The sequence below is a fragment of the Pseudomonas sp. 86_A genome, from assembly GCF_017491705.1.
GTDB lineage: Bacteria > Pseudomonadota > Gammaproteobacteria > Pseudomonadales > Pseudomonadaceae > Aquipseudomonas > Aquipseudomonas koreensis.
Map to the genome: position 1 here is coordinate 113,584 of NZ_JAFGYS010000005.1, position 55,794 is coordinate 169,377.

Here is a 55,794-nt window from a genome sequence, read left to right on the forward strand (position 1 = left end):
CGCGGAGTGAAAGTACTGGAGCGTCCGCGTCGCGAAGACGTCGACACCGCCGCATGGCAGCCTGAGCTGTTGACCGGTGCTGACGGCAAAACCCGTTTCACCTTCAAGATGCCGGACTCGCTGACCCGTTGGCGCATCACTGCCCGGGCCATCGCCGACGACGGTCAGGTCGGGCAGAAGAAGCAGTTCGTCCGCTCGGAAAAACCGCTGTACCTGAAGTGGAGCGGGCCGAGCAAATTCCGTAAGGGCGACCAGCCGCAACTCGGTGTGTTTGCCTTCAGCCAGGCCGAAAAACCGGTCAAGGCGGAACTGGTCACGCATTACGCGGGTGCCGAACAACGCCTGCCGGTGACTTTGAATAACGGCATCAACTACGTGCCGCTGCCAGCGTTTGCCCTGGCCTCGGGCGAGTGGACTGCCGAACTGGTGCAGGACGGTAAAACTGCCGACGCTTTGGCCGTACGCCTGAGCGCCACCGGTGACGGCTGGCAAGTGACGCAAACCCAAAGCCTCGATGTCGCCAGCGGCGACACCCCGTTGAGCCTGCCGGCAGACGCCACCGACATTCGCCTGCGCCTGGATGACAGTCCGCAAGCGTTGTTCCGCTCGGCCCTCGATGATCTGCTGAGCTACCCGTACGGCGGCGTCGAGCAGACGGCGAGCCGTTTGCTGCCGCTGAGCATCGCTTATCCGTCGCTGGCGTCGAGCCCGCAGATCCGCGATCGCTTGCGTCTGATCATGCAGAACAGCCGCCTGCGTCTGGTGCAAATGGCCGGGCCGTCCGCGAGCTTCACCTGGTGGGGCTTCGACGGTGAGCCGGACGCGTTCCTCACCGCCTACGCCTACTACGCCGACTGGAACGCCAGTCAGGTGCTGGAACTGACCCTGCCGCCGGAGCATTGGCAGCGAGTGCTGGAGGTTTACGCCAAGCAGGCGCCGAACACGCCGCTGCTGCAGCGGGCGCTGATCCTGTCGTTCGCCAGGCAGATGCACCTGCCGGTGAACACTTTGCTCAGCGGTTTGATGGACGATCTGGCCAAGGCCGGTGAGGGCAACGCCGAAACCCTGATGGACGACGGCGAAGACAGTCTGGTGATGAGCGACCCGGATTCGGCGCTCGGTCTGGCGGCGGCGCGGGTGCTGACCGCGTCGCTGGCGACCCAGGCGAAAGTCGCGTTGCCGGAGGCGTTCAATCGTCAGGTCGGCGCGGCGCAACAGCGTCTGGCGGTTAGTTCGCAGCCATTTGCCGAAGCGCTGAACCTGTCGCTGCAGCCGTTCGATCAGGCGCGCGCGACGGCGCTGCTGCAACGTCTGCTGCCACAGCAATCGACCCTCGAACGTGCGCTGGCGCTGAGCTGGTTGCAACGCAGCATCGCCCAGGCGTCGCCGACCATCGCGCTGATGCCGGGTGAAGGCTGGAAGAAAAACTACGGCGCAACCGGCGAGATGTTCTGGACGTGGCAGGGCGCGACACCGGTACCGAGCGTGTTGTCGGTGTCCGGCACGCAGGAGCGTCCGCTGCGCGCGGCGTTGAGCTTCCAGACCCAGCAACCGGCGGTCGATCCAATGGCCGTGACCATCACCCGGCGCCTGTCGCGACTGGTGCCGGGCGACGAAGCCTTCACCTTCAAGCTGGAGCCGGTGGGCACCAAGCCGCTGTCCAGCGACAGCCTGTATCTGGACGAAGTGATCCTCACCAGCAAGGCGCCGAAACCGCTGCGCTACGGCATGCTCGAAGTGCCGCTGCCACCGGGCGCCGATGTCGAGCGCACGACCTGGGGCATCAAGTTGCAGGGCAAGGATGGCACCGAACCGACCGCGCTGGAGAAGGCGCGCTTCGAACCGGGGCAACTGGCGTATGCGGTGCCGGTGGATGCACTGAGCGGCGAGTTGCGTCTGCGTCATCTGGTGCGTTTCTCGCAGAAGGGCCAGTTCAACCTGCCGCCGGTGCGCTTCACGCAGGTCTACGCGCCACAGCATCAGGCCCAGGAAGTGAAAGCCGCCCTCGGTCAGGTCACGGTCAACTGACATGAGCCGGCCGCTGCTGTGGCTGCTGATGTGTGTGATTCCTGCGCTGGCGACGGCGCAGGATGAGCCACTGCGCGTGGCGTACAAAGGTGAGTTGCTGTCGTTGAATCACACGCAACTGATTGCCCGCGAGCCATTGCCGTCGACGCTGGATACGCCGCTGGGCAGTCTTTGGAAGCTATTTGTCTACGCGTGGCTGGTCGATACCGGTGCGCGCGAGCCGGCGTATGAATGTCGCGGGCAGTCCAAGGAAGAAGTCTATTGCTGCTCGGCGGGCGGCAAGATCGAGCGTGATCAGGCGCTGGTCAAATCTTGCGGGTTGTACTTTGAACCGGCGCGATTGGGCATTTCTTCGGCCGATTGGCGCACGTATTGGCAGGCGCGGCAGGCACCGTCGTGGCTGCTGGATTTGCCCTCTGTGCAACCGGCCACAAGGGTTTCGGTGGCTGAGTTATTGGGCGTTTTGTCTGTGCTGCCGGCGCAGGAGCCGATGCGCCGCGTATTGCTCGACGTCGTTTTGAATGCGGCGGACGGCAATGTCGTCGGCGAACTCGGTGGCCGCTTGCGGGTGAAAACCTGGAGCTGGCTTGGCGATCAGGATCCGCAATCGCGCCAGGGTGGTTTCGCCGGTTGGACGGCGGACGGCTCGCCGATCTGGGCCGGTGGACGTGGCACCAGTCAGATGGTTCTGCGGCATTACGGGGCTGCGTTGGCGACGGTGTTGCCTTCTTCTTGGCCGGCGGAAGCAGGGCGTTGTGTTGAGGTCGAACTGTTCTCGCGTTATCCGGTTTCGCGAGTCCTGTCGGGCGCGCGCGTTGCTGGTTCCGGGCCTTTGCAGGGCGACTACCGCGTCGAATTCGTCAACGGCAACGCGCTGGATATCCACAGCGGCGGCGAACTGTTTCTGCTCAACGACAAACTGGTCGCCCGGCTTGATCGCGAAGAATACGTCGCCCGCGTCCTCGAACGCGAAGCCAAGCCGGAACCTGCCGAAGCAGCCAAAGCCCTGGCCGTGGCGATCCGCACGTACCTGCTGCAAAACGCCACGCGCCACGGCGATTGCCTGAGCATCGACGACAGCAGCAACCGCCAGCGCGTCGCTCCACGCCCGGCCTCCGCCGAGTCGCGCAACATCGCGGCGTGGACGGCGGATCTGGTCCTGGCCGGCAGCACCGTCACCTATCACTCCGATCAACCCGGCCCGGACAAACTGGCCTGGCAACAAGCGGTGGAACAGGCCAACGCCGGCCAGCGTTACGACGCCATTTTGCTGCACGCCTATCCGCGCGCCAGCCTCAGCCGCTGGGACAACCCGGTCGCTTCCTGCGAAGCGCTGCCCGCCGCCCAAGACTGGCTGCAAAAGCAGCGTCGCGGCTGGCGTCCGACGCTGGAAAGCGAAACCGGCTACAACGAAGTCAGCACATTCGCCGTGTGCAAACTGGCATTCGGCCGCCCGTTCGTCGATCGCGAGCGTCAGCGCATTTACGTGCGCGGCGTGCTGACCCTGCAGGATCGCCTCGACCTGACTCACGAATATCTGCACCTGGCCTTTGAAGCTCATCCCAACGGCCAGGATGAAACCTACATTGAAGGGCTCGCCCGTCACCTCTTGCTGGAATAGACCATGACACTCCGTTATCCACAGGTCTTGCTGTTGCTCTGCGCGTTCAATGCATTGCCGATGGCAATGGCCGCCGACAGCGTCAAACTCGACACCCCGGTCGGTGGCTGGCGCACCGGCGCGCCCGAGGGCGAAGGCGAAAACTTCCGTCAGACCGTCAACTACCCGGCCTCCTCGGTCAACACCCCGGTCGGCCAGGCCAACACCGCGCGCATCAGCGGCGAAATCAAAGCCACCCCCAAGAGCAAGGAACCCGGTCGGCTGATCGTCAACGGCGTCAGCATGCCGCTGAAAGTCGACGACAGCGGCCGCTTCGACCGCCCGTTCTCCTTCCCCAACGGCAGCAACAGCGTCGAAGTGCGCAGCCCCGACGGTCAGCAACGCCACCGCACGCAATTCCTCAACGCCAGCGGCGGCGCGACCCCGGCCAAGCTGCGCGTGCTGCTGTCGTGGGACAGCGACGGCACCGACCTCGACCTGCACCTGATCACCCCCGACGGCACCCACATCTGGTACGGCGACCGCGTCGCGCCCAACGGCGCAGCGCTCGACGTCGACGTCACCACCGGCTACGGCCCGGAAATCTTCGCCATGCCGGCACCGATCAAGGGCCAGTATCTGGTGTACGTGAACTACTTCGGCGGTGGCTATCGCGGGGATGACGAGGGTGGTGAAGAAGCGGTGCAGCCGCTGACCACGGCGCAGGTGACGGTGATTACTGAGGAAGGCACGCCGAGCGAGAAGATGGAGACGTTTGTGGTGCCGATGCGGGCGGTGGGTGAGCTGACATTGGTGAAGTCGTTCAGTTATCCCTGAGGCTCCGATTATTTGGGGAACACCCCGCAGAGCGCATTGCCCTGATACCCGTGAACTATCGGCCCCAGAACCATCAATGGACCGCAAGCGTAAAATGGGGACGTCACTTTTTGCTTTGAGTTGAGCAACACCACTTCTTTGCCGAATTCGTCGCTGCCGAAGGACTGCTCGAAGTACGACGTACACACCGGCAACTGCAACGGCACAGGAATCACCAGCGCCCAAACCGTGATACCGCACCATTCTCGAGTGGGTGTCGATCTTTCGGTCCTGGTGATATTCGGATTAATCGAGCGTGCGCTGAGGGCTTTGTGCTCGTCTGTTCTAAGCGTGGTTTTCTCCGGCAGGGCCACGATGGCACCGACGCAGCCGGAGAGGCAAAAGCCTAAAGCGGCAGTCAAGACGACTGGTTTCAGAGCAGAGCGGTAACTGTCGAGCTGCACGTTTTACTTTCCTTGTAAGCGTGTGGGGACTAACGGAGCACTTTCTTTCAGGCATTAAAAAGCCGGCTTGTGGCCGGCTTCTCGGGGACTGGCTTGGTTTATTTTTGGTAAACCGCGCCAGCCTTCAAAACGTACACCCGGATCTGCGTCCGGCTGTGGGACTTGGTCAGACGTTGGTCTGCCGCGTCGGGCGTCATCTGGGCCGCGGGAGCGGGGATGCGCAAATGTGGGGCGCAGGATACTGAGTTTTGTGGGGGATTCCCAGCCTGAAGTGCGGTTTAGAGCGATCTCAGTCGAACAAATTCGAAAGTTGTACCGATTATCAGGGCCTCATCGCGAGCAGGCTCACTCCTACAGGGGAGGGTGCGGCTCGGGAGGGGATCAGAGAAACGGCACCACCGGTCGGCGCTTGCCCAGGGTCGACCACCAGAATACCCAGCCCAGAATGTGTATCCGCTGCTCATCGATCTGCGCCGCGCGGAAGATTTCGTCCGGGTGTTCGGCGCTGTTGTGGCTGCGCAGGCGCAGGGCGTTGCCCGGCATGCGGTGCAGGTATTTGATGCGCAGCATGCCGTCGTGTTCGATGGCGTAGATTTCGCCGTCGACGACCTGGGTCAGGCCGCGGTCGATGCCGACGATGGAGCCGTCTTCGATGCGTTCGCCCATGCTATTGCCGATCATGTGCGCGCAGATGGCGTCGGTGTGGCGGATTTCCAGTTGGTCGAGGTGGGCGCGGGGCAGGCGGATGGTTTGTTCGGGGTCGAGGATGACGTGGGTTTTGCCGGCGCCGTTGGTGATCGGTGTCTCCTTGAAAAACGGCAATTCGATGTCCTTGGGATCGATGACCGTGTAGACGCCGCGGATGGCCTCGGCATCGAAAGTGTCGCCGTTGCTGGCGGGTGTTTGCAGGCGGGGTGACTCTTTGGTGCCTTCGCCGGTTTTCAGCCACTCGCTGTTGACCGACAACAGGCGCGAGACCTCTTCCATGCGATACGCGGGTACGCCCCGGGTGTACCAGTTATGAATGTTTTGGGCTTCCGTGCCCCAGAACTTTGCGAATCCCGTGGTGGTGATGTTCGCTGCTTCCAGGAGTGCCTTGAATCTTGGACCGCTAGTGTTCTTTCTCATAAACACCGAGTCTACGGCCGTGCTAGAGCGGTTTGAATAAACTGGGTGTTCAAAAAAGCTCTGTATTTTGCGACCGGATGTAAGACGTGCTTGTGGGAAATTACACACCTTAAAACTTTTCTGTAGTCCGCTATAAACACGTTGTTTAAGACGATTTTTCCCAGGCACAAAAAAACCCGGATCAACCGGGGTTTTCTTCAAGCGTCATGCAGCCAGCAGGTGCTTAACCCTTGTAGGCAGCAACCGACTTGGTGATCGCAGCGCGAGCGGCGTCAGCGCCGTCCCAGCCTTCGATCTTGACCCATTTGCCTTTTTCGAGATCTTTGTAGTTCGCAAAGAAGTGCTCGATCTGCTGGATCAGCAGTGGTGGCAGGTCGGTGTATTCCTTCACGTCGACGTACAGCTGGGACAGCTTGTCGTGTGGGACTGCGATGACTTTGGCATCGCCGCCGCCGTCGTCGGTCATGTTCAGGATGCCGACCGGGCGCGCGCGGATCACCGAGCCTGGAGCAACCGGGTAAGGGGTCACAACCAGCACGTCGAGGGGATCACCGTCGTCAGCCAGGGTGTTCGGGATGTAACCGTAGTTGGCCGGGTAGAACATTGGGGTGGCCATGAAACGGTCAACGAACAGGCAATCGCTGTCTTTGTCGATTTCGTATTTGATCGGCGCGTGGTTGGCCGGGATCTCGATCGCGACGTAGATGTCGTTCGGCAGGTCTTTGCCAGCCGGAATCTTGCTGTAGCTCATTGGGCGTTGCCCCCGTAGTTTGACCAAAAACACTTGGCCGGATTGACCAAAAAGTGGCGGCGATTATAGGCACATTCCTACGCCGACGCCACGTACCAGAAGTCGTGCAGCGCTTAGTCGTGCGCCTGATAGACCGGGTCTGTGGCCTGAAGTTGCCGCAGCCGGCCCAACGGATCCTGCCGGTAGAAAAGCTTCAGTTGCAAGTAGACCTGTGGATAAGCCTCGTGCAGCAGATCCGGGGCGCTGAAGAAGTATTCGCTGGTGACTGCAAAGAACTCGGCAGGATTTTCGGCCGCGTACGGGTCGATGGCGGTTTCGACGTCTGGGTGGCGGTCGAGCTGGTGGTTGAGGTCGTCGTAGGCGTGTTGCATGACCTCGGCCCAGTCGCTGACGCGCATGTCGGCGTGCAGCGGCGGCAGGCCGTTGGCGTCGCCGTTGAGCATGTCGAGCTTGTGCGCCAGCTCGTGGATCACCAGGTTGTAGCCTTCCCAGCCACCACTGGCCATTACCCCGGGCCAGGCGAGGATCACCGGCCCCTGTTGCCAGGCCTCGCCGCTGTGCTCGCCGTCCCACTCGTGTTCGACCCCGCTGGCATCGCGATGGCGTTGCGGGCTGAGGAAGTCGTCGGGGTAGAGGATGATTTCGTGAAAGCCCTGATACCAGTTCAGATCGCCGAGTTTGAGCAGCGGCAACTGGGCCTGCGCGGCGAGCAGCAGGCGTTGCTCCTGATGCAGTTCGACGCCGGGCAGGGCGGTCAGGTGTTTGTCTTCGAGAAACAACACGCAGGCTTCACGCAACCACTGGTCCTCGGCGGCGCTGATGCCGTCAAGAAAGCTCAGGTGGTGGCGCACCCGTTGCCACAGGTCGTCGGCAATCGGGTGCCTGGCGAGGATGCGCCGGCGACGCCAGGCGCTCAGTGACCACATCGGATCAGTGGGTTTCGGCTTTGGCGCCGCCGAAACGGCTGCGCACCACACCGATGATCATCGGGACCAGCGACAGCAGGATGATGCCGACGACCAGCAACGACAGGTTCTTCTTGATGAACGGCACGTTGCCGAAGAAGTAACCCAGGGTCACCAGACCGCCGACCCAGAGGATGGTGCCGAACACGCTGAACGCGAAGAAGCGCGGATACGGCATTTTCCCGACGCCGGCGACGAAAGGGGCAAACGTGCGGATGATCGGCAGGAATCGCGCCAGGGTCACGGTTTTACCGCCGTGCTTGTCGTAGAAGTCGTGGGTTTTCTGCAGGTAGTCGCGACGGAAGATTTTCGAGTTCGGGTTACTGAAGAGTTTTTCTCCGGCTGTTCGACCAATCACGTAGTTGGTGCTGTCGCCGAGGATGGCCGCGAGCATCAACAGACCGCCCAACAGGACCGGATCCATGCCACCGCCCGCCGCAACGGCACCGGCAATGAACAGCAACGAATCGCCCGGCAGGAACGGCATCACCACCAGACCGGTTTCACAGAAGATGACAGCGAACAGAATCGCGTAGATCCACGGCCCGTAGTTGGTGACCAGCAAATCGAGGTACACATCGAGATGCAGGATAAGGTCGAGCGGGTTGAAATCCATGGGGGCACCTGTGGTGACGGCCCGACTCGGCAGGCCTGTGCGGATGATTCGGGTGTAAGCCTACAGCGGGGTGTAGTTTTTCTTACAAGCCGGAAAGCTCGGGATTATACGGTCTGAGAGGTGAAAAGCGCGTTGGTTTTGTAGCGGGGGATGTCGGGGTGTGAACAAATGTCAGGCAGGCATTGATGATGGCGGCAAGGCGGGTGTGGCGAGGGAGCTTGCTCCCGCTGGAGGGCGGAGCACTCCCAAGCCTTGATTTGCCTGACCTGTTGAGATGACTGAGGTGGGGCCGCTTCGCAGCCCGGCGGGAGCAAGCTCCCTCGCCACAACAGGTCCTTGATGAGTGCTAAAGCTCGTCGCTGATCGGCAACACGTAGTTCTTGAACTCGGTGTCTTCCTTGAAGCCGATGGATTCGTAGGTTTTCTGCGCCACTTCGTTGTTGCTGCTGGTGGAGACGCGCATGCGTACGGCCTGGGTTTCCTTGGCCATTTTCTTCGCGGTGCGGATCAGGTTGTCGGCCACCAGCTGCCGGCGGGCGTCTTCGGCGACATAGATGTCGTTGAGGATCCACACGCGTTTGAGCGACAGCGAGGAAAAACTTGGATACAGCTGGCAGAAGCCCATCAGCTTCTTGTCGTCATCGTCGGCCAGGGCCAGGTAAATCACCGACTCCTTGCGGCGCAGGCGTTTTTCGAGAAACGCGCGGGAGGAATCCGGGTAAGGCAGGGAACCGTAGAACTCGCGATATTTGACGAACAACGGGGTCAGCAAATCCAGATGTTCGAGGGTCGCTTGAATAATCCGCATGATAGGTCTCGTCTTCAAGTGGCTGTCTTCAACTGCTCTGACGGCGATGGGAAACCCTGGCGGCCGTGCATCGATCCTGCCTGAAAGCAGCGCAGAAACGCAATGCGGAAACGGTTCAGGTTGTCGACGGGCCCAGTAGGAAGTTTCCCTTCATGTCCGCCCCGGCGTCCGACTCCAGCGTCTGAACCTGTGCTTCGTCCTTCAGATTGACCCCCGACAACTGGCGCCGGCAGGCCTCGCGCATCAGATACAGCAAGCGATGCGCCGCCATACCGTAACTCAAGCCCTCGAGCCGCACGTTGGAGATGCAATTGCGGTAGGCATCGGTCAGCCCGATTTTTGGATTGTAGGTGAAATATAAACCGAGGCTGTCGGGCGAACTCAGGCCCGGACGCTCGCCGATCAGCATCACCACCATTTTTGCGCCGAGCAACTGACCGATTTCATCACCGACGGCGACCCGGCCCTGTTCCACCAGCACCACGGGGGCAATCGACCAGCCGTCGGCGCTCATCTGCTCCTCCAGGCGGGTCAAAAACGGCACGGTATGCCGATGCACGGCCAGCGCCGACAAGCCGTCCGCCACCACAAGCGCCAGATCGACGCCGCCGGGGTGCACTTGCGCGTAATCGCGCAAGCTCTGCGCCGAGTCTTCGCTGAGTTTGCGCCCCAGATCCGGGCGTTGCAGATAGCTGTTGCGATCCGTTGCCGCGCTGTGCAGCAACAGGCTCTCGCGCCCGCGCTCGCTCAGTTGCGCGCTGAGCCCGGCGTGATCGAACGGCAGATGCACCGCATCCCGCGCCTGGGCGTGGGCGAACTGGAAATCCAGCTGGGCGCTGGTCGGCAGGCTGGTGCCGGTGCGGCCGAGGGCGATGCGCGCCGGGGTCAGGCGGCGCAGCTCCAGCCATGGGTTTTGCGGGTCGACAGGCGGTTTTTCCATAACACTCATCTCAGTTGCGCCAGCGCCTGGCGGAAGGCCGGCGGCAGGTTGTTGCCAAAGCGAACCTTGCCGTCCGCCTGGGTGAAGATGCCCATGTTCGCCAGCCATTGTTCGAACTCCGGCGCCGGTTTCAGGCCCAGGGTCTGGCGCGCGTAGAGCGCGTCGTGGAACGAGGTGGTCTGGTAGTTGAGCATGATGTCGTCGGAGCCGGGGATGCCCATGATGAAGTTGATCCCGGCTACACCGAGCAACGTCAGCAGGGTGTCCATGTCGTCCTGGTCGGCTTCGGCATGGTTGGTGTAGCAGATGTCGCACCCCATCGGCACGCCGAGCAATTTGCCGCAAAAATGGTCTTCGAGGCCGGCGCGGATGATCTGTTTGCCGTTATAGAGGTATTCCGGGCCGATGAAACCGACCACGGTGTTCACCAGAAACGGCTTGAAATGCCGCGCCACGGCGTAGGCCCGGGTTTCGCAGGTCTGCTGGTCGACACCGTGGTGGGCGTTGGCCGACAGTGCGCTGCCCTGGCCGGTCTCGAAATACATCAGGTTTTGCCCGAGAGTGCCGCGTTTGAGGCTCAGCCCCGCGTCGTAGCCTTCCTGCAAGACGTTCAGGTTGATGCCGAAACTGGCGTTGGCCGCTTCGGTGCCGGCGATCGACTGGAACACCAGGTCCAGCGGCACGCCACGGTTGATCGCCTCGATCGAGGTGGTGACGTGGGTCAGCACGCAGGCCTGGGTCGGGATGTCATAGCGCTGGATGATCGCGTCGAGCATTTCCAGCATCGCGCAGATCGAGGCAATGCTGTCGGTGGCCGGGTTGATGCCGATCATCGCGTCGCCGTTGCCGTACAGCAGACCGTCGAGAATGCTTGCGGCGATCCCGGACGGCTCGTCGGTCGGATGGTTGGGTTGCAGGCGGGTCGACAGGCGGCCGCGCAGGCCGAGGGTGCCGCGAAATTGTGTGACCACGCGGATCTTCTGCGCCACCAGCACCAGATCCTGCACGCGCATGATCTTCGAAACGGCGGCGACCATTTCCGGGGTCAGGCCGGGGGAGAGGGCGCGCAGGCTGGTTTCGTCGGCCGCCTCGCTGAGCAGCCAGTCGCGGAAACCGCCGACGGTGAGGTGGCTGACCACGGCAAAGGCCTGTTTGTCGTGGGTGTCGATGATCAGTCGGGTGACTTCATCGGTTTCGTAGGGAATCAGCGCTTCCTGCAAGAAATGCGTGAGCGGGATGTCGGCCAGCGCCATTTGTGCGGCCACGCGTTCGCCGTCATTGAGCGCGGCGACGCCGGCCAGGAAATCCCCGGAGCGTGCCGGGCTGGCCTTGGCCATGACGTCCTTGAGGCTGTCGAAGCGATAGGTCTGGGCGCCGACGGAATGGGCAAATGCGGCCATGGGGCGGTGTCCTCCGGTAATGCGGGAATACGTGTTTGTAGGAGTGAGCCTGCTCGCGATGCAGGCAACTCGGTGCAACAGTCATACCGCGTCGATGCGATCGCGAGCAGGCTCACTCCTACAGTTTTTGTGTGCACTTCTATATAGCGGGCACCGGGCGAAAGGCCCGGTGCCGGTGCAACTAGATCCCTTCGAGCATAGCGTCTGCCGGGGCTTCGGCGCGTTGTTTGGCGGTCAGCTGGAAGTACAGATAACCAGCGGCCATGAAGCCCAGGAACACGCAACCGATCAGCGTGTTGAACCACGCCATCGCCACCAGGCACACCACCGCCAGGAACAGCGCAATCGCCGGCACCACCGGGTAGCCCGGGGCGCGGAAGGTGCGTTCGAGGTTCGGTTCGGTTTTGCGCAGTTTGAACAGGCTGAGCATGCTGATGATGTACATCACGATCGCGCCGAACACCGACATGGTGATCATCGCCGCAGTCAGGGTCATGCCCTGCAGATTGACCAGACCATCGCTGTAGATTGCCGCGATGCCGATCACGCCGCCGGCCAGAATGGCCCGGTGCGGGGTCTGGAAACGCGACAGCTTGGCCAGGCTTTTCGGCAGGTAACCGGCGCGAGCGAGGGCGAAGAACTGTCGCGAGTAACCGAGGATGATGCCGTGGAAACTCGCCACCAGGCCGAACAGGCCGATCCACACCAGCATGTGCATCCACGAAGAATTGTTGCCGACCACCGCTTTCATCGCCTGTGGCAGCGGATCGTTGATGTTCGACAGCTGGCGCCAGTCGCCGACACCGCCGGCCATCACCATCACACCGATGGCGAGGAACACCAGGGTCAGAATGCCGCTGACGTAAGCCTTGGGAATCGTGCGCTTCGGGTCCTTGGCTTCTTCGGCCGCCATGGCGGCGCCTTCGATGGCGAGGAAGAACCAGATCGCGAACGGGATCGCCGCGAAGATTCCGGGGATCGAACCCAGGGTGAATTCGTTGGCACCCGACCAGCCGTTGAGCACGAAGTTGCTGAAGCTGAAGCCCGGCGCGACCACGCCCATGAACACCAGCAGCTCGGCGACCGCGAGTACGGTGACCACCAGTTCAAAGGTCGCGGCGATGCTGACGCCGAGGATGTTCAGGGTCATGAACACAAAGTACGCGCCGACCGCCGCGATCTTCGGATCAAGTTCCGGGTACTGCACGTTGAGGTAGGCGCCGATCGCCATGGCGATGGCCGGCGGGGCAAAGACGAATTCGATCAGGGTGGCGATGCCGGCAATCAACCCGCCTTTCTCGCCAAATGCCCGACGGCTGTAGGCAAACGGCCCGCCCGCGTGGGGAATCGCTGTGGTCAGTTCGGTGAAACTGAAGATGAAGCAGGTGTACATGGTCGCGACCATCAGCGCCGTGACCAGAAAACCGAGCGTGCCCGCGGTGCCCCAGCCGTAACTCCAGCCGAAGTATTCGCCGGAAATCACCAGGCCGACGGCAATGCCCCAGAGGTGCAGGGTGCCGAGTGTGGGTTTGAGCTGTGTGGTGGAAGTCATAAGTCCTCTCTGTTTTTTATTGTTCGATCTGTTGGACTTTCGGGTGCAACGGGTTGGGTGGATGGAGGCTGTTCACGCAGCGGCGGTTTTCGTGCAAATCCTGAATGACGGGTACGCAAGGGCCGTGCCAGAGCGGCCAAGCCTTGGGGTTGTGTCATAAAGGACGCCGATCGCGAGCAGGCTCACTCCTACAAAAGGAATGCGGTGCAATCGTAGGAGCGAGCCTGCTCGCGATAGCGGTCGATAAGGCGACACAGAATCATCTGTGTCGCCCCGGGTTTTAGAAGAAGCCCAGCGGATTGATGTCGTAGCTCACCAGCAGGTTTTTGGTCTGCTGGTAGTGGTCGAGCATCATCTTGTGGGTTTCACGGCCGACGCCGGACTTCTTGTACCCGCCGAACGCGGCGTGTGCCGGGTACAGGTGGTAGCAGTTGGTCCACACACGACCGGCCTTGATCGCGCGGCCCATGCGGTAGGCGCGGTTGATGTCGCGGGTCCACAGCCCGGCACCGAGGCCGAACTCGGTGTCGTTGGCGATTGCCAGGGCTTCGGCTTCGTCCTTGAAGGTGGTGATGCTCACCACCGGGCCGAAGATTTCTTCCTGGAATACGCGCATCTTGTTGGTGCCCTTGAGCAGGGTCGGCTGGATGTAATAGCCGGTCGCCAGATTGCCCTCGAGTTTTTCCACCTTGCCGCCGGTCAGCAGCTCGGCGCCTTCGCCCTTGGCGATTTCCAGGTACGACAGGATCTTGTCGAATTGCTGCTCGGATGCCTGCGCGCCAACCATGGTGTCGGTGTCGAGCGGGTCGCCGCGTTTGATCTGCAGGACTTTCTTCATCACCACTTGCATGAATTCGTCGTAGATCGACTCCTGCACCAGCGCGCGGGACGGGCAGGTGCACACTTCGCCCTGGTTGAAGAACGCCAGCACCAGGCCTTCGGCAGCTTTTTCGATGAAGGTCGGCTCGGCCTGCATGATGTCTTCGAAGAAGATGTTCGGCGATTTGCCGCCCAGCTCCACGGTGGACGGAATGATGTTCTCGGCCGCGCATTTCATGATGTGCGAGCCGACCGGGGTCGAGCCGGTAAAGGCGATCTTGGCGATGCGTTTGCTGGTGGCCAGTGCTTCGCCGGCTTCTTTGCCGAAGCCTTGCACCACGTTGAGCACGCCCGGTGGCAGCAGGTCACCGATCAGCTCCATCAGCACGCAGATGCCCAGCGGAGTTTGCTCGGCCGGCTTGAGCACCACGCAATTGCCGGCGGCCAGCGCCGGGGCGAGTTTCCACGCGGCCATCAGCAGCGGGAAGTTCCACGGGATGATCTGGCCGACCACGCCCAGTGGTTCATGGATGTGATAGGCAACGGTGTTGCCGTCGATTTCGGCCGCGCTGCCTTCCTGGGCGCGCAGGCACCCGGCGAAGTAGCGGAAATGGTCGGCAGCCAGCGGAATGTCGGCGTTGAGGGTTTCGCGGATGGCTTTGCCGTTGTCCCAGGTTTCGGTGATCGCCAGCAGTTCGAGGTTCTGTTCGATGCGGTCGGCGATTTTCAGCAGGATCAGCGAGCGCGCCTGCACGGAGGTCGCGCCCCACGCGTCGGCAGCGGCGTGGGCGGCGTCCAGTGCCTTGTCGATGTCTTCGGCAGTGGAGCGGGGGAATTCGGCAATCGGTTGGCCATTCACTGGCGAGGTATTGGTGAAGTACTGACCTTTGACAGGCGCGACGAACTCGCCGCCGATGTAGTTACCGTACTTGCTCTTGAACGAGACTTTGGCGCCTTCAGTACCGGGGTGAGCGTAACGCATGATGATGTTCTCCTTGGCTTTGTACTTATTAGAGAAACGCGCAAGTGCGCTTGCTATAAGCGTAGAGCAAGGGTCGGGCCACTGCCGTGCAGGGCAGGCAAATCAAGGCTTTGCGTGTTTTCTGTCGGACGGGCGGGCGGCGCCTGTGATGGTTTCGGTACAGACGGGGTGACAGTTTGTACCGCTTTTGGCACAGCGTGTGACTGACCGGTCTTGCCAGCATTGCAATGCCGGAGCGGCTGGAGGATGCTGGGCGTCAAATTGTCGCAGAGCGCTGTTCTGTGGCGAGGGAGCTTGCTCCCGCCGGGCTGCGAAGCAGTCCTGAAATGTTTACCGCTCATATACTTCGGCGAGCGCTTCGCACTCGAGCGGGAGCAAGCTCCCTCGCCACAGGTCAGTGTTGGCAGTCTGGAAGGGTCGACCTTTCGGGGAGAATAACAAGAAATGCACGACAACCATTTGAGCCGCCATGCCCAACAGGTGCTCACCGTGACTCAGGGCAAACCGCACCTGCACGGGCCCGGTGCCGACCCGTCGATTGCGCGGTCGTGGCTGCGCTGTCTTGAGGACTATCACCTCGACCCGGCGCTTGCCATGGCGCCCACCGTGCTCGAACACGGGCGCGTTCTTGAAAGCCGCGAGCGCCTGCAACAGGTGTTGCAGATTGCCGGCAATGAAATGAGCAGCCTGCACCAACAGCTGTCCGGCGCCGGCCATGCGGTGCTGCTGACCGACGCACGCGGGGTGATCCTCAACTGCGTCACCGCGCCTGCCGAACGCAAGATTTTCGAACGTGCCGGCCTCTGGCTCGGCGCCGACTGGAGCGAGGCCTGCGAAGGCACCAACGGCATCGGCACCTGCCTGGTCGAGCGCCAGGCGCTGACCATCCATCAAGACGAACACTTTCGCGGCCGCCACACCGGCCTGACCTGCTCGGCGAGCCCGGTGTTCGATCCGCACGGCGAATTGCTCGCGGTGCTCGACGTGTCCTCGGCGCGCCACGACGTTTCGCGGCAGAGCCAGTTCCACACCATGGCGCTGGTCAATCTGTCGGCGAAAATGATTGAGAGCTGCTATTTCCTGCGTTGCTTCGATAACCAGTGGTTGCTGCGTTTTCACTTGCAGGCCGAATCCGTCGGCTTGTTCAGCGAAGGGCTGCTGGCGTTTGACGGGGAAGGGCGGATCAGCGCGGTCAACCAGAGTGCGCTGAACCTGCTGGGGCATATTCGCGGTGGCTTGTTGGGCAAACCGGTGGAGGCGTTTTTCGATTGCTCGCTGGACGAACTGCTCAGTCGCGCCAGCGCCAATGCCAGCGCCAGTTGGCCGCTGCGCACCCGCGACGGGCGTCATTTGTTTGCCTTGCTGCGCGGTGAGTCGCGCAAACCGGCGCCGATCATGCCGGCCGCGGTCGTGGTCAAGCCGCAACCGCTGGCGGGCATTTGCCTCGGCGACGCGGCGCTGCAAGCGGATTTTCGCAAGGCGCTGCGGGTGTTCGAACGCGACGTGCCGCTGCTGGTCAACGGCGAAACCGGTTCTGGTAAAGAAGCCTTCGCCAAGGCTGTGCATCACGCCAGCCAACGCGCCAGCAGAGCTTTTGTGGCGCTCAACTGCGCGGCGATCCCCGAGAGCCTGATCGAGAGCGAACTGTTCGGTTATCGCGGCGGCAGTTTCACCGGCGCGCGCAAGGACGGCATGCGTGGCAAGTTACAGCAGGCCGATGGCGGCACGTTGTTCCTCGATGAAATCGGCGACATGCCGCTGGCGCTGCAGACCCGTTTGTTGCGGGTGCTGGAAGACCGCCAGGTGGTGCCGATCGGTGGCGAGCCGGAAGCGGTCAACGTGCGGATCATCAGCGCCACCCACCGCAATCTGCTGGAGCGGGTCGAAGACGGGAGTTTTCGTGAAGATCTGTATTACCGGCTCAATGGCCTGGAGGTCGCGCTACCGGCGTTACGCGAACGTAGCGACAAGTCGCAGTTGCTGGATTTCCTGCTGGCCGAAGAGGCGGGTGGGGAAGTGATCGTGATCGACGAACCGGCGCGCCAGGCGTTGCTGGCCTTCAACTGGCCGGGCAACGTGCGGCAGTTGCGCAATGTCCTGCGCACGCTGGCGGCGTTGTGCGATGACGGACGGATCGGGCTGGAGGATTTGCCGGCGATGATTCGGCAGATACGGCCGCCGCTGGAGCTGAAGACGGCTGAGTCCGAGCATCCGCTGGAGGACGCCGAGCGTTTGGCGTTGCTCACTGCGCTGGAGCAGACCCGTTGGCACATGACTCACACCGCCGAGCAACTGGGCGTGAGCCGCAACACCCTCTACAGAAAGCTGCGCAAACACGGCATCGCCCGAACCGGATAAATCCCCCTGTAGGAGCTGCCGAAGGCTGCGATCTTTTGATCTTGTTCTTTATAGGATCAAAAGATCGCAGCCTCGTTGCACTCGTCAGCTCCTACAGGTGGGGTAGTGATCGTGGTCGTGGGTGATGGTGATCAGCTAAAGAGTGCGATTTTCCCCACCCTACGCTAACCTGCGGCCATGTTTTACGAGGTCGACTATGCACATTCATATTCTGGGTATCTGCGGGACTTTCATGGGCTCGATGGCGGTTCTGGCCAAAGAGCTGGGCCATCACGTGACCGGCTCCGACGCTAACGTCTATCCGCCGATGAGCACGCAGCTTGAGGCCCAGGGCATTCAGCTGACCCAAGGCTACGACCCGGCCCAACTTGATCCGGCACCGGATCTGGTGGTGATCGGCAACGCCATGTCCCGCGGCAACCCGGCGGTGGAATATGTGCTGAACAAAGGCTTGCCGTACGTCTCCGGCCCGCAGTGGCTGGCGGATCACGTGCTGCAAGGGCGCTGGGTGCTGGCGGTGGCCGGTACGCACGGAAAGACCACCACCAGCAGCATGCTCGCCTGGGTGCTGGAACACGCCGGCATGAGCCCGGGGTTCCTGATCGGCGGTGTACCGCAGAACTTCTCGGTGTCCGCACGTCTGGGCGGCACGCCGTTCTTCGTGATCGAGGCTGACGAATACGACAGCGCGTTCTTCGACAAACGTTCGAAATTCGTCCACTACCGCCCGCGTACCGCGATCCTCAACAACCTTGAGTTCGATCACGCGGACATCTTCCCCGATCTGCCAGCGATCGAGCGACAGTTCCACCACTTGGTGCGCACCATTCCGAGCGAAGGTCTGGTCATTCACCCGACCACCGAACCGGCCTTGCAGCGCGTGATCGAAATGGGCTGCTGGACCCCGGTGCAAACCACCGGCGTGGGCGGTCAGTGGCAGGTCAAGTTGCTCAAGGATGACGGTTCGGCATTCGAAGTGATGTTTGAAGGCGTGTCCCAAGGCACCGTCGAATGGGAACTGACCGGTCAACACAACGTCGCCAACGCCTTGGCGGCTCTGGCGGCGGCGCGGCACGTCGGTGTGGTGCCATCGATGGGCATCGCCGGGTTGAGCGCGTTCAAGAACGTCAAACGCCGGATGGAGAAAGTCGCCGAAGTGCGCGGTATTACCATCTATGACGACTTCGCCCACCACCCGACGGCCATTGCCACCACCCTCGACGGCCTGCGCAAACGCATCGGCGATGCGCCGCTGATCGCGATCATCGAGCCGCGCTCCAATTCGATGAAGCTCGGCGCGCACCGCGATGGCTTGCCGGACAGTGTGGTCGATGCCGACCAGGTGATCTGGTACGCGCCGGCCAACCTCGGTTGGGATCTGGCCGGCACCGCCGCGTTGTGCACCGTTCCGTCGATCGTCAGCGATTCGCTCGAAGGCATCATCGAACGCGTGAAGAGCCAGGCCCAGCCCGGCACCCACGTGGTGATCATGAGCAACGGCGGCTTCGGCGGCCTGCATGGCAAACTCGCCGAGGCGCTGAAATGAACACTCCTTCCCAGTACGGTGGCCCGGAACGCATCACGCTGGCGATGACCGGCGCGTCCGGCGCGCAGTACGGTTTGCGCCTGCTCGATTGTCTGGTGCGGGAAGATCGCGAGGTGCACTTCCTGATCTCCAAGGCCGCGCAACTGGTGATGGCCACCGAGACTGACGTCTCGCTGCCGGCCAAACCGCAGATGATGCAGGCGTTCCTCACCGAGTACACCGGAGCGGCCGCCGGGCAGATTCGTGTGTACGGCAAGGAAGACTGGATGTCGCCGGTGGCCTCGGGCTCCGGCGCGCCGGCGGCGATGGTCGTGGTGCCGTGCTCCACCGGCACTTTGTCGGCAATTGCCACGGGCGCCTGCAACAACCTGATCGAACGCGCCGCCGATGTCACGTTGAAGGAGCGTCGCCAGTTGATTCTGGTACCGCGCGAGGCGCCGTATTCAAGCATTCATCTGGAGCACATGCTCAAGCTGTCGAACATGGGCGTGACCATCCTGCCGGCCTCGCCGGGTTTCTATCACCAGCCACAGACCATCGACGACCTGATCGATTTCGTCGTGGCGCGGATTCTCAATCTGTTGGGGATTCCTCAGGACATGCTGCCGCGTTGGGGCGAACATCATTTGAGCAGCGATGAATAAGCTGCTGGCGATCGTGCTGGCGCTGCAACTGGCCGGCTGTGCCACCGCGCGTACGCTGGATGCCGCAAAACCGGGCGCGCCGGTGGTGTATTCCGGGACGCGCCTGGATTTGTATGCGATGAATGGCGGGTGTTGTGCGATGGACCGGTTCGGGGCTGAGGCGCCGAGCTATCCGGGGGTGGATCTACCGGCCAGTGCGTTGCTCGATACGCTGTTGCTGCCGTTATCGTTGCTCACCGTGATCGGTGTGGGGTTTCAGGCGACTGGCGGGTTGTAGGGGACTGCTGTGGCGAGGGAGCTTGCTCCCGCTGGGGTTGGCGACTGCTGCGCAGTCGAGCGGGAGCAAGCTCCCTCGCCACAAAGTCCCGCTGTTATTTACCGAGCTTGCGCAATTCATCCGATTCGATAACCCGCACCCCATCCTGTTCTTCCAGCGCCAGACGCCACATCGCCCGGGCCAGTTGGCAGGCTTCGATGCCGCGGTACTTGCCGGGAATCAATTTCGACAGCGGCCCGGCCAATTGCTCGGCCAAGCGAGGCTCCGTGCGCTCACCCAACAGCAGCGACGGCCGGCAAATGGTCAGTTGCGGCCAGTCCTGGGCGCGCAGCGCTTGCTCCATTTCGCCTTTGACCCGGTTGTAGAAAATCGATGACTTCGGATCGGCGCCCAGCGCACTGATCACGATCAGATGCCGTGCGCCCATCTCCCGCGCGCGTTTGGCGAACGCCACCACCATGTCCAGATCCACCGCGCGAAATGCGGCTTCCGAGCCGGCCTGCTTGATGGTGGTGCCGAGGCAGCAATAGGCGATATCGACGCGACCACTGAGTTGCGGCAGAAACGCCTGTGGGTCGCCGACCGGGTTTTCCAGGTGCGGATGTTCGGCCAGCGGCCGGCGTGACGGGGCGAGCACGCGGGTGATCGTCGGCTCGTTGAGCAAACGGTCGAGCAGGTGTTCACCGGTCAATCCGGTGGCTCCGGCAAGCAATACGTGCTGAGGCGTCAAGTACATAGTGTCTCTCCCTTGATACTGTTCAGCTTAGTTGCTGTTTGTTGCTCCGTCGTTCAATGCAGCGCTTTGCAACGCTTTTCTTGCTTGCTGTTTGCGTAGCAGTTGCCAGTGCGACAGCACGGTCTTGGGCGCCCAGATCTGTGGTTCCGAGGCTTCGAAATTGTCTGCCAGTTCACGTTCGGCAACGGTGGCCTTGGCCAGTTTGAAGGCTTGTTCCAGGTCGTCGGTCTGGTTCAGCGCCTGGGCAAACAAGGCGTCGCCGAAGTAGGTGAAGTTGGCTTCTTCCGAGCAGCCGAACGACACGCGATCGGCACGCGACGCGGTCATGATCAGTGTGCGCTCATCTTTCAGCGCGGGGATGAAACCGCCGGAGTAGCACGAGGAAATCACGATCACCTTGTCGCGATTTTTCAGGGGGGCGAGCACGGCTGCGAGTTCGTCGGCGGGCAGGTCGGCCAGTTCCATACGCGGCTGGTCGAGCACCAGTTCGTGTTCGGCAGTGCCGTGGCTGGTCAGGTAGATGAAGATCAGGTCTTCCGGGCCGCTGCGTTCGGCCAGGGTCTGCGCGGCACGGCGCAGGTTTTCGCGGGTGGCCATCGGCCGGTCGGCGAGATGTTCGCGGTGGTTGACCAGACGAATCTGGCCATAGGCACCGAAGCGCGTGGTGAGCATGTTGGCGACGTAGTCGGACTCGCGCAGGAACACGCTTTGCTTGCCGTCGCCGCCGAGGGTCAGGGTGTACAGCTCCACCGCCGGGGTCGAGGCGGGCACGGCGGCCAGCGCGTTGTCGAGCAGGCGGCCCTGAGCCAGCAGGCCGAGTTCGAGGGTGTCGGGCAACAGCTTGCCGTCGGCGTCACGCACGCGCTGGCCGTTGATCCAGGTGCCGCTGAGCACGGTGCCATCGGTCAGCACCAGGGTGCCGCGCCCGGCGTAGCTGTCGCTGTCGAACTCGCCGATGTAGAAACTGCCGTCAGACAGGTTCAATCGGCCCTGTCCGCTGAAACGCCAGTCATTGAAGTAGCCGACGTAATGGCTGCCGTCGGCGCCGATCAATTCGCCCTTGCCGGTCAGCGCGCCTTCCTTGAACTGGCCGAGCCAGACGTCGCCATCGGCGTTTTCATAGCGGCCCTTGCCGTGCAGCTGGCTGTTCTTGAAGCCGCCGACATAGATGTCGCCATCGGCACTGTTGAAGGTGCCGTTGCCTTCGAGCTGGCCGTTGACGAAATGGCCGCTGAACGTATTGCCACTGGCGTCGCCGCGCTGGCCTTCGCCGTTGGGTTTGCCGTGGGCGAACTGGCCCTGATAAGAGCTGCCGTCGTCCATTTCCAGACGGCCCAGCCCGGAATACTGATCAGCCTTGAACTCGCCACGGTAGGTCATGGCGTTTTCCTTGAGGGTGCCTTCGCCGTCGCGCCGACCCTGCTTGAAACCACCGGTGTAACTGCTGGCGTTGGTGGTCAGGCTGCCCTGGCCATCGAACAGCCCCTGTTGGAACTGGCCGCGATAGACCTCGCCGTTGCTGCCGTGCCACTCACCCTGGCCGTGCCATTGGCCCTTGTCGAACTGCCCGGCGTACCAGCTGCCGTTGGGGTAGTCGACGCGGCCCTGGCCTTGCAGCAAGCCGTTGACCAGTTCGCCGCGATAGCGTCCGCCGTCCGGCAGGCGCGCATCCGGAGGCAGCAGCGATTCGCCGTCGCCGCACGCGGTGAGCATCAGGGTCAGGGCAAGGGGTGCAAGAGTAGCGAGTGAGCGCATAGCGGGATCCGGGCAATTAGGCGACCGAGTATGCCGCAGCTATGTGACCTAATACAGCCGGGAAAACAGCGCTGATGCGAAACAGCGTGCGCCGTTTCGCATCCGCTCAATCAAACGAAGCAGAGCGACAGCGGCTCGGCGATGTAGGCCGGTTTGTCCGAGCCCTCTATCTCCAGCGTGGCGGTGGCTTTGAGCAGCCATTGCCCGGGTTTCTTCTCGGTGACTTCGGCGAGGTCGACCTTCAAGCGGACTTTTGAATTGACCTTCACTGGCTGGATGAAACGCACGCTGTCCAGGCCGTAGTTGACCACCATCTTCAGGCCTTGCGGCAGCACGAGGATGTCTTCCATCAGTTTGGGGATCAGCGACAGTGACAGGAAACCGTGGGCAATGGTGCTGCCAAATGGCGTTTGCGCGGCTTTGACCGGGTCGACGTGAATGAACTGGTAATCCCCAGTGGCTTCGGCGAACAGGTTGATGCGCTCCTGATCGATGGTGAGCCATTCGGAACGTCCGAGTTCCTTGCCGACATAATCTTTGAGCTCTGCAACGGGAACATAGGGCATTGAGACTCTCCTTGGGTTCATCGGTTTTATAGTTTTTCAGGTGGGGGATTTGACCGCCCTGCGAACCACTGTAGATCATCATGGCGATTTGCTCCGGTCAACCGACCATGCTTTTGGCGAATGCCGATCCATAGCGCTGCCGTGCTTATAATGCCGAGGACTTGCGGGGGGAGATGTCTGATGTTGTTACGTGGCCTGACCATGCTGGTGCTGTTCCAACTGCTCGGCACGGCGCTCAACCATTTGCTGTTGCCGGTGCTGCCGGGCCCGATCATCGGCCTGCTGCTGTTGCTGGTGTTCCTGATCATTCGCGGCGAAGTCGGCGAGCCGCTGAACCTCGCGGCCGGCAGCCTGTTGCGTTATCTGCCGCTGCTGTTGGTGCCGCCCGCCGTCGGCGTGATGGTTTATGCGAGCGACATTGCCGCCGATTTCTGGGCGATTGTCGGCGCACTGGTGCTGTCGTTGATCCTGTCGATGGCCTTCGCCGGGGTGCTGATGCAGCGGCTGGTCAAGCGCCACGCACACCGCTCGGAGGAGTCCTGATGCTGTTCGATTGGCAGGGGGCGTGGGCCTCGGTGATCCATCATCCGCTGTTCGGCATCGGCATCACCCTCGGTGCCTATCAACTGGTGCTGGCGGCGTTCGAGAAAACCCGCTGGATCTTTCTGCAACCGGTACTGGTCTCGATGCTGTTGGTGATCGGTGTGCTGGTCGGCTGCGGCCTGACCTACGCCGAGTACCGCAAGAGCACCGAGATCCTCAGCATTCTGCTGGGCCCGGCGACGGTGGCGCTGGCGGTGCCGCTGTATCTCAACCTCAAGCGTATCCGCCAATTGTTCTGGCCGATTTTTACTACGCTGGTGATAGGCGGGGTGGTCGCGACGGGCATGGGCGTGTTGCTCGGCTGGTGGTTCGGTGCCGAGCACATGATTCTGATGACCATGGCGCCGAAGTCGGTGACCTCGCCGATTGCCATGCTGGTGGCCGAGCAGATCGGTGGCGTCGCGGCGCTGGCGGCGGTGTTCGTGTTGATCACCGGCGTGATCGGCGCGATCTTCGGCCCGGCGTTGCTGACCCGGCTTGGCGTGCACAGCCCCGAAGCGCGCGGCATGGCGCTGGGCATGACCGCACACGCGGTCGGCACCTCGGTGGCGTTGCAGGAAAGCGAAGAGTGCGGCGCCTTCGCGGCGCTGGCGATGAGTCTGATGGGCGTTGCAACGGCGGTGTTCCTGCCGTTGGCGGTGTCGATGGTGGTGTAAGGAAATGTCTATGAATCTGCCGCTTTTCCCGCTGAACACAGTGCTGTTTCCTGGCTGCAATCTCGATTTGCAGATCTTCGAGGCGCGCTATCTGGACATGATCGGTCGCTGCATGAAACAGGGCGTCGGCTTCGGCGTGGTGTGCATCCTCGACGGCCACGAAGTCGGCGTCGCGCCAGATGGCTTTGCTCTGGTCGGCTGCGAAGCGCGGATCACTGATTTCCAGCAACAGGACAACGGTCTGCTGGGGATTCGGGTGCAGGGCGGGCGGCGCTTTCAGGTGCTGCGCACCGAAGTGCAGCGCGATCAGTTGATCCTGGCCGACGTCGAGTGGCTGGACGACGAACCCGAGCAGCCACTACAGGACGAGGACGCTGATCTGGTGGCGCTGCTCAAGGCCTTGGCCGAGCACCCGATGGTCGAGGCTTTGAACATGGGCACTGATGCGTTGGGCCAGCAGTCACTGGCCAATCAACTGGCCTATCTGCTGCCGTTCGCCGAAGAGGACAAGATCGACCTGCTGCAACTCGACGATCCGCAGCAGCGGCTGGATGCCATCCAGGCGTTACTTGATGAGTTGCAGGGTGAGTTGTTCGCGTAGTTTTACTTTGAATCAAGTTGGTGTGTTTGCCAGCATTGTTTTGGTTTTGTCTTTATCTTACTTTTTATTCATCAACAAGAAGTTGATGGTTTTAATAAAGATAAGGATGGAATCATGACGGTTTACGAGGATGAATGGGCGTTCTGGGATGACATAGCCGGGAAGTATATTTTCAAGCACGCAGACACCGATCAAAACGTTTCAAAGGTTATTGAGGCTGCAGGTGTTTACGCTGATCTGATGGTCGTCGCTCGTCGTAAACGAAGGGCGGGAAGAATTCCTGAAGGCGATGTGCCCAGGGTGTCAGTGACGGCGGCCAGTTTCAGAATGGACGGCGCTTCAAAATAAACTGCTTGTTTCAATAATAACGGCCATTTGCAGTTTATTGGCAGTATGGCGTCTGCGTGAGTAACTGATATGTCTTCGATAAAAATCAATAGTAATTCCTTTACGGTGAATCTTTACGTGGATGGCCTGCCGGTCGTTCTTAATCAGCAGCGTTTGAAGCAGCGCTTGCGCGATGTGCGGATTACCAGGCGTGAGCGACTGGACGTCGAGGTGGCTTTGGCAAGCCGCGTGGGTTCGGACTTTCTTACATTGGCAGATCATGAAGATGACAAGCCGTTGTTGTTTCGGTTGGTGCCGCAAGGTGACAAGTACACAATTCAAACGATTTTAAAAGGCGATTATGATGAGGGGTACCTGGCGATCAGTAAGTCTGCTCGCCATGTTTTTGTCGGTGATGTGGTTCAGAGTCGTCAATTCACGTTGGTGAAACATGATGTGGAGAGTGCGCGGTTCAGTGATCTTGATAAAGGCCCTTGTTATGTTGCTCTCGCGGTTGACGGGCGGGACGCGATATACCTGGCCCATGAAAATGGCAAGCGCTACTTCAAGGACGTTGATCCGAATATGACCAAGCATGATGCGTTCAACAACAAGCCAGTTACGTTTGTTCTGAAAGTTATCGAAAGACCCGAAGGCTAATGATGATGAGCGCCAGCCGATTCGATTTGATTGTCTCGGCGGCGCCTCATCAAAGTTGCCATCAATAGGCGTAACGCAACATCGTATGCGGTAAATGCCGAAGGACGAAGAAACCGAACAGCGCGACCAGCGCCGGCAACACCAGCCACCAGACTTTCGGCGGCAAGGGGGCGAGTGGCATCTGGCGTTGACTCAGCCACAGGGCTGCCGCGCAGACGCACGCCGCCAGCATTGCGCCGGCCAGAACATCGGTCGGCCAATGCGCGCCCAGGTATACCCGTGACAAGGCAATCGCCAGGGCCGGAATACAGCCGAGCAGCAGCCACGTCAGGCGCATGCGTGGCGGCTGTCCGCGTCCGGCCAGCACAGCGAGGGAGAGGAACAGCGCAAACGACCCCGATGCGTGACCGCTGGGCATGCTGAAACTGGTCAGTGGTTCGGTCAGGACTTCCGGTCGTACCCGGGCGAAGAACTGCTTGGTCCCGGTATTCGCCAGCGCCGTGAACAACAGTGTGCCACCCACGAAAATAGCCTGACGCCATTGCTTGCACAGCAACAGCAGCCCGGTCAACAAGGCGCTGAAGATGAACATGTTGCGGAACTCGCCGATCAGCGTGAAGGTGACCGCAATTTCATCCAGTGCCGGTTGGCGGTGTTCCTGCACCAGCGTCATCACACCTTGATCGAGTGCCGAGAGATACGGATAGCCGATGAACAGGCCGATCAGAATCAGCAGGCTCATGCTGCTGATCCACAATGTGGCCCGGCGATGCCGGCGCAAGCTGCTGTTGACACTGAGGCCGACCATCACCGCGATGCTGCCGGCGACGATCCCGGCCTGTAGCCAGAAACCTTCCGGTAACGGCAAACGGATCGCCGCGCCAGTGGCCCAGCCCGGCAGCAGATAGGCGACACTCCAGCCGGCAGCGGCCAGCAGGCTGACGGCGGCAAAGCGCGCGAAGGGCATGTCGCACATGCCGGCGACCATCGGCAGCATGGGGCGCAACGGGCCGATAAAACGGCCAACCAGCAGGCTGGCGATGCCGTAACGCTGGAAGTAGGTTTCAGCGCCGGCCATCCATTCCGGGTGATGGCGCAGGCCGGGCAAACGGCGGATGTTCTGATGGAAATGGCGGCCGAGGTAATACGACACCGCATCGCCCAGAAGCCCGCCGAGAAAGCCCAGCAGCAGGGTTTCGCTCAATGGCAGCGCGCCGCTGCCGGCCAGGACGGCCACGGCAAACAACAGCACGGTGCCAGGCACGATTATCCCGGCAATCGCCAGACACTCCACGAACGCGACGATAAACACCGCAGCCGCCAGCCACTGCGGATTGGCGGCAAGCCATCCGGTCACGCTATCGAGCCATGGGCCCATAAAACCACTCCATCAAATCTTCAATTGATCCTTGTAGGAGTGAGCCTGCTCGCGATGGCGCCTGGTCAGTCGACTTCTTCGTTGACTGATACACCGCTTTCGCGAGCAGGCTCACTCCTACAGTGAGTTCCTTTTACTTCAGACCTGCCTCTAACCCCGGCAGCAGCAAGTAATCGCGCCCTTCGACCTGACCCCGGCGCAGCGGGTTCCGCGTGCACCATGGTGCGTAGCTGGCGTCGACGAAGCGGTACATCAGGTGTTCATCCCGGCCCTGGGGGATACCCAGTCGGGTCGTCTGAATGATCTGTGACGGCACCGGGCCGGTGTCTTCCACCAACAGCCATTCATGGTCGAAACGCTTGGCGTCCCACACCGGCACCTTCAAGCCGAGTGCCTTGCACAGCAACGTCTGGCCGGCGCAGAGCTTTTGCGAAGGGCGTGGACGGCCCTGTGCATCGGGGTTGTTCAGCAGCATCTGCGCCAGACTCGCCGGCCCGCTGATTTCATCGACCCATGGATAGGCGGATTTGATCAGCACGGCGTTGCCCGGCCCCTGCGCGCTGAAATTCAGCGAATCACCACCGCGGGCGTAATACATATAGATGTGCCCGCCATCCAGAAACAAAGCCTTACGCTTTTCCGTGTAGCCGAGGGACGCGTGACTGCCTTTTTCCGCGCAGTAATAGGCTTCGGTTTCGATGATCCGGGCGCTGAGCCACAGATCACCGACCCGGTGGCGGATGACTTTACCGAGCAGTTCGCGAGCCAGCACTTGCGCATCACGGTCGAAAAAAGCGTCCGGAAGGCCCAGTGGCAGGCGCTCGGCGGTGGCGCGAACGGTCAGGTTGGACATGGCAAACGGTGTTTATCCAGGCGAAGGAGGTCGTGATGATAACAATCCGAGGCTTAATTACGGCTGAACGTCGGCAAATTGCAGCCCATTTCGACCATCCGCCTGTCACCGCTGTTAGTCCCGGGACGCGACAGCTATAATCTGCCGCTTTCCTCTTTGCCAAGACCCCAGCAGACCATGACTGAGTCCGTTCTTGACTACATGACCCGATTGGGTCGCGCCGCCCGCGAAGCTTCCCGGGTCATCGGCCGTGCCAGCACCGCGCAGAAAAACCGCGCCCTGCAGGCTGCTGCCAATGCCCTGGACTCCGCGCGCGCCGAGCTGGCCGCAGCCAATGAACAGGACCTGGCCGCCGGTCGCGCCAATGGCCTGGAGCCGGCGCTGCTGGAACGTCTGGAACTGACCCCGGCACGCATCGACGGCATGATCGTCGGCTTGCGCCAGGTCGCGGCACTGCCGGACCCGGTCGGGGCGATCCGCGACATGAGCTTTCGCCCATCCGGCATTCAGGTCGGCAAGATGCGTGTGCCGCTGGGCGTGATCGGGATCATCTACGAATCCCGTCCCAACGTGACCATCGATGCCGCCAGCCTTTGCCTGAAGTCGGGCAACGCGACCATCCTGCGCGGTGGTTCCGAAGCGATTCATTCCAACCGGGCGATTGCCGCGTGCATTCAGCGCGGTCTGGCCGAAGCCGAATTGCCGGCAGCGGTGGTGCAAGTGGTCGAAACCACTGATCGTGCGGCGGTTGGCGCGATGATCACCATGCCCGAGTACGTTGACGTGATCGTGCCGCGCGGTGGCCGTGGCCTGATCGAGCGCATCAGCCGCGATGCCCGCGTGCCGGTGATCAAGCACCTGGACGGCATCTGCCACGTCTATGTCAGCGCCCACGCCGATCTGCCGAAAGCCCAGCGCATCGCCTTCAATGCCAAGACCTACCGTTATGGCATTTGTGGCGCGATGGAGACCCTGCTCGTCGATCAACGTGTTGCCAAGGATTTCCTGCCGTCGATGGCTGCGCAGTTCCGCGAAAAAGGCGTCGAACTGCGTGGCTGCGAGCGTACCCGGGTGATCATTGACGCCGTAGCGGCCAGCGAAGACGACTGGAGCACCGAGTATCTGGCGCCGATTTTGTCGATTCGCGTGGTTGACGGACTGGACCAGGCGATCGAACACATCAACCATTACGGCTCGCACCACACCGATTCGATCGTCAGCGAAAACCTCGCGGACACCCGTCGTTTCGTGGCCGAAGTCGACTCGGCGTCGGTGATGATCAATACCCCGACGTGTTTCGCCGATGGATTCGAATACGGATTGGGTGCCGAGATCGGCATTTCTACTGATAAGCTGCACGCCCGTGGCCCGGTGGGCCTCGAAGGACTGACCTGCGAGAAGTACATCGTGGTCGGTGATGGCCAGTTGCGCGGCCAGGCGACGGTCTGACTTGTCCGATCTCGACCTGACAGTGCCGCAAACCGGCAGCGAGTCGCAGCCCCGACGCATTGGCGTCCTGGGTGGCACGTTTGACCCGGTGCACATCGGCCATTTGCGCGGTGCGCTGGAAGTGGCCGAAGCGCTGCTGCTCGACGAGCTGCGCATGATGCCCAGCGCCCGGCCGCCGCACCGCGATACGCCGCAGGTGTCGGCGCAGGACCGGCTGGCGATGGTCGAGTGCGCGGTGGCCGGCGTGCCGCCGCTGGTGGTGGACGCCCGCGAATTGCAGCGGGACAAACCGTCCTGGACCATCGATACCCTGGAGTTGATGCGTGCCGAAATGGCCGCTGAGACCCAGGTTTTTCTGCTTTTGGGCTGGGACGCATTTTGCGGCCTGCCCACTTGGCACCGCTGGGAAGAGTTGCTCCAGCATTGCCACATCCTGGTGCTACAGCGCCCGGACGCCGACAGCGAACCGCCAGATGCCTTGCGCAACCTGCTGGCAGCGCGTTCGGTGAGCGACCCGCTGGCCCTGAAAGGGCCGAGCGGACAGATTGCATTCGTCTGGCAGACACCGCTCGCGGTTTCCGCCACCCAGATCCGTCAACTGCTGGCCAGCGGTAAGTCGGTACGTTTCCTGGTGCCCGACGCGGTCCTGGCCTACATCGATGCGCACGGTCTGTACCGTGCGTCGAACTGAACAAGGCGTGCTTCACTGATACGAATCCACGTATCGCCAAGCCGCCGAATACATGAGCAAAACGAGTTTTATATGACCGACAAAGATGTAAGCAAAGTTAAGCGCAAAGGCACGTTCAAGAGCGCACCGCTGCCAGAAGTCGCCAACACCAACGAGCCGCTCAAGGGCGACGAGCTGGTCAAGGTTGCCGTGGCAGCCCTGGAAGACGTCAAGGCACAAGACATCCAGATCATCGATGTTCGCGACAAGCAGAGCATCACTGACTACATGATCATCGCTACCGGTACGTCGAATCGCCAGATCAACGCGATGCTGGACAAGGTCCGCGAAGAAGTCAAAAAGCAGGGCGCCAAGCCGTTGGGCGAAGAAGGCAAGGGCGACAGCGACTGGGTACTGCTCGACCTGGACCTGGTGATCGTGCACATGATGACCGCCTCGGCACGTCAGTTCTACGACCTGGAGCGCCTGTGGGCCGGTGCCGAGCAAAGCCGTGCGGCAGACGCCAAGCACCACAGCCCGGAAAACACCCACGAGCACTTCACCAAGCTCAACAAAGACCAGCTGTAAGGGATTGCTGTGCGACTGCGACTGATCGCCGTCGGTTCACGCATGCCCAAGTGGGTGGAAGAAGGCTGGCATGAATATGCCAAGCGTCTTCCGTCCGAGCTGGCGCTGGAACTGGTGGAAATTCCGCTCAATACCCGTGGCAAGAACGCCGACGTGGCCCGTTTCATCCGCCAGGAAGGCGAAGCCATGCTGGCCAAGGTCGGGCCGAACGAGCGGATTGTCACGCTGGAAGTCCACGGCAAGCCTTGGAGCACCGAGCAACTGGCGGTCGAACTCGACCGTTGGCGGCTGGATTCGCGCACGGTCAACTTCATGGTCGGCGGCCCCGAAGGGCTGGCGCCGGAAGTCTGCGCCCGCGCCGATCAGCGCTGGTCGTTGTCGCCGCTGACCTTGCCGCACCCGCTGGTGCGGATCCTGATCGGCGAACAGCTGTACCGTGCCTGGACCGTGCTGTCCGGTCACCCTTACCACAAGTAGTCCTGCCCTCATGTCTCAGCCGATCCGCATCAAGGACCACGAAAAGGACGCCCGCCTGGTGCGCAGTCGCGTCGTGTTCGGGGCCGTTGCGGTCATGCTGTTGATCTGCGTACTGATTGCGCGGCTGTACTACTTGCAGGTGATCCAGTACGAGTACCACTCGACGCTCTCGGAAAACAACCGCGTCCATGTGCAGCCGATTCCGCCGACTCGCGGGTTGATCTTCGACCGCAACGGCGTGGTGGTGGCGGACAACCGTCCCAGCTTCAGCCTGAGCATGACCCGCGAACGCTCCGGCGACTGGCAGCAAGTGCTCGACGTGATCGTCGAAGTGCTGCAGCTGACGCCCGAGGACCGGGTGATCTTCGAAAAACGCATGCGGCAGGGGCGCCGGCCGTTCGAGCCAGTGCCGATCCTGTTCGAGCTGACGGAAGAGCAGATCGCCCGGATTGCGGTGAACCAGTTCCGCCTGCCAGGCGTGGAAGTGGTCGCGCAACTGGTACGCCATTACCCGCAGGGCGCGCATTTTGCGCACTCGGTGGGTTACATGGGGCGGATCAACGAGAAAGAGCTGAAGACCCTCGACCCGGTCAACTACAGCGGCACCCATCACATCGGCAAGACCGGCATCGAGCGTTTCTACGAGCCGGAGTTGCACGGGCAAGTGGGTTACGAGGAAGTCGAGACCAACGCCCGGGGCCGCGTATTGCGCGTACTCAAGCGTACCGATCCGATTCCCGGCAAGGACATTGTCCTCAGCCTCGACATCAAACTGCAGGAAGCGGCGGAAGCCGCGCTCGGCGGGCGTCGAGGTGCGGTGGTGGCGCTGGACCCGAAGACCGGCGAAGTGCTGGCGATGGTCAGCCAGCCGAGTTTCGACCCGAACCTGTTCGTGACCGGTATCAGCTTCAAGGCCTATGCCGAGCTGCGCGATTCCATCGACCGGCCGCTGTTCAACCGGGTGCTGCGCGGTCTGTATCCGCCGGGCTCGACGATCAAACCGGCGGTGGCGATTGCCGGCCTCGATGCCGGTGTGGTGACAGCGTCGAGCCGGGTCTTCGACCCCGGTTACTACATGCTGCCCAACTACGATCACAAGTACCGCAACTGGAACCGTACCGGTGACGGTTTCGTCGACCTCGATACGGCGATCATGCGGTCCAACGACACCTACTTCTATGACCTGGCGCACAAGCTGGGCATCGATCGGCTGTCGGCCTACCTGAACAAGTTCGGCATCGGCCAGAAGGTCTCGCTGGACATGTTCGAAGAATCCCCCGGCCTGATGCCGTCCCGCGAGTGGAAGCGCGCGACCCGCAAACAGGCGTGGTTCCCGGGCGAAACCCTGATTCTGGGGATCGGCCAGGGCTACATGCAGTCCACGCCGTTGCAGTTGGCGCAGGCCACGGCACTGGTGGCCAACAAAGGCATCTGGAACCGGCCGCACCTGGCCAGGACCATCGAAGGCGCAAAACCGCTGGACGAGAATCCGATGCCGGACATCATTCTGCGCGATCCGTCGGACTGGACCAAGGTCAACCACGGTATGCAGCAGGTGATGCACGGCGCTCGCGGTACCGCGCGCAAGGCGGCGATCGGTGCGCAATACCGGATCGCCGGCAAGTCCGGTACGGCCCAGGTGGTGGCGATCAAACAGGGTGAGAAATACGACCGCTCCAAGGTTCAGGAGCGCCACCGCGACCACGCCTTGTTCGTCGGGTTCGCCCCGGCCGACAACCCGAAAATCGTGGTCTCGGTGATGGTCGAGAACGGTGAATCCGGCTCTGGTGTCGCCGCGCCAGTGGTGCGTCAGGTGATGGATGCTTGGCTTCTGGACCAGGATGGTCGGTTGAAGGCCGAATACGCCGGCCCTATCAGTGCGGAGGCTACGGCCCGTGATGAATAATTTTGATCGCATGCTCTCCAGCGAGGATGTGATGCGTCGCCGTGCGACGCTGCTGCAACGTCTGCATATCGATGGTCCCTTGTTGATCCTGCTGCTGATCCTCGCCGCAGGCAGTCTGTTCGTGCTGTATTCGGCCAGCGGCAAGAGCTGGGACCTGCTGGGCAAACAAGCCACGTCGTTTGGCATCGGCCTGGTGTCGATGATCGTCATCGCGCAATTCGAACCGCGTTTCATGGCCCGCTGGGTGCCGCTCGGCTACGTGGTCGGGGTGGTGCTGCTGATGGTGGTGGACATCATGGGCCACAACGCCATGGGCGCCACGCGCTGGATCAACATCCCCGGGGTGATTCGCTTCCAGCCCTCGGAGTTCATGAAGATCCTGATGCCGGCGACGATTGCCTGGTACCTGTCCAAGCGCACGCTGCCGCCGCAGCTCAAACACGTGGGCATCAGCCTGCTGCTGATCGGCGTGCCATTCATTCTGATTGTGCGGCAGCCCGACCTCGGTACGTCGCTGCTGATTCTGGCCGGCGGCGCGTTCGTGCTGTTCATGGGCGGGCTGCGCTGGCGCTGGATCCTCAGCGTGCTGGCCGCCGCCGTACCCGTGGCGATCGCCATGTGGTTCTTCATCATGCACGACTACCAGAAGCAGCGAATCCTGACCTTCCTCGACCCGGAAAGCGATCCGCTCGGCACCGGCTGGAACATCATTCAGTCGAAAGCCGCGATCGGTTCCGGCGGCGTGTTCGGCAAGGGCTGGCTGCTGGGCACCCAGTCGCACCTGGACTTTTTGCCGGAAAGCCACACCGACTTCATCATTGCCGTACTGGGCGAAGAGTTTGGCCTGGTGGGCATCTGCGCGCTGTTGCTGATCTATCTGTTGTTGATCGGTCGCGGCCTGGTGATTACCGCCCAGGCGCAGACGCTGTTCGGCAAATTGCTCGCCGGCGCGCTGACCATGACGTTTTTTGTTTATGTTTTCGTCAACATCGGTATGGTCAGTGGCCTGTTGCCGGTGGTGGGGGTGCCGTTGCCCTTCATTAGCTACGGAGGAACTTCGCTGGTGACACTGCTGTCAGCGTTTGGGGTTTTGATGTCGATTCATACGCATCGCAAGTGGATCGCACAGGTTTGAATAAGGTGAAGAGTTCAATGCAAGTCATGCGCAGCTGGGCGACTCGTTACGCGCCATGGGTCGGCCTGGTCGGCGTCCTTGGCAGTGCGCAGGAAGCGCTGGCCGGCGATTACGAAGGCTCGCCGCAGGTGGCCGAGTTCGTCGGTGAAATGACCCGCGACTACGGTTTTGCCGGTGAGCAACTGATGGCGGTGTTCCGCGAGGCCCAGCGCAAGCAGGCAATTCTCGACGCCATCTCCAAACCTGCCGAGCGGGTCAAGCAGTGGAAAGAATATCGCCCGATGTTCCTCACCGACGCGCGCATCGCTCGCGGTGTGGACTTCTGGCGTCAGCACGAGGCGGTACTGGCCCGTGCCGAGCAGGAATACGGCGTGCCGGCACAAGTCATCGTGTCGATCATCGGCGTCGAGACCTTTTTCGGACGTAATACCGGTAATTATCGGGTGATCGATGCTTTGTCGACCCTCGGTTTCGACTATCCTCCCCGTGCCGAATTTTTCCGCAAGGAACTGCGTGAGTTCCTGCTGCTGGCCCGTGAGGAGCAGGTCGATCCGTTGACCCTCAAGGGCTCGTATGCCGGGGCGATGGGTTTGCCGCAGTTCATGCCGAGCAGCTTTCGCGCTTATGCGGTGGATTTTGACGGTGACGGTCACATCAACATCTGGACCAATCCGGATGATGCGATCGGCAGCGTTGCCAGCTATTTCAAGCGCCACGGCTGGGTCGCCGGCGAGCCGGTGGTCAGTCGCGCGGATGTGCGTGGCGAGCAGGTCGACGACGGCCTGACCACCGGGATCGAACCGACAAAGACGGTTGGAGAGTTGCGGGCGCTGGGCTGGTCAAGTCATGATGCGCTGCGCGATGATATGCCGGTTACTGCATTTCGCCTCGAAGGCGACAACGGCCCTGAATACTGGATGGGCCTGAAGAATTTCTACGCGATCACGCGTTATAACCGCAGCGTGATGTACGCCATGGCCGTATATCAACTGTCTGAAGAGCTGGTAAAAGCACGGGGCGTCAAGTAATGCGGGCATTGCCTATGAATAAACCCCTGAAGCTGGTGGCTTTCGCTGCATTGGCGGCGCTGGTCGTCAGTTGTTCGACCAGTCGCGCGCCCACTCAGAAAACCTCCTCTACTACCGCGGTGCGTGCGCAGCCGGGTCTGGACATCAACCGCGCGCATAAAGATGGCGCGCCGTGGTGGGACGTCGATGTTTCGCGCATCCCGGACGCCACACCGACCCTGCACACCGGCCCGTACAAGGCCAACCCGTACACCGTGCTGGGCAAGACCTATTTCCCGTTGCAGGAATCCAAGACCTACGTGGCTTCGGGCACGGCGTCCTGGTACGGCACCAAGTTCCACGGGCAGAACACCGCCAACGGCGAAGTGTATGACCTGTACGGCATGAGTGCCGCGCACAAGACACTGCCACTGCCAAGTTACGTTCGGGTGACCAACCTGGACAACAACAAGAGCGTGATCCTGCGGGTCAACGATCGCGGCCCGTTCTACTCGGACCGGATCATCGACTTGTCCTACGCGGCCGCCAAGAAACTCGGTTATGCCGAAATCGGCACCGCGCGGGTCAAGGTCGAGGGCATCGATCCACAGCAATGGTGGGCCGCCAAGGGCCGTCCGGCGCCTCTGATGCTCAACGAGCCGCAAGTCGCGCAGAATAGCGCCCCGGTGATCACGGCTTCGGCCGGTACCATCGAGCAGTGGACGCCGCCGCCACAGCAACATGCTTCTGACACTGTCCCTGTACAGATCAGCGCAAAAAAAAACGCTTCTGCACCAGCGTCTGGCCAGTATCTGCAGGTGGGCGCGTTCGCCAACCCGGACGCTGCAGAACTCCTGAGGTCGAAGCTCAGCGGGATGGTGAGCGCTCCGGTGTTCATCAGCTCGATCGTGCGCAATCAGCAGACCCTGCACCGGGTACGCCTGGGGCCGATCGGGTCGCCGGGTGAAATCGCCCAGGTGCAGAACAGCGTGCGCCTGGCCAACCTCGGTTCGCCGAGCGTGGTCACAGAGTAAGAAACGTAGCACTTGATTGACGGTTCACTTGCGGTTTTGGGGGGTGAACCAGGTTGTTGGCTCGTCGAAGAACAAAAGCCCGGCAAGGGTGACTGGAGTGAGCAACTGAACACGCGATGGCCCGTTAGAAGGCTGTCTGAATAGTTTTGCCCTCGGGCAAGTTTCCATTAGCGATTTCGAGAGACGGATGAACATCACCACCTTTGCCAAACGCCTGTGTCTGCTAGTCCCGCTGCTCCTCTCGCCAGCCGCCTTCGCGGCCGAGATGATGCCGTCGCCACCTCAACTGGCTGCAAAAGCCTACGTGCTCATGGACGCCAGCAGCGGCAACGTGCTGGTGGAGAACAACGGTGACCAGCGTCTGCCGCCAGCCAGCCTGACCAAACTGATGACCGCGTACATCGCTACGCTGGAAATCCGTCGTGGCCAGATCGGTGAAAACGACCCGGTGACCGTCAGCGAAAACGCCTGGCGTACCGGCGGTTCGCGGATGTTCATCAAAGTCGGCTCGCAAGTGACCGTCAGCGACCTGCTGCACGGCATCATCATCCAGTCCGGCAACGACGCCAGCGTCGCGCTGTCCGAGCACATCGCCGGTAGCGAAGATGCCTTCGCCGACCTGATGAACAAGACGGTCGCCGATCTGGGCATGACCAACTCCCACTTCATGAACCCGACAGGTCTGCCAAACCCTGAGCACTACTCGTCGGCTCACGACATGGCGATCCTGGCCCGTGCGATCATCCACGAAGACCCGGCTCACTATGCGATCTACTCGCAGAAAGAGTTCTTCTGGAACGGCATCAAGCAGCCTAACCGCAACCTGTTGCTGTGGCGCGACAAGACCGTTGACGGCCTGAAAACCGGTCACACCGACGAAGCCGGCTACTGCATGGTGTCCTCGGCGGTACGTGACGGCCAGCGTCTGATCGCGGTGGTGTTCGGCACCAACAGCGAAGTGGCCCGTGCTGCTGAAACCCAGAAGCTGCTGACCTACGGCTTCCGTTTCTTCGAAACCCAGACCTTCTACCAGAAGGGCACCGAACTGGCTCAGGCCCCGGTGTGGAAGGGCACCACCAGTCAAGTCAAGGCCGGCCTGGCTGAAGACCTGACCATGACCCTGCCAAAAGGCCAGCTGAAAAAGCTCGCTGCCAGCATGACCATGAACCCGCAACTGACCGCGCCAATCGCCAAGGGCGACGTGATCGGTAAAGTCGAAGTGAAACTGGACGACAAGGTGGTGCACAGCGCCGACCTGATCGCCCTGGACGCTGTCGAGGAGGGTGGTATCTTCCGCCGCATGTGGGATAGCATCCGTCTATTCTTCTACGGCTTGTTCAACTGATTAGTGTTGACCTGCATGGCCCCGCCCCGATCCGGTGCGGGGCCATGCGCGTTATCACGGCTTGCGCTCAAGAGGCCGTTACGCCATGACCGATACTGAAGTAAAGGCGCCAAAGATCGAATTCCCGCAGACTGATTATCCAATTAAGGTGATCAGCGATACGGGTGTTGGCAACAAGGACAAGATCATCGAGATCGTCCTGAAACACGCGACCATCAATGATGAGCGCATCGACGAGCGTTCGAGCAGCAACGGCAAATACACCACTATTCAATTGCACATCGTCGCGACCGATCAGGACCAGCTGTACAACATCAACAGCGAACTGCGGGCGACCGGCTTCGTACACATGGTGTTGTGATGCCGGGCACGCTGGGCTTTCGCGAGCTGGGCCAGATGGCTTACGAGCCGGTCTGGCATGCCATGCAACGCTTCACCAACGAACGCGGCAGCGATGCCGCCGACGAAATCTGGCTCGTCGAGCACCCGCCGGTGTTCACCCAGGGCCAGGCCGGCAAGGCCGAACACCTGTTGCTGCCGGGAGATATCCCGGTGGTACAGGTCGATCGCGGCGGGCAGGTGACTTATCATGGCCCCGGCCAGTTGGTCGCCTATCTCTTGCTGGATGTGCGCAAACTGGGTTTCGGCGTACGTGATCTGGTCACGCGCATGGAACAGTGCCTGATCGAACTGCTGGCCAGCTACGGCGTAACCGCTGCAGCCAAGCCGGATGCTCCCGGCGTCTACGTCGACGGAGCGAAAATCGCTTCTCTGGGTTTGCGGATTCGCCACGGTTGTTCCTTTCATGGCCTGGCCCTGAACGTGGATATGAACCTGGAGCCGTTTCGACGGATTAATCCCTGCGGCTATGCCGGGCTGGCGATGACCCAGCTGAGCGATCACGCAGGATCGATTGAATTTGCCGAGGTAAGTGCCCGGCTGCGTGCGCAGCTCGTCAAACACCTCGACTATGCTGAGCAGACGACCCTGATGGGCGGAATCGACTGATATGACTACTGATGCAGTGCAAACCATGATCCCGACGCTCGACGTGACCGAGCGCCCGGCCCCGCGTCCCAAGGTTGAAGCCGGCGTCAAGCTGCGCGGCGCCGAGAAGGTTGCACGCATCCCGGTAAAGATCATTCCGACCACCGAGTTGCCCAAGAAGCCTGACTGGATTCGTGTACGCATCCCGGTTTCGCCGGAAGTCGACCGGATCAAGAGCCTGCTGCGCAAGCACAAGCTGCACAGCGTCTGCGAAGAAGCGTCCTGCCCGAACCTGGGCGAGTGTTTCTCCGGTGGCACCGCGACCTTCATGATCATGGGCGACATCTGCACCCGTCGCTGCCCGTTCTGCGACGTTGGCCACGGTCGTCCGAAGCCACTGGACGTCAACGAGCCGGAAAGCCTGGCGATTGCCATTGCCGACCTGAAGCTCAAGTACGTGGTGATCACCTCGGTTGACCGCGATGACCTGCGCGACGGCGGTGCCCAGCACTTTGCCGACTGCATCCGCGAGATCCGCAAGCTGTCGCCGAACGTGCAGCTGGAAACCCTGGTCCCGGACTACCGTGGCCGCATGGACATCGCCCTGGAAATCACTGCCGCCGAGCCGCCGGATGTGTTCAACCACAACCTGGAAACCGTGCCGCGCCTGTATAAGGCCGCGCGTCCGGGTTCGGACTACCAGTGGTCGCTGACCCTGCTGCAGCGCTTCAAGCAGATGATGCCGCACATTCCGACCAAATCCGGCCTGATGCTGGGTCTGGGCGAGACGGACGAGGAAGTCATCGAAGTCATGAAGCGCATGCGCGAACACGACATCGACATGCTGACGCTGGGCCAGTACCTGCAACCGTCCCGCAGCCACTTGCCGGTGCAGCGTTTCGTGCACCCGGACACCTTCGCCTGGTTCGCCGAGGAAGGTTACAAGATGGGCTTCAAGAACGTTGCTTCCGGCCCGCTGGTACGTTCGTCGTATCACGCCGACGAGCAGGCGAAACTGGTCAAGGCCGAACTGCTCGGTTCCTGATCCGGCGCTGAAGGCTTCACACAATACCCGCTTCGGCGGGTATTTTTGTTTGGGTTGTTGAGCACTGAACCTTGTGGCGAGGGAGCTTGCTCGCGCTGGGTTGCGAAGCGCCCCCCCAATATCTTCGGGACTGCTGCGCACTCCAGCGGGAGCGAGCTCCCTCGCCACAAGTCACTGGGCCACAGTGCCTCTTTTGTTTATCTCTGTTCCTGACTACTGTGTGCCCATGACTTTTCGCAGGGAGACCCATGGATGACCGTTCGACCGACTCACACCCTCGTTGCCCACAAACCTGTACCGGCACTGCCATCCGAAGGGCTGATTGGCGTGATCGCCCCTGCCGGGCCCGGTGCGCTGGACACCGAAAAAGCCGTGCAGTGGATGCGCGCCCGGGGTTACCGGTTGCGGGTGTTTCCCGGTGTCTACGAAAAGGACGGCTACCTGGCCGGCAGCGATGACGTACGCCTCAATGACCTGCATGCCGCGTTCGCCGACCCTGAAGTTGACGCGATCATCTGTCTGCGCGGTGGCTACGGCACGCCGCGCCTGCTGGACCGGATCGACTTCGATCTGCTGAGCCGCCAAGCCAAGCCGTTTGTCGGCTACAGCGACATCACCGCGCTGCATCTGGCGATCAGCCGTTACGCCGGGTTCGTCACCTTCCACGGCCCATTGCTCAATGCCGACCTGTTGGGTGACAAGGAGCCGCCGACCGTTACCTCCTTCTTCGCCATGCTGCGAGGTCAATTGAAGGCGGGCAGTGTGCTGAGCCATCCGGTAGCGTATCCACTCACTACCGTTGAGCCCGGCATCGCCCATGGACGATTGCTCGGCGGCAATCTGGCAATGATCGCCTCGACCCTCGGTACGCCTTATGAAATCGATGTCGAGGGTGTGATTCTGCTCATCGAAGATGTCAACGAGCCGCTCTACCGTATCGACCGCTTACTGACCCAAATGCGCCTGGCCGGCAAGTTGGCGAAACTGCGTGGTGTGTTGGTCGGGGATATCGCGGGGGTAGATGTCGAGGCGCTCAACCGCTTGCTCAAGCAGACTTTCGAACCGTTGCGAATTCCAGTGCTGTCGGGGTGGCGGAGCGGGCATTGCGATCCGAACCTGACGTTGCCGTTGGGCGCGCTGGTTCGACTGGATGCGGGGAAGAAGGAGTTGATGCTCGAGCAGGATGTGGTGACCCGATAAAGCAAAAGATCGCAGCCTGCGGCAGCTCTAAAGGAACGCATTCCGATGTAGGAACTGCCGCAGGCTGCGATCTTTTGATCTGGCTTTATTGAGTCCGCAGGCTCTCGAGCAGCTTATGCGTCGGATACCCGTCCGCCGGCCAGCCAAACGCCTGCTGGGCGCTGCGAATCGCTTTACGCGTGTTGGCGCCGATGATCCCGTCCGCCGTGCCTGCATCGTAGTTACGTGCGCTCAGCAGGGTCTGCAATTCGATGCGCTCGGTGCGGCTCAATGGCAGGTCGTCTTTCGGCCATGTGCCGTTGATCAGGCCCGCGCCATTGAAACGCTCGGACAACAGACTGACCGCCAGTGCATAGGACGACGAGTTGTTGTACTTGAGGATCGCCCGGAAGTTGTCGAGGATCAGGAACGCCGGGCCACGGTAACCGGCCGGCAGCAGCAGGGCGGCGGACAGTTGTTCCGCACCGGCCGGGGTCTGACCGCCATTGGGCAAGATCACGCCCAGTTGACGCCATTCGGCAACGGTCTTGCGAATCGCGCCATCGGCCAGGGTGTAGTTGAAGCCGCTCGGCAGCTGCACTTCGAAACCCCACGGCTGCCCGCGCTGCCAGCCTGAACTTTGCAGGTAATGCGCGGTGGAGGCCAGCGCGTCGGCAGGGCTGCCCCAGATGTCGCGGCGACCGTCACCGTCAAAATCCACGGCGTGGGTGTTGTAGGTGGTCGGAATGAACTGGGTCTGGCCCATCGCACCGGCCCACGAGCCGAGCATCTTCTCCGGCGTGATATCGCCCTGCTGCAGGATCTGCAGCGCGGCGATCAATTGCGCATGGGCAAACCCCGGACGACGGCCTTCGTAAGCCAGGGTCGCCAGCGAGTTGATGACGGACTTGGTGCCCTGGAACTGGCCGAAATTGCTTTCCATGCCCCACACCGAGACGAGTGCCTGGCGATCCACGCCATAACGCTGCTCGATGCTCTGCAGGATGTCGGCATACTGACTGATCAACGCCTGACCCTTGCGCACTCGCAGCGGCGACAGTGCGCCGTCGAGGTATTCCCAGACCGGGCGGGAGAACTCCGGCTGGCTGCGGTCGGCGCGGATCACGCTGTCGTCGAAACTGACATTGGCGAAGGCGCGGTCGAAGACATCCGCACGAATCCCGGCGGCGAGGGCGTCCTTGCGGAAACCTGCCTGCCATTCGGCAAAGGTCTGGGTCGGTTGAATATCGAGATTGTCACCGGACGGCACTACCGGCGGGATGACCGCGGGGGCCGTGACGGCGGGCACGGTCTGTAACGGTTGCGCATCGGCGGCGGTCGGTTTTTCCGCGCAGGCGACAAGCAGAATGAAGCTGGAGGCAGCGATCAGTTGGCGAACGGGCCAACGACGGGAAAGACTCAAGGGCATGCACAGTTCCAGGGGATACGAATCAGGTGCAGACCTTAACATGACCGGGGGGTGCTGTGCTTCAGGCAGCCAGAAAGTAAGAAGCCTCCCAGCTATTAGACTGGAAGGCTTCGCGGCGGTAGCTGCCTTTACCCTTGGTTGGTCGTTCCTGGCGGCTGCGGAACAGGGGTTGGGCGATGATGGATTTGGCCTTATTCGGGCCATGTTTCGATGGCTTTTTGCTCATGAGGGGTCTCTCGGTGGGTGGGTGTTGCGGGGCGAATAATCTGCCGATGTCTGGCGTCTGTCTATAGGGCAAATGCAGGTGTTTTTGTAGGAAAACAAGATCAAAAGATCGCAGCGTGCCGCAGCTCCTACAGGGATTAGTGTAGGAGCTGCCGGAGGCTGCGATCTTTTGAGCTTATTCGGCAGGCAGTGACAGACGCTGCCCAGCCATCAACAGCGCCAGGCGGCTCAGGCTCATCCACGGCGAACCGGCGGCCTGGCCCTTGATCTGTGCGTCGATGCGCTGGGCTTCGAGCAACAACTGCGCCCAGCGTGGCGCCGAGTAGCGTTGCAGGGCTTTGCTCATCAGCGGTTTGCGCTTGTCCCAGACCGGCGGTTTCGCCTGACTGAAGCACTTGTCCAGTGGCGTGCCCTGGCTGTACTGCAGCGAGATATTGGCCAGCAGGCGCAACTCCCGCGCCAGCGCCCAGAGAATCACCGGTGGCTCGACGCCTTCACCGCGCAGCCCTTCGAGCATGCGCAGTGCGTGGGCCGGTTCGCCGTTGAGCACGGCATCGGTCAGGCCGAATACGTCAAAACGGGCGCTGTCGGCCACCGCGGCCTGCACGGTTTCGAGGGTGATCTGCCCACCTTCGGCCATCAGCTTGAGCTTTTCGATTTCCTGCGCGGCGGCGAGCAGGTTGCCCTCGACGCGCGCGGCAATCAGTTCGACCGCGTCCTGACTGGCCGACAAGCCGGCCTGCGACAGACGCTGACGAATCCAGCTCGGTAGCTGATTGGCATCTACCGGCCAGATCTGGATGAACTGGGTCTGTTGACCTTCGACCAGCGCCTTGCCCCACTTGGTCTTCTGCGCACTGCCATCGAGCTTGGGCAGGCTGATCAGCAGCACCGTGTCTTCGGCGGGGCGCGAGCAGTATTCGATCAGTGCGGCAGCGCCCTTGTCACCGGGCTTGCCCGAAGGCAAGCGCAGTTCCAGTAGACGCTTTTCGGCGAACAACGACATGCTCGCACCGGCCTGCAGCAACGTGCCCCAATCGAAATTGGCGTCGGCGGCGAACACCTGGCGCTCGTCGAAACCTTGCTGGCGCGCAGCACTGCGGATGGCGTCGGCGGCTTCCTGGCACAACAGCGGGTCATCGCCACTGATGATATAGACGGGCGCAAGCGCGCCTTGCAGGTGTTTGCCGAGTTGAGCGGGAGCGAGCTTCATAAGAGAGGGCGAACGGGGCGCCTGAGCGCCCCGTACGTCTTACTGCTGCGGCAGTTCGAGCGGCGACTGGCGCGGGGTTTCCGCTTCAGCCTTCTGCGCCGCCTTCAGGGCGTCAGCTTCGGCTCGTGCCCGGTCATTGGCCGCTTGCTGCAATTGCTGCAGTTGACCCGGGGTCAGCTGTTGCAGGCGCAGCATCATGCGCTGAACCAGCTCGCGACGGGTTTCGCGACGGGCATCGTTGGCTTCCTGATCGGAACCGACGAGGTTGTTGCCGTCGTGTATGAACACTTTCTGCACTTCGAGCTTGTCGCTCAGCAGGTTCAGGTTGTGTTCGCCAACGATGTCGTAGTTCAGCACGGTGCTGACCTGGTACTCACCGGTACGACCGGCGCCGGCGTAGCTGAGGATACGCTGGTTTTCCTGTTCGTCAGCCAGGTACAGCTTGTACGGTGCACCGCTGTAAACCTTGACGCCGCTGGACTCGAGTACCTGGCGTAGTTGAGTGACGGTCTCGCCATAGGCGTCACGGGCGCTCAGATCAAGCTCTTTGATCGTCAGTTCGTTGGTGCCGGTGCCACGCAGCTGGAAACCGCAGGCGCTCAGCAGAACGGCGAGGCCCATCACCAGCAGATTGCGTTTGATCATTGTGTTGCTCCCCTTGAAACCATGTGGGCCGACCCTGCGGCCCGAAAGGTTTTACAGAGCGCCAGGCAGACCTGACGCTCAATCCAATTTAGCTGGCGACGATGTTGACCAGTTTGCCTGGCACGACGATGACTTTGCGAATGGTCAGGCCGTCAACGAAACGCAGGACGTTTTCGTTGGCGCGGGCAGCCGCTTCGACTTCTTCGCGCGTTGCGCTGGCCGGCATGTCGATCTGGCCACGCAGCTTGCCGTTCACTTGAATGACCAGTTGCAGGCTGTCTTGTACCAGGGCGCTTTCATCCACTGCAGGCCAGCCGGCATCGATCACGGCGTCGGCATGACCCAACTGCTTCCACAGCTCATGGCTGATGTGCGGCGTGATTGGAGCCAGCAGCAGCGTGACGGCTTCCAGACCTTCGTGAATCAGCGCGCGGTCCTGTTCGGTGGCTTGCGCGGCTTTCTCCAGCACGTTCATCAGCGTCATCACCTGAGCGATGGCGGTGTTGAATTTGTGGTTCTGGCCGACGTCGTGGCTGGCTTGCTTGATGGCCAGGTGGATGGCGCGGCGAACGGCTTTCTGCTCGTCGTTCAGGCCAGCGATGTCCAGTTTGCCCGGCAGGCCCTGGGTCACGTGGGCCTGCGCCAGGCGCCAGACGCGCTTGAGGAAACGGTGCGAGCCTTCAACGCCGGAGTCGGACCATTCGGCGCTCATGTCAGGCGGCGAGGCGAACATCATGAACAGACGGCAGGTGTCGGCGCCGAACTGATCGATCATCGACTGTGGGTCGACGCCGTTGTTCTTCGACTTGGCCATTTTCTCGGTGCCACCGATTTCCACCGGCAAGCCGTCGGATTTCAGTTTGGCGCTGATGACCTTGGCCTTGCTGTCACGCTCCAGTTCTACGTCCGCCGGGTTGAACCAGGTGTAGGCACCATTGGCTTCGCGACGATAATAGGTTTCGGCGATCACCATGCCCTGGGTCAGCAGGTTCTTGAACGGCTCGTTGGAGCTCACCAGGCCTTCGTCGCGCATCAGCTTGTGGAAGAAACGCGCGTACAGCAGGTGGAGAATCGCGTGTTCGATACCGCCGATGTATTGATCCACCGGCAGCCAGTGGTCGGCTGCGGATTTTTCCACCAGACCGCCTTCGAAGTGCGGCGAGGCGTAACGGGCGTAGTACCACGAGGACTCGACGAAGGTGTCCATGGTGTCGGTTTCACGTTTGGCAGGCTGGCCGCATTTCGGGCAGCTGCACTCGTAGAATTCCGGCATGCGCGCCAGCGGCGAACCGGCGCCGTCCGGCACCACGTCTTCCGGCAGCACCACTGGCAACTGGTCTTCCGGCACCGGGACGTCACCGCAAGTGGCGCAGTGAATGATCGGGATCGGGCAGCCCCAGTAGCGCTGACGGCTGATGCCCCAGTCGCGCAGGCGGAACTGGGTGCGCGAGGCACCGAGGTTTTTCTTGATCAGGGCGACTTCGATGGCGTCGAACGCGCCGGTGAAGTCCAGGCCGTCGAATTCGCCGGAGTTGATCAGCGTGCCGTGCTCGCCGTAGGCGTCCTGCCACGGGGCCGGGTTAGTGTCACCGGAACTGGTGCGCACCACCGATTTGACCGGCAGGTTGTACTTGTGGGCGAACTCGAAATCGCGCTCATCGTGAGCCGGCACAGCCATTACTGCGCCGTCGCCGTAGTGCATCAGCACGTAGTTGGCGACCCACACCGGCAGTTTTTCACCGGTCAGCGGGTGCTCGACGAACAGGCCGGTCGGCAGGCCTTTCTTCTCTTGAGTGGCAACGTCGGCTTCGGCCACGCTGCCGCCCTTGCATTCAGCGATGAACGCTTGCAGCTCAGGATTGTTCTGCGCGGCCTGGGTCGCCAGCGGGTGCTCGGCGGCCACGGCGACATAAGTCGCGCCCATCAGGGTGTCAGGACGGGTGGTGAAGACCTTGAGGGTGCCTTCTTCGCCGATCGAGTCGACGTTGTACGGGAACTGCACTTCCATGCCGCGGGATTTGCCGATCCAGTTGCGCTGCATGGTCTTGACCTGTTCCGGCCAGCCCGTCAGTTCGTCGAGGCTCTCCAGCAGCTCATCCGCGTAAGCGGTGATCTTGAAGTAGTACATCGGGATTTCGCGCTTTTCGATCAGCGCGCCGGAACGCCAGCCGCGACCGTCGATCACCTGTTCGTTGGCCAGTACGGTCTGGTCGACCGGGTCCCAGTTCACGGTGCCGTTCTTGCGGTAGATCACGCCTTTTTCGAACAGGCGAGTGAACAGCCATTGTTCCCAGCGGTAGTAGTCCGGCTTGCAGGTGGTCACTTCACGGGACCAGTCCACCGCCAGGCCCAGGCTGCGCAGCTGGGACTTCATGTAGGCGATGTTTTCGTAGGTCCACTTGGCGGGCGCCACGTTGTTCTTCATCGCGGCGTTTTCCGCCGGCATGCCGAAGGCGTCCCAACCCATGGGTTGCAGAACGTTCTTGCCTTGCATGCGCTGGTAGCGGGAGATCACGTCGCCGATGGTGTAGTTGCGCACGTGCCCCATGTGTAGCTTGCCGCTGGGGTAAGGGAACATCGACAGGCAGTAGTAGGTCTCCTTGCCTGGCTGTTCACTGACTTCAAAGGACTTTTGCTCGTCCCAGAACGACTGGGCGGCGGCTTCGATTTCACGGGGCTGATATTGTTCGTGCATGGCTACTTTTGTACTGGATAGGGGTGGCCTAATCCTCTTCAACGCGCCATCCGGGGGTGCTCCGGACAAGCTGGAAGTGGAATTACAGGAAGCGCCGTAGCATACATGACCGCGCTTGGCCTAGGGAAACCCTGATTACAGCAGTTTGGCCGGTAAAAAACGTGGCGAGGGCCGTTGGTCGCGGCGTGCAGCCGGTTTGTGCAGCGAAGCTAAGCTCTAATTGGGGAGTGAGTCTTATCTTCAATGAGGTGAGGGATGGTGGAGCAACGGCAAAAAAACGTGACGAAACCCGAGTTGTACGAACGGTTGATGGATCGTCTGGGCATGGCTCTGGACGCTGCAAAAACCGCTGGCCGGCTGCGCGATGAGCGCCCCCTGGAACTGGAATTGCGTGGCTTGAGCCCCGCCGAGTTCAAACTGGTCAAGGCCTATCTGGATCGCAGTGAGCGTGAAACGCATGGATACCTGTCGCAGGCAGTGAAACAGCTCGATGCAACACATTCAGCCAAGGTCATCTGGCTCAAGGACAAGGCGCCCGGCAGAGACACCGTCAAGGTTCGTTCTGTGCAGGCCAAGTAAGCGCATGGCAGGTCAAAAAACGGATCTTTTTCACAGGGATCCTACCTATCGGTTGTAACGCTTTATTAACGCTCTTAGGCTTCGGGCATCTCTGGAGATGCCCCGATGCCTTTTCGTTACTTCATCAAACAACTTCTATTGCCGCCCGGCATTCTTTTGCTTCTGTTGCTGGTCGCCTGGTGGCTGCGCCGCTCCCGGCCGCGGCTGGCCGGCCTGTGCTTTGCCCTCGGTTTGGGTGGGTTCTGGCTGATGAGCCTGCCGGTGGTCGTGCAATGGGGCGCCAAAGCGCTTGAGCGCGAACCGCCGCTGCCCCGTGATGCGTGGACGGCGCTGGCGCAACGGGCCGATGCCATCGTGGTGCTGGGCTCGGGTCGTGAGCGCGGTGATCTGGCCTGGGGCGAGGATCAGCCGACCGGTGTGGGGCTGGAGCGTCAGCGCTATGCCGCGCGGCTGGCCAAGGCCTCGGGGTTGCCGATCCTCACCAGTGGCGGCTTGCATTACGGCACGCCGCCGACCGAGGCGAAGCTGATGGCCGATTCGCTGCGCGATGATTTCGGTGTGACCACGCGTTGGCAGGAAGGCGAAAGCCGCACCACGTGGGAGAACGCCAAGTTCAGCGCCGACATCTTGTTGCCTCAAGGCGTCAAGCGCGTAGTGGTGGTCACGCAGGCCTGGCACATGCCCCGAGCGGTGTGGTGTTTCGAGCAGGCAGGATTCGAAGTGGTGCCGGCGCCCGTAGGGTTTCTCGGGACCGATAATGCGCGCCCGTTTGGTGGCTGGCTGCCGGAGTTCAAGTCGATCTGGCAGAGCGGGCAACTGTTGAATGAGGCGGTGGGGCAGGTGGGGTATTCGTTGTTCTACCGCTGAAAATCAAAAGATCGCAGCCTGCGGCGGCTCCTACATGGGGATTTGTGTTTTCCCTGTAGGAGTTGCCGCAGGCTGCGATCTTTGCTTTTAAAGGGTTTTCGACATCCGGCTCGCCATCAGCGCCCAGCCAAACAGCAACACGCATACGATGATCAGCGGCCACGAGCGCCATTGCAGATACGGCGTCAGGTTGTGCATCGGCACCACTTCGCCATACAGGATGCCCTGCTCGAACTGCGGGATCTGCTCGGTGATCTGCCCGTACGGGTTGATCAATCCGGTCACGCCGTTGTTGGTGGCGCGGATCATCCAGCGCCCGGCTTCAAGTGCGCGCATCTGCGCCATCTGCAAGTGTTGCAGCGGTCCGATCGAGGTGCCGAACCACGTGTCGTTGCTGATCGTCAGCAACAGATCACTGCGCGCCGACAGGCCGGCAGCGAATTCCGGGTACACCACTTCGTAGCAGATGAACGGCGCAATCTGATAACCCTTGGCCTGCAGCAACGGTTGATCCGCCGGGCCGCGAGCGAAGTCGGACATCGGCAAGTCAAAGAACGCGATCAAGCCACGCAGCAGATCCTGCAACGGCACGTATTCACCGAACGGCACCAGTTTCTGCTTGAGGTAGGTGCCATCGCCTTCGCCGACGACGGTGATGCCATTGAAGAAGCGTCTTTCGTGGCGGACCATTTCGCGAATCGGCACACCGGTGATCAGCGCCGATTTACGCTCGGCGGCGAAGTTGCCCATCATGTTCAGGTAGCCCTCGGCGGACTCCTTGAGCACCGGCACCGCAGTTTCCGGCCAGATCAGCAGGTCCACCCGCTTGGAGCGGAAGCTCAGGTCGCGGTACAGCGCCAGTTGCGCGTTGAGCTGCGCCGGGTCCCACTTCATGCTTTGTTCGACGTTGCCCTGAATCGCGGCAACGCTCAGCGCGGGGCCGGATGGGCTGGTCCAGGCGTGACCCTTGAGGGCAATGCCGGCGACCCACGGTCCGACCAGCAACAGCAGGCCGGCGGCGATAAAACCTTTGCGGCCGGTCTGCAGCAGGCGCGGTGCGTTGTAGATCAGTGCCGCCGTCAACGCGAGAACGAAAGACACCAGCCACATGCCGCCGACCGGTGCGAGCCCGGACAACGGGCCGTCGAGTTGGCTGTACCCGGAGTAGAGCCACGGGAACCCGGTGAGGAACCACCCGCGAAAGGCCTCCTGACCGACCCACAACGCGGCAAAGGCCAGCGCGTCGGCCAGCGGAGCTTCGTTGCGGCGCAACCAGCGCGCCCAGACCCACGCGGGCAGGGCGAAGAAAAACGCGATCGCTGCGGTAAACAGCAGCATCAGGAACCCGGCCAGCAGCACCGAGGCGCCGCCGAAATGGTGGATGCTGTAATAGATCCAGCTGGTGCCGGCGCCGAACAGGCCGAAACCGAAGCACCAGCCACGTCCCAGCGCCTGACGCGGTTTTAGCTCACGCAGGCCGGCGTAGAACAGACCGACCGCCAGCAAGGCCAGCGGCCAGATGTTGAACGGGGCCAGCGCGAAGGTAGTGATTGCACCGGCCGCCACGGCCAGCAGGTTACCGGGCCAGCCGGGGCGGGTTGTCCAGCGCATTTCTATCCTTAATGATTACCGAGCGATTGGCGTGAGTCGCAGCAAATGAATCCGACGGCTGTCGGCGTTCAGGATGCGGAAACGATAGGCGCCGATTTCAGTGATTTCGTTACGTTTTGGCAAGTGCCCGAACGCGCTCATCACCAGACCGCCGACGGTGTCGAACTCGTCGTCGGAGAACTCGCTGTCGAAGAACTCGTTGAAGTTCTCGATCGGCGTCAGTGCCTTGATCAGGAAGTCACCGCTGGGCAGCGGCTTGATGTAGCTGTCTTCTTCGACGTCGTGCTCGTCTTCGATGTCGCCGACGATCTGCTCCAGCACGTCTTCAATCGTCACCAGACCGGCCACGCCGCCGTATTCGTCGATGACGATGGCCATGTGGTTGTGGTTGGCGCGGAACTCACGCAGCAACACGTTCAGTCGCTTGGACTCCGGCACGAACGTGGCCGGGCGCAGCAGATCCTTGATGTTGAAGCTGTCGCCGTTCTCCTTGAGGATCAGTGGCAGCAGGTCCTTGGCCAGCAGGACGCCCATCACGTCGTCGTGGCTTTCGCCAATGACCGGGTAGCGCGAGTGGGCCGAATCGACCACGGCCGGGAGGAATTCGCGAGGTGTCTGGTTCGCCTTGATGCTGACCATTTGCGAGCGCGGGACCATGATGTCGCGTACTTGCAGGTCAGCCACTTGAATGGCGCCTTCGACGATGGCCAGCGCTTCGCTGTCCAGCAGTTTGTTCTGATGTGCATCACGCAGCAGCTCAAGCAGCTCCTGACGGTTCTTCGGCTCGTGGGCAAAAGCCTGGGTCAGTTTACCCAGCCATGACTTCTGCCCGTTGCTCGATCGATCTTCGCTCATAGCGATTACTCTGAATCCTTTGTTGTAACGATAGGGGATGTTTCGGTTTCGTCGTCCGCGTACGGATCGGGATAGCCCAATTCGGCAAGCAACTCGCGTTCCAGTGCTTCCATTTCTTCGGCTTCGTCGTCATCTATATGGTCGTAACCGAGTAGATGCAAGCAGCCGTGAATGACCAGATGTGCCCAGTGTGCTTTAAGTTCCTTGCCTTGCTCGACGGCTTCGCGCTCGACCACGGCGACGCAGATCACCAGATCGCCGAGCAGCGGGATGTCGAGAAACTCGTCGGGCACTTCGGCCGGGAACGACAGGACGTTGGTCGCGTAATCCTTGTGGCGCCAGGTGTGATTCAGCTCACGACCTTCTTCCTCGTCAACCAGACGAATGGTCATTTCCGAATCGGCGGTGCGCTGGCGCAGGGCCAGTTCGCACCATTGATGGAACTCGGCTTCGCTCGGTGCGTTCGCTTCAGTGGCGATTTGCAGGTCCAGCTCAAGCATCGCGCGAGTTTTCCTTGGGGGCATCGGCGCGGCTTTCGAAGCGCTCGTAGGCTTCGACAATCCGCTGCACCAATGGGTGGCGCACGACGTCTTTGGGCTGGAAGTGGGTGAAGCTGATGCCCGGAACGTCCTTGAGGACTTCGATCACATGATGCAGGCCGGACTTGGTGCCGCGCGGCAGGTCGACCTGGGTGATGTCGCCGGTGATGACCGCGGTGGAGCCGAAGCCGATCCGGGTCAGGAACATCTTCATTTGTTCGACGGTGGTGTTCTGGCTTTCGTCGAGAATGATGAAGCTGTTGTTCAGCGTACGCCCGCGCATGTAGGCCAGTGGCGCGACTTCGATCACCTGGCGCTCGATCAGCTTGGCCACGTATTCGAAGCCGAGCATCTCGTAGAGTGCGTCGTAGAGCGGGCGCAGGTACGGGTCGATCTTCTGGGCAAGGTCGCCGGGCAGGAAGCCGAGTTTTTCACCCGCTTCGACCGCCGGACGCACCAGCAGGATGCGACGGATCTGCTCGCGCTCCAGGGCATCGACGGCACACGCCACGGCCAGATAGGTCTTGCCGGTACCGGCCGGACCAATGCCGAAGTTGATGTCGTTGCCGAGGATTTCCTTCACGTAGCGCAGCTGATTCAGGCCGCGTGGGCGAATCATGCCTTTCTTGGTGCGCAGGGCGACGGACGCTTCGGCGGGGGCGTGATTGTCCAGCTCGACCACGGCCGATTCCTGGAGGAACAGGTGCACCAGATCCGGCGACAGCTCGGTACCCTTGGTTTCCCGGTACAGCCGGCGCAGCAGGTTTTCCGCAGACGTGGTGTGCTTGGGATCGCCGATCAGTTCGAACTGGTTTCCGCGGTTGCGGATCTCGATGGCGAGGCGCTGTTCGATCAAGCGCAGATGCTCGTCGAATTGCCCGCACAGATTGGCGAAGCGGCGAGCCTCAAAGGGCTCGAGGATAAAACGATGTGGTTCTATGGGTGCGTTCAAGGTCGTATTTAGCCGCCCTGGGGCAATTAAGATGAAATCAAGGATAACGCCAGTGGCGTGGGTGCGAAAGCTCTTAAAACAGTCTCACTGGATAACTGTGGCGAGGGAGCTTGCTCCCGCTGGAGTGCGAAGCGCTCCCAAATCCTCCAGCCTCGATCATTCAGGATGATCGGGGTGTCTGGTTTGCGGCTGCTTCGCAACCGAGCGGGAGCAAGCTCCCTCGCCACAAAATATCTGCGACTGGCGTTACTGAATTAAAGAGCCACGCAGCGAATGCGGTTGCGCCGCGTCGATGTGCACGTCGGCAAACTGGCCGATCAGGGTCGGATTATCGCAGCGGAAGTTGACGATACGATTATTCTCGGTACGCCCTTGCAGCTCGCCCGGGTCTTTCTTCGAGTAGTCGGTGACCAGAATACGCTGGATCGAACCGACCATTTGTCGGCTGATCTCGAACCCTTGTTGATTCAGACGGTGTTGCAAGGCGTTCAGGCGTTCTTTTTTCAGCTCTTCCGGGGTGTCGTCGGCCAGATCGGCCGCCGGGGTGCCCGGGCGCTGGCTATAGACGAACGAATAGGAGAAGTCGAAGCCGACATCGGCAATCAGTTTCATCGTCTGTTCGAAGTCTTTCTCGGTCTCGCCCGGGAAGCCGACGATGAAGTCCGAGCTGATGCAGATGCCCGGCACGGCGGCGCGCAGTTTGCGCAGCTTGGACTTGTACTCCAGCGCCGTGTGGTTGCGCTTCATCGCCGCGAGAATTCGATCGGAACCCGACTGCACCGGCAAGTGCAGGTGTTTCACCAGCTCCGGCACTTCGGCGTGGGCCTGGATCAGGCTGTCGGAGAACTCCAGCGGGTGCGAGGTGGTGTAGCGGATGCGATCGATGCCGTCGACGGCGGCCACCACGCGAATCAGCTCCGCCAGATCGGCCAGGCGACCGTCGTGGGTGGTGCCGCGATAGCCGTTGACGTTCTGCCCCAGCAGGGTCACTTCACGCACGCCGTTTTCGGCGAGGTGGATGATTTCGGCGATCACGTCGTCGAACGGCCGGCTGACTTCTTCGCCACGGGTGTAAGGCACCACGCAGAACGTGCAGTACTTGCTGCAGCCTTCCATCACCGACACGTAGGCGCTCGGGCCATCGATGCGCGGCTCGGGCAGGTGGTCGAATTTTTCGATTTCCGGGAACGAGACGTCGACTTGCGGCAGCTTGCTGCTGCGGGCGGCGTCGATCATTTCCGGCAGGCGGTGCAGGGTTTGCGGGCCGAACACTACATCGACGTACGGTGCGCGATCACGGATCGCCGCGCCTTCCTGGCTGGCCACGCAACCGCCGACGGCGATCACCATGTCCGGGTTGGCCAGCTTCAGTTCGCGCCAGCGGCCGAGCTGCGAGTACACCCGGTCCTGGGCGCGTTCGCGGATCGAGCAGGTGTTGAGCAGAATCACGTCGGCGTCTTCCGCGCGCGCGGTGACTTCCAGGGCCTGATGTTCGCCCAGCAGATCGACCATGCGCGAGCTGTCGTACTCGTTCATCTGGCAACCGTGGGTTTCGATGTAAAGCTTCTTGGCCATGGAGTAGGGTCGTCACGTGATTCAAAGAACCGCGCATTATAGGGAACAAGCCCTCAGGTTCCTACCGCTGCGCGTCCGGTGGCTATGCTATAGTTTGCGCCCTCATTTTTATCCCCGATGTTATCCCCCCGCCATGACCAAACGCGAAGCTCCAATCTATAAGGTGATTTTCCTCAACCAGGGCCAGGTGTTCGAAATGTACGCCAAGCAGATCTATCAAAGTGATCTGTGGGGTTTTCTGGAAGTGGAAGAGTTCGTCTTTGGCGAGCGCACGCAAGTGGTCGTCGATCCGAGTGAAGAGAAGCTCAAGGCGCAGTTCGAAGGCGTGGTGCGCAGCTTTGTGCCGATGCATTCGATCGTGCGCATCGACGAAGTGGAACGTCTGGGCACCCCGAAAATCAGCGAAGCCCGTGGCGCGGTTGGCAATGTGATGCCGTTTCCGATGCCGATGCCTGAGAAGTAAAACTGGTTGAGTGAGGGGCTCTTGTGGCGAGGGGATTTATCCCCGATGGGCTGCGAAGCGGCCCCTCACCTGCAACTTTGATATTCCTGAATTACCGCGCTGAATGGATTTGCGACTGCTGCGCAGCCGATCGGGGATAAATCCCCTCGCCACAATGAGTAATCATCACAGAACTCATTCTGCTGACGTTCAGGGAAGCGGCGAAAATGGCGTACGCCCATCGGCGCTCTGCAGTTCCATCAGGTATTTACGGAAAATTTGCCCGAGCACCTGGGTTGCGGTTTCGAGGTCTTCGCGGGACATTTTTTCGGAGACTTCGTCGGCGGTGTCCAAGGCGTCTTCGGCGCCATTGACCGCAGCCATCTTCAGCACGATGTACGCCTGAATGTTGTTGGCCTGCACGCCTTCGCCGTGGAAGAACATGGTGCCGAGCTTGAACTGCGCCTGAGCGTGGCCTTGCAACGAGGCCTTTTCGAAGTAGCTCAGGGCTTGATTGAGGTCGCGTGGCGCATTCTTGCCGTCGTAGTAGAACTCACCCAACTCGTATTGCGCTTGCGCATCCCCTTCGTCCGCCGCTTTCTGGCAGGCAGTCAGCGCCTGCGTGACGTCTTGCGGCTGAGTATTGAGGGTGCAACGACCCATCGCCGGGATCAACAACGAGTTGCCGCCTGCTTGTGCATGCGCGAGCAGGGGCTGAAGGAGCAACAGGCAGCCCAAGGCAAGGGTGCGGCCGGTGCGGTTCATGGGAATCGACTTACCTCTGAAGGGCACGCGGACCCATCGAGGGATCCAATAAGCGCGCATTATGAAATAAGCAGGGCCAACCTTACAAAGTCTTTACTCGTTTTTCTGCTGCGCGGGGAATATATCGCCCACTTTCTGGCGGATTTGTAGCAGCGACGTGGGAAAAATGGCGTGGGTGTAGGTGAAAGCTGACGCTGGCAATGGCCAACGTCAGCGGTACGGGCATTACTTCAGTGCAGCGAAGGCGCGCTCGGCAGCGTCCAGGGTGATTTTCAGCTCGGCGTCGCCGTGGGCGATCGAGGTGAAACCGGCTTCGAATGCGCTTGGCGCCAGGTACACGCCGCCTTCCAGCATCAGGTGGAAGAAGCGACCGAACAGTGCCGCGTCGCTGGCCATTACGTCTTCAAAGGTGACGATGTCGTCGGCGCCGCTGAAGTACAGACCGAACATGCCACCCGCCTGCGTGGTCACGAACGGGATGCCCGCCGCATCGGCGCGTTGTTGCAGGCCGTCGAGCAGGCGCGTGGTGTAGTCGGTCAGTTCAGCGTGGAAACCCGGACGGCTGATCAGGCGCAGGGTGGTCAAGCCGGCGGCCATCGCCAGTGGGTTACCCGACAGGGTGCCGGCCTGATACACCGGACCCAGCGGCGCGATGCGCTGCATGATTTCACGCTTGCCGCCGAAGCAGCCGACCGGCATGCCGCCGCCGATGATCTTGCCGAAGGTGGTCAGGTCCGGAGTCACACCGTAG

55 protein-coding genes (2 of these 55 cut by a window edge) are annotated in these 55,794 nt (G+C 61.4%); 28 read left to right on the forward strand and 27 right to left on the reverse strand.

Annotated elements, in window-relative coordinates:
• The 3 genes in view from J5M57_RS09435 to J5M57_RS09445 are tightly spaced (at most 3 nt apart) and all read left to right on the forward strand, a layout consistent with a single transcriptional unit that may run on beyond the window.
• Positions 1-2,028 carry the 3' end of an alpha-2-macroglobulin gene (locus tag J5M57_RS09435; RefSeq protein ID WP_207849003.1) on the forward strand. It extends 2,547 nt beyond the left edge of the window, so 2,028 of the gene's 4,575 nt are visible here — the last part of the coding sequence; its start codon lies beyond the left edge, outside the window; the stop codon is at positions 2,026-2,028.
• Between the two features lies 1 nt (position 2,029).
• Complete coding sequence (locus J5M57_RS09440; protein WP_207849004.1) at positions 2,030-3,649, forward strand: DUF2300 domain-containing protein; 1,620 nt, start codon at positions 2,030-2,032, stop codon at positions 3,647-3,649.
• Positions 3,650-3,652: 3 nt separating this feature from the next.
• Positions 3,653-4,465 (forward strand): DUF2135 domain-containing protein, encoded by an 813-nt coding sequence (locus tag J5M57_RS09445; protein ID WP_207849006.1) that lies wholly within the window; start codon positions 3,653-3,655, stop codon positions 4,463-4,465.
• Between the two features lie 8 nt (positions 4,466-4,473).
• On the opposite strand, the gene J5M57_RS09450 is transcribed toward J5M57_RS09445, so the two are convergent.
• From J5M57_RS09450 to J5M57_RS09495, 10 genes are all read right to left on the reverse strand, one after another.
• Positions 4,474-4,908 (reverse strand): hypothetical protein, encoded by a 435-nt coding sequence (locus J5M57_RS09450; protein ID WP_347709565.1) that lies wholly within the window; start codon positions 4,906-4,908, stop codon positions 4,474-4,476.
• Between the two features lie 381 nt (positions 4,909-5,289).
• A complete protein-coding gene (locus J5M57_RS09455; protein WP_083367810.1) occupies positions 5,290-6,036 on the reverse strand; it encodes a S24 family peptidase in 747 nt (248 codons plus the stop codon).
• A 223-nt stretch (positions 6,037-6,259) separates the two neighbouring features.
• Complete coding sequence (ppa, locus tag J5M57_RS09460; RefSeq protein WP_003228599.1) at positions 6,260-6,787, reverse strand: inorganic diphosphatase; 528 nt, start codon at positions 6,785-6,787, stop codon at positions 6,260-6,262.
• Positions 6,788-6,900: 113 nt separating this feature from the next.
• Positions 6,901-7,713, reverse strand: a complete 813-nt coding sequence (locus J5M57_RS09465; RefSeq protein ID WP_207849008.1) for a zinc-dependent peptidase — start codon at positions 7,711-7,713, stop codon at positions 6,901-6,903.
• 4 nt (positions 7,714-7,717) lie between these two features.
• Complete coding sequence (locus J5M57_RS09470; protein WP_003228594.1) at positions 7,718-8,368, reverse strand: DedA family protein; 651 nt, start codon at positions 8,366-8,368, stop codon at positions 7,718-7,720.
• Between the two features lie 346 nt (positions 8,369-8,714).
• Positions 8,715-9,176 carry a GNAT family N-acetyltransferase gene (locus tag J5M57_RS09475; RefSeq protein WP_003228592.1) on the reverse strand — a complete coding sequence of 154 codons (462 nt, stop codon included), beginning with the start codon at positions 9,174-9,176 and terminating at the stop codon, positions 8,715-8,717.
• A gap of 115 nt (positions 9,177-9,291) precedes the next feature.
• Positions 9,292-10,116 carry an ethanolamine ammonia-lyase subunit EutC gene (eutC, locus tag J5M57_RS09480; RefSeq protein WP_169843261.1) on the reverse strand — a complete coding sequence of 275 codons (825 nt, stop codon included), beginning with the start codon at positions 10,114-10,116 and terminating at the stop codon, positions 9,292-9,294.
• 5 nt (positions 10,117-10,121) lie between these two features.
• Positions 10,122-11,516, reverse strand: coding sequence for an ethanolamine ammonia-lyase subunit EutB (locus tag J5M57_RS09485; protein ID WP_207849010.1), 1,395 nt, complete (start codon positions 11,514-11,516; stop codon positions 10,122-10,124).
• Between the two features lie 181 nt (positions 11,517-11,697).
• On the reverse strand, positions 11,698-13,068 hold the full coding sequence (gene eat / locus J5M57_RS09490) for an ethanolamine permease (protein WP_064589414.1): 1,371 nt from the start codon (positions 13,066-13,068) through the stop codon (positions 11,698-11,700).
• A 280-nt stretch (positions 13,069-13,348) separates the two neighbouring features.
• Positions 13,349-14,869: an aldehyde dehydrogenase family protein gene (locus J5M57_RS09495; protein ID WP_025108675.1), complete on the reverse strand. Its 1,521-nt coding sequence runs from the start codon at positions 14,867-14,869 to the stop codon at positions 13,349-13,351.
• Between the two features lie 444 nt (positions 14,870-15,313).
• Between J5M57_RS09495 and J5M57_RS09500 the strand changes: the two genes are divergently transcribed.
• The 4 genes from J5M57_RS09500 to J5M57_RS09515 all read left to right on the forward strand — a co-directional run bounded on the left by J5M57_RS09500 (position 15,314) and on the right by J5M57_RS09515 (position 19,694).
• A complete protein-coding gene (locus J5M57_RS09500) occupies positions 15,314-17,227 on the forward strand; it encodes a sigma-54-dependent Fis family transcriptional regulator (protein WP_207849011.1) in 1,914 nt (637 codons plus the stop codon).
• Positions 17,228-17,423: 196 nt separating this feature from the next.
• Complete coding sequence (gene mpl, locus J5M57_RS09505; RefSeq protein WP_064589412.1) at positions 17,424-18,773, forward strand: UDP-N-acetylmuramate:L-alanyl-gamma-D-glutamyl-meso-diaminopimelate ligase; 1,350 nt, start codon at positions 17,424-17,426, stop codon at positions 18,771-18,773.
• Positions 18,770-19,417, forward strand: a complete 648-nt coding sequence (ubiX, locus tag J5M57_RS09510; protein ID WP_064589411.1) for a flavin prenyltransferase UbiX — start codon at positions 18,770-18,772, stop codon at positions 19,415-19,417. Before mpl ends, ubiX begins: the two co-directional genes overlap by 4 nt.
• Positions 19,410-19,694: a YceK/YidQ family lipoprotein gene (locus J5M57_RS09515; protein ID WP_047602534.1), complete on the forward strand. Its 285-nt coding sequence runs from the start codon at positions 19,410-19,412 to the stop codon at positions 19,692-19,694. Before ubiX ends, J5M57_RS09515 begins: the two co-directional genes overlap by 8 nt.
• A gap of 94 nt (positions 19,695-19,788) precedes the next feature.
• Here J5M57_RS09515 and J5M57_RS09520 read toward each other — a convergent pair whose 3' ends face one another.
• The 3 genes from J5M57_RS09520 to J5M57_RS09530 all read right to left on the reverse strand — a co-directional run bounded on the left by J5M57_RS09520 (position 19,789) and on the right by J5M57_RS09530 (position 22,751).
• Complete coding sequence (locus tag J5M57_RS09520; RefSeq protein ID WP_064589409.1) at positions 19,789-20,430, reverse strand: oxidoreductase; 642 nt, start codon at positions 20,428-20,430, stop codon at positions 19,789-19,791.
• A gap of 27 nt (positions 20,431-20,457) precedes the next feature.
• Positions 20,458-22,185, reverse strand: coding sequence for a C13 family peptidase (locus tag J5M57_RS09525; RefSeq protein ID WP_207849013.1), 1,728 nt, complete (start codon positions 22,183-22,185; stop codon positions 20,458-20,460).
• Positions 22,186-22,295: 110 nt separating this feature from the next.
• Positions 22,296-22,751 (reverse strand): MaoC family dehydratase, encoded by a 456-nt coding sequence (locus tag J5M57_RS09530; protein WP_003228575.1) that lies wholly within the window; start codon positions 22,749-22,751, stop codon positions 22,296-22,298.
• Between the two features lie 180 nt (positions 22,752-22,931).
• On the opposite strand from J5M57_RS09530, the gene J5M57_RS09535 reads away from it, so the two are divergent.
• The 5 genes from J5M57_RS09535 to J5M57_RS09555 all read left to right on the forward strand — a co-directional run bounded on the left by J5M57_RS09535 (position 22,932) and on the right by J5M57_RS09555 (position 25,598).
• Entirely contained in the window at positions 22,932-23,294 is a 363-nt protein-coding gene (locus J5M57_RS09535; RefSeq protein ID WP_064589407.1) for a CidA/LrgA family protein, read from the forward strand.
• Complete coding sequence (locus J5M57_RS09540) at positions 23,294-24,010, forward strand: LrgB family protein (protein WP_169843267.1); 717 nt, start codon at positions 23,294-23,296, stop codon at positions 24,008-24,010. Before J5M57_RS09535 ends, J5M57_RS09540 begins: the two co-directional genes overlap by 1 nt.
• Positions 24,011-24,020: 10 nt before the next feature.
• Positions 24,021-24,611, forward strand: a complete 591-nt coding sequence (locus J5M57_RS09545; RefSeq protein WP_207849015.1) for an LON peptidase substrate-binding domain-containing protein — start codon at positions 24,021-24,023, stop codon at positions 24,609-24,611.
• 114 nt (positions 24,612-24,725) lie between these two features.
• The gene (locus tag J5M57_RS09550) at positions 24,726-24,959 is read left to right on the forward strand and encodes a hypothetical protein (RefSeq protein WP_207849016.1); all 234 of its coding nucleotides are present in this window, start codon (positions 24,726-24,728) and stop codon (positions 24,957-24,959) included.
• A 69-nt stretch (positions 24,960-25,028) separates the two neighbouring features.
• Positions 25,029-25,598, forward strand: coding sequence for a hypothetical protein (locus J5M57_RS09555; protein WP_169843269.1), 570 nt, complete (start codon positions 25,029-25,031; stop codon positions 25,596-25,598).
• Positions 25,599-25,659: 61 nt separating this feature from the next.
• On the opposite strand, the gene J5M57_RS09560 is transcribed toward J5M57_RS09555, so the two are convergent.
• Complete coding sequence (locus J5M57_RS09560; protein ID WP_169843270.1) at positions 25,660-26,976, reverse strand: bifunctional DedA family/phosphatase PAP2 family protein; 1,317 nt, start codon at positions 26,974-26,976, stop codon at positions 25,660-25,662.
• 133 nt (positions 26,977-27,109) lie between these two features.
• Positions 27,110-27,829: a DNA-3-methyladenine glycosylase gene (locus J5M57_RS09565; RefSeq protein ID WP_207849017.1), complete on the reverse strand. Its 720-nt coding sequence runs from the start codon at positions 27,827-27,829 to the stop codon at positions 27,110-27,112.
• A 177-nt stretch (positions 27,830-28,006) separates the two neighbouring features.
• Here J5M57_RS09565 and J5M57_RS09570 point away from each other — a divergent pair, with 177 nt between their 5' ends.
• The 13 genes from J5M57_RS09570 (at position 28,007) to J5M57_RS09630 (ending at position 40,672) form a co-directional block, all read left to right on the forward strand.
• A complete protein-coding gene (locus tag J5M57_RS09570; RefSeq protein WP_207849018.1) occupies positions 28,007-29,278 on the forward strand; it encodes a glutamate-5-semialdehyde dehydrogenase in 1,272 nt (423 codons plus the stop codon).
• Positions 29,247-29,969, forward strand: coding sequence for a nicotinate-nucleotide adenylyltransferase (nadD, locus tag J5M57_RS09575; RefSeq protein WP_243435210.1), 723 nt, complete (start codon positions 29,247-29,249; stop codon positions 29,967-29,969). The genes J5M57_RS09570 and nadD overlap by 32 nt, the downstream gene beginning before the upstream one ends.
• 72 nt (positions 29,970-30,041) lie before the next feature.
• Positions 30,042-30,536: a ribosome silencing factor gene (rsfS, locus tag J5M57_RS09580; protein ID WP_007960601.1), complete on the forward strand. Its 495-nt coding sequence runs from the start codon at positions 30,042-30,044 to the stop codon at positions 30,534-30,536.
• Between the two features lie 9 nt (positions 30,537-30,545).
• The gene (gene rlmH, locus J5M57_RS09585) at positions 30,546-31,013 is read left to right on the forward strand and encodes a 23S rRNA (pseudouridine(1915)-N(3))-methyltransferase RlmH (protein WP_003185785.1); all 468 of its coding nucleotides are present in this window, start codon (positions 30,546-30,548) and stop codon (positions 31,011-31,013) included.
• A gap of 10 nt (positions 31,014-31,023) precedes the next feature.
• Complete coding sequence (gene mrdA, locus J5M57_RS09590; protein WP_169843273.1) at positions 31,024-32,919, forward strand: penicillin-binding protein 2; 1,896 nt, start codon at positions 31,024-31,026, stop codon at positions 32,917-32,919.
• A gap of 31 nt (positions 32,920-32,950) precedes the next feature.
• Positions 32,951-34,054 (forward strand): rod shape-determining protein RodA, encoded by a 1,104-nt coding sequence (gene rodA, locus J5M57_RS09595; RefSeq protein ID WP_049827977.1) that lies wholly within the window; start codon positions 32,951-32,953, stop codon positions 34,052-34,054.
• A gap of 17 nt (positions 34,055-34,071) precedes the next feature.
• The gene (mltB, locus tag J5M57_RS09600) at positions 34,072-35,082 is read left to right on the forward strand and encodes a lytic murein transglycosylase B (RefSeq protein ID WP_169843274.1); all 1,011 of its coding nucleotides are present in this window, start codon (positions 34,072-34,074) and stop codon (positions 35,080-35,082) included.
• Complete coding sequence (locus tag J5M57_RS09605; RefSeq protein ID WP_083367819.1) at positions 35,082-36,095, forward strand: septal ring lytic transglycosylase RlpA family protein; 1,014 nt, start codon at positions 35,082-35,084, stop codon at positions 36,093-36,095. Before mltB ends, J5M57_RS09605 begins: the two co-directional genes overlap by 1 nt.
• Before the next feature lie 187 nt (positions 36,096-36,282).
• Positions 36,283-37,440 carry a D-alanyl-D-alanine carboxypeptidase family protein gene (locus J5M57_RS09610; protein WP_003228546.1) on the forward strand — a complete coding sequence of 386 codons (1,158 nt, stop codon included), beginning with the start codon at positions 36,283-36,285 and terminating at the stop codon, positions 37,438-37,440.
• A gap of 85 nt (positions 37,441-37,525) precedes the next feature.
• On the forward strand, positions 37,526-37,801 hold the full coding sequence (locus J5M57_RS09615; RefSeq protein WP_064589396.1) for a DUF493 domain-containing protein: 276 nt from the start codon (positions 37,526-37,528) through the stop codon (positions 37,799-37,801).
• A complete protein-coding gene (gene lipB / locus J5M57_RS09620; RefSeq protein ID WP_207849019.1) occupies positions 37,801-38,448 on the forward strand; it encodes a lipoyl(octanoyl) transferase LipB in 648 nt (215 codons plus the stop codon). The genes J5M57_RS09615 and lipB overlap by 1 nt, the downstream gene beginning before the upstream one ends.
• A gap of 25 nt (positions 38,449-38,473) precedes the next feature.
• The gene (gene lipA / locus J5M57_RS09625; protein WP_160768663.1) at positions 38,474-39,472 is read left to right on the forward strand and encodes a lipoyl synthase; all 999 of its coding nucleotides are present in this window, start codon (positions 38,474-38,476) and stop codon (positions 39,470-39,472) included.
• Between the two features lie 252 nt (positions 39,473-39,724).
• Positions 39,725-40,672 (forward strand): LD-carboxypeptidase, encoded by a 948-nt coding sequence (locus J5M57_RS09630; protein WP_207849020.1) that lies wholly within the window; start codon positions 39,725-39,727, stop codon positions 40,670-40,672.
• 85 nt (positions 40,673-40,757) lie between these two features.
• On the opposite strand, the gene J5M57_RS09635 is transcribed toward J5M57_RS09630, so the two are convergent.
• From J5M57_RS09635 to leuS, 5 genes are all read right to left on the reverse strand, one after another.
• Positions 40,758-42,080 (reverse strand): lytic murein transglycosylase, encoded by a 1,323-nt coding sequence (locus tag J5M57_RS09635; protein ID WP_207849021.1) that lies wholly within the window; start codon positions 42,078-42,080, stop codon positions 40,758-40,760.
• Positions 42,081-42,141: 61 nt separating this feature from the next.
• Positions 42,142-42,306 carry an alternative ribosome rescue factor ArfA gene (gene arfA, locus J5M57_RS09640; protein WP_027612891.1) on the reverse strand — a complete coding sequence of 55 codons (165 nt, stop codon included), beginning with the start codon at positions 42,304-42,306 and terminating at the stop codon, positions 42,142-42,144.
• Between the two features lie 174 nt (positions 42,307-42,480).
• On the reverse strand, positions 42,481-43,518 hold the full coding sequence (holA, locus tag J5M57_RS09645) for a DNA polymerase III subunit delta (protein ID WP_207849022.1): 1,038 nt from the start codon (positions 43,516-43,518) through the stop codon (positions 42,481-42,483).
• Between the two features lie 39 nt (positions 43,519-43,557).
• Positions 43,558-44,163: an LPS assembly lipoprotein LptE gene (gene lptE, locus J5M57_RS09650; protein WP_207849023.1), complete on the reverse strand. Its 606-nt coding sequence runs from the start codon at positions 44,161-44,163 to the stop codon at positions 43,558-43,560.
• A gap of 88 nt (positions 44,164-44,251) precedes the next feature.
• Complete coding sequence (leuS, locus tag J5M57_RS09655; protein ID WP_207849024.1) at positions 44,252-46,858, reverse strand: leucine--tRNA ligase; 2,607 nt, start codon at positions 46,856-46,858, stop codon at positions 44,252-44,254.
• Between the two features lie 255 nt (positions 46,859-47,113).
• Here leuS and J5M57_RS09660 point away from each other — a divergent pair, with 255 nt between their 5' ends.
• Complete coding sequence (locus J5M57_RS09660) at positions 47,114-47,437, forward strand: hypothetical protein (protein WP_064589384.1); 324 nt, start codon at positions 47,114-47,116, stop codon at positions 47,435-47,437.
• Between the two features lie 105 nt (positions 47,438-47,542).
• Positions 47,543-48,304, forward strand: coding sequence for a YdcF family protein (locus J5M57_RS09665; RefSeq protein ID WP_207849025.1), 762 nt, complete (start codon positions 47,543-47,545; stop codon positions 48,302-48,304).
• An 87-nt stretch (positions 48,305-48,391) separates the two neighbouring features.
• On the opposite strand, the gene lnt is transcribed toward J5M57_RS09665, so the two are convergent.
• From lnt to miaB, 5 genes are all read right to left on the reverse strand, one after another.
• Positions 48,392-49,915 (reverse strand): apolipoprotein N-acyltransferase, encoded by a 1,524-nt coding sequence (gene lnt, locus J5M57_RS09670; RefSeq protein WP_207849026.1) that lies wholly within the window; start codon positions 49,913-49,915, stop codon positions 48,392-48,394.
• 15 nt (positions 49,916-49,930) lie between these two features.
• The gene (locus tag J5M57_RS09675) at positions 49,931-50,770 is read right to left on the reverse strand and encodes an HlyC/CorC family transporter (protein ID WP_064589378.1); all 840 of its coding nucleotides are present in this window, start codon (positions 50,768-50,770) and stop codon (positions 49,931-49,933) included.
• Between the two features lie 5 nt (positions 50,771-50,775).
• On the reverse strand, positions 50,776-51,270 hold the full coding sequence (gene ybeY, locus J5M57_RS09680; RefSeq protein WP_207849027.1) for an rRNA maturation RNase YbeY: 495 nt from the start codon (positions 51,268-51,270) through the stop codon (positions 50,776-50,778).
• Complete coding sequence (locus tag J5M57_RS09685; protein WP_207849028.1) at positions 51,263-52,261, reverse strand: PhoH family protein; 999 nt, start codon at positions 52,259-52,261, stop codon at positions 51,263-51,265. Before J5M57_RS09685 ends, ybeY begins: the two co-directional genes overlap by 8 nt.
• A 246-nt stretch (positions 52,262-52,507) precedes the next feature.
• Positions 52,508-53,836: a tRNA (N6-isopentenyl adenosine(37)-C2)-methylthiotransferase MiaB gene (gene miaB / locus J5M57_RS09690; protein ID WP_064589373.1), complete on the reverse strand. Its 1,329-nt coding sequence runs from the start codon at positions 53,834-53,836 to the stop codon at positions 52,508-52,510.
• 133 nt (positions 53,837-53,969) lie between these two features.
• Between miaB and J5M57_RS09695 the strand changes: the two genes are divergently transcribed.
• The gene (locus J5M57_RS09695; RefSeq protein WP_003185742.1) at positions 53,970-54,299 is read left to right on the forward strand and encodes a DUF1820 family protein; all 330 of its coding nucleotides are present in this window, start codon (positions 53,970-53,972) and stop codon (positions 54,297-54,299) included.
• A 189-nt stretch (positions 54,300-54,488) separates the two neighbouring features.
• Here J5M57_RS09695 and J5M57_RS09700 read toward each other — a convergent pair whose 3' ends face one another.
• Both J5M57_RS09700 and hemL read right to left on the reverse strand, forming a co-directional pair.
• Positions 54,489-55,043, reverse strand: coding sequence for a tetratricopeptide repeat protein (locus tag J5M57_RS09700; RefSeq protein WP_207849029.1), 555 nt, complete (start codon positions 55,041-55,043; stop codon positions 54,489-54,491).
• A gap of 225 nt (positions 55,044-55,268) precedes the next feature.
• Positions 55,269-55,794, reverse strand: partial view of a glutamate-1-semialdehyde 2,1-aminomutase gene (gene hemL, locus J5M57_RS09705; RefSeq protein ID WP_207849030.1) — the 3' end only. It continues 758 nt past the right edge of the window; the window shows 526 of its 1,284 coding nt (coding positions 759-1,284); the start codon falls outside the window, past its right edge; the stop codon is at positions 55,269-55,271.

Coding starts and splice junctions, on each gene's coding strand:
- rodA (WP_049827977.1), top strand. CDS start 32,951: ATGCGTCGCCGTGCGACGCTGCTGCAACGTCTGCATATCGATGGTCCC.
- J5M57_RS09605 (WP_083367819.1), top strand. CDS start 35,082: ATGCGGGCATTGCCTATGAATAAACCCCTGAAGCTGGTGGCTTTCGCT.
- J5M57_RS09630 (WP_207849020.1), top strand. CDS start 39,725: ATGACCGTTCGACCGACTCACACCCTCGTTGCCCACAAACCTGTACCG.
- J5M57_RS09495 (WP_025108675.1), bottom strand. CDS start 14,869: ATGCGTTACGCTCACCCCGGTACTGAAGGCGCCAAAGTCTCGTTCAAG.
- ybeY (WP_207849027.1), bottom strand. CDS start 51,270: ATGCTTGAGCTGGACCTGCAAATCGCCACTGAAGCGAACGCACCGAGC.
- J5M57_RS09700 (WP_207849029.1), bottom strand. CDS start 55,043: ATGAACCGCACCGGCCGCACCCTTGCCTTGGGCTGCCTGTTGCTCCTT.
- J5M57_RS09465 (WP_207849008.1), bottom strand. CDS start 7,713: ATGTGGTCACTGAGCGCCTGGCGTCGCCGGCGCATCCTCGCCAGGCAC.
- nadD (WP_243435210.1), top strand. CDS start 29,247: ATGGCCAGTTGCGCGGCCAGGCGACGGTCTGACTTGTCCGATCTCGAC.
- J5M57_RS09525 (WP_207849013.1), bottom strand. CDS start 22,185: ATGCGCTCACTCGCTACTCTTGCACCCCTTGCCCTGACCCTGATGCTC.
- J5M57_RS09540 (WP_169843267.1), top strand. CDS start 23,294: ATGCTGTTCGATTGGCAGGGGGCGTGGGCCTCGGTGATCCATCATCCG.
- arfA (WP_027612891.1), bottom strand. CDS start 42,306: ATGAGCAAAAAGCCATCGAAACATGGCCCGAATAAGGCCAAATCCATC.
- mltB (WP_169843274.1), top strand. CDS start 34,072: ATGCAAGTCATGCGCAGCTGGGCGACTCGTTACGCGCCATGGGTCGGC.
- J5M57_RS09550 (WP_207849016.1), top strand. CDS start 24,726: ATGACGGTTTACGAGGATGAATGGGCGTTCTGGGATGACATAGCCGGG.
- J5M57_RS09515 (WP_047602534.1), top strand. CDS start 19,410: ATGAATAAGCTGCTGGCGATCGTGCTGGCGCTGCAACTGGCCGGCTGT.
- mrdA (WP_169843273.1), top strand. CDS start 31,024: ATGTCTCAGCCGATCCGCATCAAGGACCACGAAAAGGACGCCCGCCTG.
- J5M57_RS09500 (WP_207849011.1), top strand. CDS start 15,314: ATGCACGACAACCATTTGAGCCGCCATGCCCAACAGGTGCTCACCGTG.
- J5M57_RS09545 (WP_207849015.1), top strand. CDS start 24,021: ATGAATCTGCCGCTTTTCCCGCTGAACACAGTGCTGTTTCCTGGCTGC.
- J5M57_RS09555 (WP_169843269.1), top strand. CDS start 25,029: ATGTCTTCGATAAAAATCAATAGTAATTCCTTTACGGTGAATCTTTAC.
- leuS (WP_207849024.1), bottom strand. CDS start 46,858: ATGCACGAACAATATCAGCCCCGTGAAATCGAAGCCGCCGCCCAGTCG.
- J5M57_RS09485 (WP_207849010.1), bottom strand. CDS start 11,516: ATGGCCGCATTTGCCCATTCCGTCGGCGCCCAGACCTATCGCTTCGAC.
- eutC (WP_169843261.1), bottom strand. CDS start 10,116: ATGGAAAAACCGCCTGTCGACCCGCAAAACCCATGGCTGGAGCTGCGC.
- J5M57_RS09565 (WP_207849017.1), bottom strand. CDS start 27,829: ATGTCCAACCTGACCGTTCGCGCCACCGCCGAGCGCCTGCCACTGGGC.
- holA (WP_207849022.1), bottom strand. CDS start 43,518: ATGAAGCTCGCTCCCGCTCAACTCGGCAAACACCTGCAAGGCGCGCTT.
- J5M57_RS09675 (WP_064589378.1), bottom strand. CDS start 50,770: ATGAGCGAAGATCGATCGAGCAACGGGCAGAAGTCATGGCTGGGTAAA.
- J5M57_RS09440 (WP_207849004.1), top strand. CDS start 2,030: ATGAGCCGGCCGCTGCTGTGGCTGCTGATGTGTGTGATTCCTGCGCTG.
- J5M57_RS09660 (WP_064589384.1), top strand. CDS start 47,114: ATGGTGGAGCAACGGCAAAAAAACGTGACGAAACCCGAGTTGTACGAA.
- ppa (WP_003228599.1), bottom strand. CDS start 6,787: ATGAGCTACAGCAAGATTCCGGCTGGCAAAGACCTGCCGAACGACATC.
- J5M57_RS09560 (WP_169843270.1), bottom strand. CDS start 26,976: ATGGGCCCATGGCTCGATAGCGTGACCGGATGGCTTGCCGCCAATCCG.
- lipB (WP_207849019.1), top strand. CDS start 37,801: ATGCCGGGCACGCTGGGCTTTCGCGAGCTGGGCCAGATGGCTTACGAG.
- lptE (WP_207849023.1), bottom strand. CDS start 44,163: ATGATCAAACGCAATCTGCTGGTGATGGGCCTCGCCGTTCTGCTGAGC.
- J5M57_RS09610 (WP_003228546.1), top strand. CDS start 36,283: ATGAACATCACCACCTTTGCCAAACGCCTGTGTCTGCTAGTCCCGCTG.
- J5M57_RS09615 (WP_064589396.1), top strand. CDS start 37,526: ATGACCGATACTGAAGTAAAGGCGCCAAAGATCGAATTCCCGCAGACT.
- J5M57_RS09570 (WP_207849018.1), top strand. CDS start 28,007: ATGACTGAGTCCGTTCTTGACTACATGACCCGATTGGGTCGCGCCGCC.
- eat (WP_064589414.1), bottom strand. CDS start 13,068: ATGACTTCCACCACACAGCTCAAACCCACACTCGGCACCCTGCACCTC.
- J5M57_RS09635 (WP_207849021.1), bottom strand. CDS start 42,080: ATGCCCTTGAGTCTTTCCCGTCGTTGGCCCGTTCGCCAACTGATCGCT.
- J5M57_RS09520 (WP_064589409.1), bottom strand. CDS start 20,430: ATGTACTTGACGCCTCAGCACGTATTGCTTGCCGGAGCCACCGGATTG.
- J5M57_RS09475 (WP_003228592.1), bottom strand. CDS start 9,176: ATGCGGATTATTCAAGCGACCCTCGAACATCTGGATTTGCTGACCCCG.
- J5M57_RS09470 (WP_003228594.1), bottom strand. CDS start 8,368: ATGGATTTCAACCCGCTCGACCTTATCCTGCATCTCGATGTGTACCTC.
- J5M57_RS09665 (WP_207849025.1), top strand. CDS start 47,543: ATGCCTTTTCGTTACTTCATCAAACAACTTCTATTGCCGCCCGGCATT.
- J5M57_RS09530 (WP_003228575.1), bottom strand. CDS start 22,751: ATGCCCTATGTTCCCGTTGCAGAGCTCAAAGATTATGTCGGCAAGGAA.
- mpl (WP_064589412.1), top strand. CDS start 17,424: ATGCACATTCATATTCTGGGTATCTGCGGGACTTTCATGGGCTCGATG.
- J5M57_RS09455 (WP_083367810.1), bottom strand. CDS start 6,036: ATGAGAAAGAACACTAGCGGTCCAAGATTCAAGGCACTCCTGGAAGCA.
- lnt (WP_207849026.1), bottom strand. CDS start 49,915: ATGCGCTGGACAACCCGCCCCGGCTGGCCCGGTAACCTGCTGGCCGTG.
- lipA (WP_160768663.1), top strand. CDS start 38,474: ATGATCCCGACGCTCGACGTGACCGAGCGCCCGGCCCCGCGTCCCAAG.
- J5M57_RS09695 (WP_003185742.1), top strand. CDS start 53,970: ATGACCAAACGCGAAGCTCCAATCTATAAGGTGATTTTCCTCAACCAG.
- J5M57_RS09535 (WP_064589407.1), top strand. CDS start 22,932: ATGTTGTTACGTGGCCTGACCATGCTGGTGCTGTTCCAACTGCTCGGC.
- ubiX (WP_064589411.1), top strand. CDS start 18,770: ATGAACACTCCTTCCCAGTACGGTGGCCCGGAACGCATCACGCTGGCG.
- rsfS (WP_007960601.1), top strand. CDS start 30,042: ATGACCGACAAAGATGTAAGCAAAGTTAAGCGCAAAGGCACGTTCAAG.
- miaB (WP_064589373.1), bottom strand. CDS start 53,836: ATGGCCAAGAAGCTTTACATCGAAACCCACGGTTGCCAGATGAACGAG.
- J5M57_RS09445 (WP_207849006.1), top strand. CDS start 3,653: ATGACACTCCGTTATCCACAGGTCTTGCTGTTGCTCTGCGCGTTCAAT.